Annotated in this window: 42 protein-coding genes and 2 pseudogenes (1 of these 44 running past the window's edge); 26 read left to right on the forward strand and 18 right to left on the reverse strand. The window is 69.8% G+C overall.

Annotation, left to right across the window (positions count from 1 at the left end; translation table 11 throughout):
* A protein-coding gene (gene ccsB, locus HNR57_RS09880) for a c-type cytochrome biogenesis protein CcsB (protein ID WP_184559027.1) crosses the window boundary here: on the forward strand, positions 1-100 show its 3' end. Its footprint begins 983 nt before the window's first position; 100 of the gene's 1,083 nt are visible here — the last part of the coding sequence; the start codon falls outside the window, past its left edge; the stop codon is at positions 98-100.
* 22 nt (positions 101-122) lie between these two features.
* Here the strand turns inward: ccsB and HNR57_RS09885 are convergent, their stop codons facing one another.
* Complete coding sequence (locus tag HNR57_RS09885; RefSeq protein ID WP_184559029.1) at positions 123-1,520, reverse strand: condensation domain-containing protein; 1,398 nt, start codon at positions 1,518-1,520, stop codon at positions 123-125.
* A 227-nt stretch (positions 1,521-1,747) separates the two neighbouring features.
* A complete protein-coding gene (locus HNR57_RS09890) occupies positions 1,748-2,530 on the reverse strand; it encodes a MerR family transcriptional regulator (RefSeq protein WP_184559031.1) in 783 nt (260 codons plus the stop codon).
* Between the two features lie 82 nt (positions 2,531-2,612).
* Here HNR57_RS09890 and uvrA point away from each other — a divergent pair, with 82 nt between their 5' ends.
* From uvrA to HNR57_RS09905, 3 genes are all read left to right on the forward strand, one after another.
* Positions 2,613-5,072 carry an excinuclease ABC subunit UvrA gene (gene uvrA, locus HNR57_RS09895; RefSeq protein WP_184559033.1) on the forward strand — a complete coding sequence of 820 codons (2,460 nt, stop codon included), beginning with the start codon at positions 2,613-2,615 and terminating at the stop codon, positions 5,070-5,072.
* A 376-nt stretch (positions 5,073-5,448) separates the two neighbouring features.
* The gene (locus HNR57_RS39170) at positions 5,449-6,096 is read left to right on the forward strand and encodes a DUF6531 domain-containing protein (RefSeq protein WP_376772213.1); all 648 of its coding nucleotides are present in this window, start codon (positions 5,449-5,451) and stop codon (positions 6,094-6,096) included.
* A gap of 45 nt (positions 6,097-6,141) precedes the next feature.
* Positions 6,142-6,363, forward strand: a complete 222-nt coding sequence (locus tag HNR57_RS09905; RefSeq protein WP_184559035.1) for a hypothetical protein — start codon at positions 6,142-6,144, stop codon at positions 6,361-6,363.
* Here HNR57_RS09905 and HNR57_RS40555 read toward each other — a convergent pair.
* Positions 6,357-6,572, reverse strand: a complete 216-nt coding sequence (locus HNR57_RS40555) for a DUF7848 domain-containing protein (RefSeq protein ID WP_313673666.1) — start codon at positions 6,570-6,572, stop codon at positions 6,357-6,359. The two genes, HNR57_RS09905 and HNR57_RS40555, sit on opposite strands and share 7 nt — an antisense overlap.
* A 30-nt stretch (positions 6,573-6,602) precedes the next feature.
* Positions 6,603-6,964 (reverse strand): annotated as a pseudogene (locus HNR57_RS39450) (hypothetical protein); the annotation flags it as partial.
* Positions 6,965-7,068: 104 nt separating this feature from the next.
* On the opposite strand from HNR57_RS39450, the gene HNR57_RS09915 reads away from it, so the two are divergent.
* Together HNR57_RS09915 and HNR57_RS40560 are read left to right on the forward strand one after the other, a co-directional pair.
* On the forward strand, positions 7,069-8,019 hold the full coding sequence (locus tag HNR57_RS09915; RefSeq protein ID WP_184559038.1) for a helix-turn-helix domain-containing protein: 951 nt from the start codon (positions 7,069-7,071) through the stop codon (positions 8,017-8,019).
* A complete protein-coding gene (locus HNR57_RS40560) occupies positions 7,967-8,080 on the forward strand; it encodes a DUF397 domain-containing protein (protein ID WP_308122415.1) in 114 nt (37 codons plus the stop codon). Before HNR57_RS09915 ends, HNR57_RS40560 begins: the two co-directional genes overlap by 53 nt.
* Before the next feature lies 1 nt (position 8,081).
* Here the strand turns inward: HNR57_RS40560 and HNR57_RS09920 are convergent, their stop codons facing one another.
* From HNR57_RS09920 to HNR57_RS09930, 3 genes are all read right to left on the reverse strand, one after another.
* Positions 8,082-8,426 (reverse strand): hypothetical protein, encoded by a 345-nt coding sequence (locus HNR57_RS09920; RefSeq protein WP_184559040.1) that lies wholly within the window; start codon positions 8,424-8,426, stop codon positions 8,082-8,084.
* Positions 8,423-9,028, reverse strand: coding sequence for a DUF6232 family protein (locus HNR57_RS09925; protein WP_221342347.1), 606 nt, complete (start codon positions 9,026-9,028; stop codon positions 8,423-8,425). Before HNR57_RS09925 ends, HNR57_RS09920 begins: the two co-directional genes overlap by 4 nt.
* A 68-nt stretch (positions 9,029-9,096) precedes the next feature.
* Positions 9,097-9,390, reverse strand: a complete 294-nt coding sequence (locus HNR57_RS09930; protein ID WP_184559042.1) for a PLD nuclease N-terminal domain-containing protein — start codon at positions 9,388-9,390, stop codon at positions 9,097-9,099.
* A 67-nt stretch (positions 9,391-9,457) separates the two neighbouring features.
* On the opposite strand from HNR57_RS09930, the gene HNR57_RS09935 reads away from it, so the two are divergent.
* Both HNR57_RS09935 and mqnP read left to right on the forward strand, forming a co-directional pair.
* Positions 9,458-10,909, forward strand: coding sequence for a menaquinone biosynthesis decarboxylase (locus HNR57_RS09935; protein ID WP_184559044.1), 1,452 nt, complete (start codon positions 9,458-9,460; stop codon positions 10,907-10,909).
* Entirely contained in the window at positions 10,906-11,808 is a 903-nt protein-coding gene (gene mqnP, locus HNR57_RS09940; protein ID WP_184559046.1) for a menaquinone biosynthesis prenyltransferase MqnP, read from the forward strand. The genes HNR57_RS09935 and mqnP overlap by 4 nt, the downstream gene beginning before the upstream one ends.
* Here the strand turns inward: mqnP and HNR57_RS09945 are convergent.
* Positions 11,798-12,403, reverse strand: a complete 606-nt coding sequence (locus HNR57_RS09945; RefSeq protein WP_184559048.1) for a rhomboid family intramembrane serine protease — start codon at positions 12,401-12,403, stop codon at positions 11,798-11,800. The genes mqnP and HNR57_RS09945 overlap by 11 nt on opposite strands.
* A 91-nt stretch (positions 12,404-12,494) precedes the next feature.
* Here HNR57_RS09945 and HNR57_RS09950 point away from each other — a divergent pair, with 91 nt between their 5' ends.
* From HNR57_RS09950 to HNR57_RS09985, 9 genes and pseudogenes are all read left to right on the forward strand, one after another.
* The gene (locus HNR57_RS09950; RefSeq protein ID WP_184559050.1) at positions 12,495-13,181 is read left to right on the forward strand and encodes a UbiX family flavin prenyltransferase; all 687 of its coding nucleotides are present in this window, start codon (positions 12,495-12,497) and stop codon (positions 13,179-13,181) included.
* A 57-nt stretch (positions 13,182-13,238) separates the two neighbouring features.
* Entirely contained in the window at positions 13,239-13,694 is a 456-nt protein-coding gene (locus HNR57_RS09955; RefSeq protein WP_033314055.1) for an Lrp/AsnC family transcriptional regulator, read from the forward strand.
* Between the two features lie 45 nt (positions 13,695-13,739).
* A complete protein-coding gene (gene mqnE / locus HNR57_RS09960; protein ID WP_184559052.1) occupies positions 13,740-14,903 on the forward strand; it encodes an aminofutalosine synthase MqnE in 1,164 nt (387 codons plus the stop codon).
* A 69-nt stretch (positions 14,904-14,972) separates the two neighbouring features.
* Complete coding sequence (locus HNR57_RS09965) at positions 14,973-15,623, forward strand: UdgX family uracil-DNA binding protein (protein WP_184559054.1); 651 nt, start codon at positions 14,973-14,975, stop codon at positions 15,621-15,623.
* A 16-nt stretch (positions 15,624-15,639) separates the two neighbouring features.
* Positions 15,640-16,164, forward strand: coding sequence for a GNAT family N-acetyltransferase (locus HNR57_RS09970; RefSeq protein WP_184559056.1), 525 nt, complete (start codon positions 15,640-15,642; stop codon positions 16,162-16,164).
* Positions 16,165-16,256: 92 nt separating this feature from the next.
* Positions 16,257-16,556, forward strand: a complete 300-nt coding sequence (locus HNR57_RS09975) for a DUF4229 domain-containing protein (protein WP_184559058.1) — start codon at positions 16,257-16,259, stop codon at positions 16,554-16,556.
* A 182-nt stretch (positions 16,557-16,738) separates the two neighbouring features.
* Positions 16,739-16,798, forward strand: a pseudogene (locus HNR57_RS40855) (putative leader peptide); the annotation flags it as partial.
* Positions 16,799-16,864: 66 nt separating this feature from the next.
* Positions 16,865-18,175, forward strand: a complete 1,311-nt coding sequence (locus HNR57_RS09980; RefSeq protein ID WP_184559060.1) for a dicarboxylate/amino acid:cation symporter — start codon at positions 16,865-16,867, stop codon at positions 18,173-18,175.
* Between the two features lie 95 nt (positions 18,176-18,270).
* Positions 18,271-18,936: a TetR/AcrR family transcriptional regulator gene (locus tag HNR57_RS09985; RefSeq protein ID WP_033309102.1), complete on the forward strand. Its 666-nt coding sequence runs from the start codon at positions 18,271-18,273 to the stop codon at positions 18,934-18,936.
* Here the strand turns inward: HNR57_RS09985 and HNR57_RS09990 are convergent.
* On the reverse strand, positions 18,924-19,775 hold the full coding sequence (locus HNR57_RS09990) for a MaoC family dehydratase (protein ID WP_184559061.1): 852 nt from the start codon (positions 19,773-19,775) through the stop codon (positions 18,924-18,926). The two genes, HNR57_RS09985 and HNR57_RS09990, sit on opposite strands and share 13 nt — an antisense overlap.
* A complete protein-coding gene (locus tag HNR57_RS09995; protein WP_184559063.1) occupies positions 19,775-21,079 on the reverse strand; it encodes a 3-oxoacyl-ACP reductase in 1,305 nt (434 codons plus the stop codon). The genes HNR57_RS09990 and HNR57_RS09995 overlap by 1 nt, the downstream gene beginning before the upstream one ends.
* A 133-nt stretch (positions 21,080-21,212) precedes the next feature.
* On the opposite strand from HNR57_RS09995, the gene HNR57_RS10000 reads away from it, so the two are divergent.
* From HNR57_RS10000 to kstD, 4 genes are all read left to right on the forward strand, one after another.
* The gene (locus HNR57_RS10000; protein WP_184559065.1) at positions 21,213-22,502 is read left to right on the forward strand and encodes an acetyl-CoA C-acetyltransferase; all 1,290 of its coding nucleotides are present in this window, start codon (positions 21,213-21,215) and stop codon (positions 22,500-22,502) included.
* A gap of 230 nt (positions 22,503-22,732) precedes the next feature.
* A complete protein-coding gene (locus HNR57_RS10005) occupies positions 22,733-24,652 on the forward strand; it encodes an AMP-dependent synthetase/ligase (protein WP_184559067.1) in 1,920 nt (639 codons plus the stop codon).
* Positions 24,653-24,804: 152 nt separating this feature from the next.
* Positions 24,805-25,881 (forward strand): sugar ABC transporter substrate-binding protein, encoded by a 1,077-nt coding sequence (locus HNR57_RS10010; protein ID WP_184560319.1) that lies wholly within the window; start codon positions 24,805-24,807, stop codon positions 25,879-25,881.
* Positions 25,882-26,198: 317 nt separating this feature from the next.
* Positions 26,199-27,980 (forward strand): 3-oxosteroid 1-dehydrogenase, encoded by a 1,782-nt coding sequence (kstD, locus tag HNR57_RS10015; RefSeq protein ID WP_184559069.1) that lies wholly within the window; start codon positions 26,199-26,201, stop codon positions 27,978-27,980.
* A 225-nt stretch (positions 27,981-28,205) separates the two neighbouring features.
* Here kstD and HNR57_RS10020 read toward each other — a convergent pair whose 3' ends face one another.
* The 3 genes from HNR57_RS10020 to HNR57_RS10030 all read right to left on the reverse strand — a co-directional run bounded on the left by HNR57_RS10020 (position 28,206) and on the right by HNR57_RS10030 (position 29,433).
* Positions 28,206-28,868 carry a class I SAM-dependent methyltransferase gene (locus HNR57_RS10020; protein WP_184559071.1) on the reverse strand — a complete coding sequence of 221 codons (663 nt, stop codon included), beginning with the start codon at positions 28,866-28,868 and terminating at the stop codon, positions 28,206-28,208.
* Between the two features lie 29 nt (positions 28,869-28,897).
* Positions 28,898-29,119, reverse strand: coding sequence for a glycine zipper domain-containing protein (locus tag HNR57_RS10025; protein WP_184560435.1), 222 nt, complete (start codon positions 29,117-29,119; stop codon positions 28,898-28,900).
* 110 nt (positions 29,120-29,229) lie between these two features.
* The gene (locus tag HNR57_RS10030; protein WP_003992177.1) at positions 29,230-29,433 is read right to left on the reverse strand and encodes a cold-shock protein; all 204 of its coding nucleotides are present in this window, start codon (positions 29,431-29,433) and stop codon (positions 29,230-29,232) included.
* A 322-nt stretch (positions 29,434-29,755) separates the two neighbouring features.
* On the opposite strand from HNR57_RS10030, the gene HNR57_RS10035 reads away from it, so the two are divergent.
* Positions 29,756-30,604, forward strand: a complete 849-nt coding sequence (locus HNR57_RS10035; RefSeq protein WP_184559073.1) for a menaquinone biosynthetic enzyme MqnA/MqnD family protein — start codon at positions 29,756-29,758, stop codon at positions 30,602-30,604.
* A 92-nt stretch (positions 30,605-30,696) separates the two neighbouring features.
* Positions 30,697-32,466, forward strand: coding sequence for a serine/threonine-protein kinase (locus tag HNR57_RS10040; RefSeq protein ID WP_184559075.1), 1,770 nt, complete (start codon positions 30,697-30,699; stop codon positions 32,464-32,466).
* Here HNR57_RS10040 and HNR57_RS10045 read toward each other — a convergent pair.
* Positions 32,381-32,953 carry a hypothetical protein gene (locus HNR57_RS10045; RefSeq protein ID WP_184559077.1) on the reverse strand — a complete coding sequence of 191 codons (573 nt, stop codon included), beginning with the start codon at positions 32,951-32,953 and terminating at the stop codon, positions 32,381-32,383. The genes HNR57_RS10040 and HNR57_RS10045 overlap by 86 nt on opposite strands.
* A gap of 206 nt (positions 32,954-33,159) precedes the next feature.
* Here HNR57_RS10045 and HNR57_RS10050 point away from each other — a divergent pair, with 206 nt between their 5' ends.
* Positions 33,160-35,556: a serine/threonine-protein kinase gene (locus HNR57_RS10050; RefSeq protein WP_184559079.1), complete on the forward strand. Its 2,397-nt coding sequence runs from the start codon at positions 33,160-33,162 to the stop codon at positions 35,554-35,556.
* Between the two features lie 98 nt (positions 35,557-35,654).
* Complete coding sequence (locus HNR57_RS10055; RefSeq protein ID WP_184559081.1) at positions 35,655-40,130, forward strand: FtsK/SpoIIIE domain-containing protein; 4,476 nt, start codon at positions 35,655-35,657, stop codon at positions 40,128-40,130.
* Positions 40,131-40,191: 61 nt separating this feature from the next.
* On the opposite strand, the gene HNR57_RS10060 is transcribed toward HNR57_RS10055, so the two are convergent.
* Genes HNR57_RS10060 through HNR57_RS10070 form a run of 3 tightly spaced genes read right to left on the reverse strand, consistent with a single transcriptional unit; the run spans position 40,192 to position 42,556 of the window.
* Complete coding sequence (locus HNR57_RS10060) at positions 40,192-40,809, reverse strand: hypothetical protein (RefSeq protein ID WP_184559083.1); 618 nt, start codon at positions 40,807-40,809, stop codon at positions 40,192-40,194.
* Between the two features lie 12 nt (positions 40,810-40,821).
* Entirely contained in the window at positions 40,822-42,285 is a 1,464-nt protein-coding gene (locus HNR57_RS10065; protein ID WP_184559085.1) for a hypothetical protein, read from the reverse strand.
* Entirely contained in the window at positions 42,278-42,556 is a 279-nt protein-coding gene (locus tag HNR57_RS10070; RefSeq protein ID WP_246554431.1) for an SAV_915 family protein, read from the reverse strand. Before HNR57_RS10070 ends, HNR57_RS10065 begins: the two co-directional genes overlap by 8 nt.
* Positions 42,557-42,783: 227 nt before the next feature.
* On the opposite strand from HNR57_RS10070, the gene HNR57_RS10075 reads away from it, so the two are divergent.
* A complete protein-coding gene (locus tag HNR57_RS10075; RefSeq protein WP_184559088.1) occupies positions 42,784-43,086 on the forward strand; it encodes a hypothetical protein in 303 nt (100 codons plus the stop codon).
* A 197-nt stretch (positions 43,087-43,283) separates the two neighbouring features.
* Here the strand turns inward: HNR57_RS10075 and HNR57_RS10080 are convergent, their stop codons facing one another.
* Positions 43,284-43,544 carry a WXG100 family type VII secretion target gene (locus HNR57_RS10080; RefSeq protein ID WP_184559090.1) on the reverse strand — a complete coding sequence of 87 codons (261 nt, stop codon included), beginning with the start codon at positions 43,542-43,544 and terminating at the stop codon, positions 43,284-43,286.
* Positions 43,545-44,407: the final 863 nt, after the last annotated feature.

The raw sequence follows: 44,407 nt of genomic DNA on the forward strand, positions 1-44,407 counted from the left end.
GGCCGCCTACCTGGCCCTCATCGCCTTCGGCTGCTGGCTGTTCAACTACTACGGCGTGAACATCTTCGTCTCCGGCAAGCACTCGTACGCGGGCGTGTGACGCGCCTCCTGAGCAGCGGTGGTCAGCCCTGCCGGGCGACGCTCGTGATCACCTCCCGCAGTCGGGTCGCGTACCGGGACACGTTCTTGTGCGCGATCTCGGTGTCCGGATAGCGGCAGGCGAACCACAGACCCTCGTGGAGTCTGTTGACCCAGACGCAGACCCGGTCGCCGTACGAGACCCTGACCAGTCCGTAGACCTTCTGCTCGGCCCACCGCTCGGAGCCGGGGATGTCGCGGGCGTCGAGGTAGGACACCAGGGAGTACAGGTCGGGAGACGTGGGGCGGAAGTCCGTTCCGATCAGCCGGAGCACCCGTTCGAGGGGTGTGCGGGCCAGCCGCCGGTTGGCGCGCAGCTCGGCGCGTGCGTTCTCCAGGGCTCCGTGGAAGTCATGGACCTCCGCCAGCGGGATCTCGACCGGTGCCCCGCCGACGTACCAGCCCACGGAGTCCGACAACCGTGACGTCACCCGGGTGTGGAACGGCACGATGGTGCGGAAGACGGGCTCCCCGTCGATCTCGTGGAGGATGAGCGCAGTGGCCGCCAGTACGCCGACCACGCTGCCGCCGTAGGGCCGGCAGTGCGCCTCGAACGCGTCGGCGTCGTCGGCGTCCACCAGTGGCTCGCACAGCGCCTTCTGCCGGGGCAGCCCGCCGTCGGGATCCAGCCCGAGATCGACGGGGAAGTTCGGCAGCTGCCCCTCGCAGTTCTTGATGAACTCCCGCCAGCGGACCACGATGTCATGGTCCTCGCTGAGCTTGTCCGCGTCCGCCCGTTCGGCCTGGCAGAAGTCGACGTAGCTGGCGACGGGTTCCTGCCCCGGGGAGCGGCCCGCCCCGACCGCCGCATAGAGCTCATGCAGGGCGGCGGGGATGTTCTGGAGTGAGTAGGCGTCGACGTTGCTGTGGTCGAAGGCCATGTACACGCTGGTGCTGTCGTCCCGGACGACCGCCGCGTAGATGAAGTTGGGCCACCGGAGTGCGTCCGCCGCGGTGTCGAACCGCTTCTGGAGATGCTCGGCCAGCGCTGTCTCGTCCGTGAAGTCGCCGATCTCCTCCCGGTGCAGCCGCACGTCCTCGCTGCCGAGGGTGAACCGGGCGATCTCGTCGCCGGGCGGCCCGGACCAGGCGAAGCCGCTGCGCAGCGTCTCGTGCCGCAGCGTCCAGGCGTGCAGCGCGCCCTGGAGGACGTCCAGTTCCGCCCGGCCGGGGAGATCGAAACACACGCCGATCCAGGTCGGTACGAACAACCCGTCCTCACGTACGGACCGGGAGGTTCTGATGTGCGACTCCTGGATGTAGGCCGGGGGTCTGCGGTCCTCGGGCAAGCCCTTCACCGTCGCGGCGGCCGCTGGATCGAGTGTCCACTCCACGAGCCGTCCCGGTCGTACCTCACAGTGTCGGATGTCCGTCAAGCGCACGAGGTGTCTCCGTTCGCGGATGGGATGCCCCGATCTGGATGTGCCGTGGCGGTGAACAGCCCACACCGGATTCCCCGAAGGGTCAGTCGAACGGATGGCACCCCACGGCGACAGGGTGGTCACCACCGTCGGGCCTTGGTACGCACGCCCGTCGCCCCGGACCAGCTGACCTGGACCATGGTGGTGTGCGATGTGGCGTCAAGTGCCGCGCCGATGGCCGGAGCCGGCTACCGCGCAGCCGAGCCGGGTCCCGGCGCATCTGCTGTCGATCCTGTCGTCGTCCCGGCTGCGGTGAGCCCGTCGGAGCAGGCGTCCAGGTACGTGTGCAGGGCGGCCGCGCCCTCGATCATGAGCCTGGTGCGGGCCGTCAGCGCCTCCCCGCGGGACGCCACGGCTGCCCGCAGCGCCGCACTGCCGCCCTCCCGCCGCAGCCCTTCCAGCACCGGCCTGATCTGGTCGAACAGGTAGTGGCTGCGGCGCAGGGTGTGCACGAGCCGGGCGTCGCGCACATCGGCCGGCGTGTAGCTCCGGTAGTCCGTCCCGCGCTCGCGCCCCGGCGTGAGCAGCCCGGCCCCCTCCCACACCCGCAGCGCGGAGGTCCGTACGCCCAGCAGCACCGCCACCTCGCCGATGCGCAGCGCGCCCGGGCGCGGCAGCGGGGCGGGTGGTTCGGCCGCGAGCAGTTCCAGGGCCTCGCTCGCCGCCCGCAGGGACACCCGCTCCTCGTGCAGGGCGGCATGCGCGGCGTCGACCAGCGCGAGCGCGCCCGGGACGTCCCCCGTGTGCAGGGTCCGCATGATGTCCGCCGCCGTCACCGGGCCGTACCCCCGCATCAGCGTCCGGTAGGCCAGCAGCGCACCGCGGTGGACCTCCCCGAAGACGCGGTAGCCGGACGCGGTCCGCGCGGCCGGCGGGAGCACACCGGCGTCCTCGTAGTTGCGGATCTGCTGCGGCGAGACACCGGCCAGCCGGGCCAGGTCGACGGGGCGGAGGCGGCGGTCGTTCGTCATCGATTTGAAGGTTACGGCAGGAAAAGGGGCCGTGGAAGCCTCTCAAGTCTCAACAGAGCACTTAAATGGAAGACTTGAAGGAATGGACGACTGCATCCGCGTCACCGGCGCACGCCTCCACAACCTCAAGAACGTCTCCCTCTCCCTGCCGAAGAACAAGCTGGTCGTGCTGACCGGCCTGTCCGGCTCCGGCAAGTCCACCCTCGCCTTCGACACCCTCCACCGGGAGGGCCAGCGGCAGTACCTGGAGTCGCTGGGCATGGTCACCGGCTTCGTCAGCAAGCCCGCCGTCGACTCCATCACCGGCCTGTCCCCGTCCATCAGCGTCGACCAGCACCACACCAACCGCAGCCCCCGCTCCACGGTCGGCACGGTCACCGAGGTCTACACCTACCTGCGCCTGCTGTGGTCGCGCATCGGCATCCGCCCCTGCCCCGGCTGCGGCAAGGACATCCCGCCGTCCTACGCCGACGGCACCGAGGCCGACGAGGACGCCGAGGCGGAGCAGCGGCCCTGCCCGCACTGCTCCACCCCCGTGCCCGAACTGGTCATGGGCTCCTTCTCCTTCAACAAGCCCGCCGGGGCCTGCCCGGCCTGCACCGGCCTGGGCGAGGTGATCCGCCCTGACGTACGGCGCTTGGTCGACGACGGGAAGCCGGTCGCGCGGGGGGCGGTGAAGGGCTGGAGCGCGAAGTACACCGACTGGAGCCTGCCCGTGCTGCGGGCCGCCGCCGCCCACTACGGCTTCACCCTCGACACCGGCACACCCTTCGGTGAACTCGGCGAACCGCAGAAGGACTTGCTCCTGCACGGCGTCGCGAGCCCCGAGTTCCGGCGGCACTTCCCCGACACCGAGCCTCCGGCGACCGTGACGGCGGGCCGTTTCGAAGGCGTCGCCACGGCGCTGCTGCGGCGCTACAGCGACCGCGCCGAGGACCCCGACTACCGCGAACGGGCCGAGCGGCAGGGCCTGGTGAAGCAGCCCTGCGGGGAGTGCGGCGGGACCCGGCTGCGCGCCGAGGCCCGGACGGTGACCGTGCACGGCCTGACCGTCGTCGACGCCGCCCGGCTTCCGCTGACCGGCCTCGGCGCCTGGCTGACCGGCCTGCGCGAGCGGTCGGACGGTGACGAGTGGCTGCTCGTGGAGCCGGTCGTCGCCGACCTGGAGGAGCGGGTCCGGCGCCTGCTGGACGTCGGAGTCGGCTACCTCACCCTGGGCCAGGCCACGCCCAGCCTCTCCGCCGGCGAGACCCAGCGGCTGCGCCTGGCCGCCCTGCTGGGGTCCGGCCTGACCGGCGTCCTCTACGTCCTGGACGAGCCGACCATCGGCCTGCACCCCTCGGACACCGCCCGCCTGGTCGACGTCCTGCGCCGCCTGCGCGACCTGGGCAACACGGTGCTGGTCATCGAGCACGACCTGGAGGTGCTGAAGGCCGCCGACCATGTGGTGGACGTGGGGCCGGGGGCGGGCCGGGACGGCGGGCGGATCGTCGCCGAGGGCACGCCGCAGGAGGTGGCCCGGACCGAGGGCTCGGTCACCGGCGCGTACCTGTCCGGCCTGCTGTCCGCGTCGCCGTCACGGGGGCGCGGAGACGGCGAGGCGGCCGTCGTGATCCGCGGGGCCCGGGCCCACAACCTCCGGGACCTGACCGTACGGATCCCGCTGCGTCGCCTGGTCACTGTCACGGGCCCGTCCGGCTCCGGCAAGTCGACGCTGCTGCTGGACATCCTCGGCCGGGCCGCCCGCCGCCACTTCCACGGGGCGGGGGAACTGCCCGCCGAGCACGACGGCATCGACGGCTGGGAGCACCTGTCCAAGGCCGTCCTCATCGACCAGCAGCCGGTCGGCCGCGTGCCCCGTTCCAACGCGGCGACGTACTCGGACGTCTTCACCCCGATCCGCGAGGTCTTCGCCGCCCGCAGCCGAGGCCGCCTGACGGCCGGTCACTTCTCTTTCAACATGCCCGGCGGACGCTGCGAACGCTGCGAGGGCGCGGGCGTCCTCACCGTCCACATGCACTTCCTGCCGGCGGTGGAGGTGCGCTGCCCGACGTGCAAGGGCCGCCGCTTCCGGCCGGAGGTGCTGACGGTCCGGCACGAGGGCCATGACATCGCCGAGGTACTCGGGGCGACGGTGGAGGAGGCCCTGACGGTGTTCGGGGACGTCCCGCCGGTCGCCACCCGGCTCCGGCGCATGGCCGACGTCGGCCTCGGCTACCTCCCCCTCGGCCAGCCCGCCACAACCCTCTCCGGCGGCGAGGCCCAGCGTCTGAAGCTCGCCAAGGAACTGGGACGGCGGACGACCGGACGCGCCCTGTACCTGCTGGACGAACCGACGACGGGCCTGCACTCCGCCGACACCGCCCGCCTCCTCGACGTCCTGCAACGCCTCGTCGACGCCGGGCACTCGGTCGTCACCATCGAGCACAACCTCGACGTCGTCCGCGCCTCGGACTGGCTGATCGACCTGGGGCCGGAAGGCGGCGCGGGCGGGGGTCGGCTGGTGGCGCAGGGGGCACCCGGGGTCCGCATGGCGGAGTGACGCCGTGCTGCATGGTTTTCGGTCAGCATGACCGCCAGAAATGGTGACGGAATGGATAATTCCCCCCATCGGCGATGGCGGTTTACGTCGTAGTGTCCGCATTCGCCCCGTCGAAGGGGTGCGTCTGATTCCGGCCCGTATGAGCCGGGTGTTGCGGGGCACGACCCGTGGGTTTGTGTGCTTCTTATGACAGCTTGTGTGGCCGAGGTGACCGTATGGGCCACCGGTTCTGACTGTCTGTCTGACTTCCTGTGGGGGGAAGCTGATGCACTTACGTGCTGGAAGCACGCCGTTTCGGCGTGCCCGGAGATTCTCGCGTCACGGACTCGTAGCGGCCCTTGCGACCCTGTCCCTGATCGCCCCGGCCGTACCGGCGTTGGCCGCGCCGACGCCGGCGCCGGCCGATCCGGGGCCGACGTCGGTGTGGGGCAAGAAGACCGACTTCGAGGTGCCGCCGGTCAAGGTCGGCACGACCAAGCCCGTGCCCGGCGAGGCGGAGGCCGCACCGACGAACGAGCAGGCCGCTTGGCGGGCCGAGCAGAGGGAACGTGCCCGCACCGGTGAAATCCCCAAGTCGGCGGCGACATCGGCGCGTTCGGCGGAGGCCGACGCCGCCGCGGCGGTGTACGTGCCCGAAGATCAGGGCGCGGTGCCCTGGCACCAGATCTCCGACTTCCGGATCACCGACGCACTGGTGGCCCGGATCAACCTCTCGACCGGCAACCTGATGCTCGCCGCGACCGACTTCGAGATCGCCGGCGTCGGGCAGAAGCTGCGCCTGGCACGGACGTACAACTCCTTCGACGCGCCTTGGGGGAAGGTGTCCCAGCGGTGGTGGCAGGAGTACGAGCGTGGGCGGCCAGTGGCCGCCCACGGCCTCCGGCGAAAGGACAAAGGAATGGACATCACCACCCTCGCCGCGGACGGCAAGGAGCCGGTCACCGGGCCTCTGCTCTATTTCCTCATCGGTGTCGCGGTCCTCTTCGCTGTGATCATCGCTGTACGGCTCCTGCGGAAGAGGTGAGTCGCTGATTTGGCGACCGGGAAGCAAGCGCGATGGGAGGAACTGATGGATGAGCGCACCCTGGTGGGCATTGGCGCGATAGTCATCGGAATCATGTTGGTGTTCGGAAGTCAGGCTCTCGCCAGGCGATCGATGCGAAATCAGAACGTGTTCGGCAGGGCCAACCGTGAACAGCCCGCCATGGCCAGAGCCATGCCCGTGGTGATCGGATCCGGCTTGGCGTTGTGCGGAGTGCTCGTCCTCACGGGTGTTCTGGGAGTTCAGTAGGCGCGCCTGTCCAGCACCGCGTAGTCGGCGAAGCTGCGGCGGTAGCGCAGGTGCCTCGTCTCCTGGGTGTGCCTGCGCTGCCACTCCTCCACCTCGCCGGGTGCCTGGCACGGGCCCGAGCCCGCCCCACAGTCCTCCTCCTCGCCCGAGACGCAGTACGCCTCGTACTCGGGCTGCGCCGACGCGTCCTGCACGATCGTGTAGGGCACGTACCGGAAGATCCTGCGGCCGGTGGATTCCCCGCCGTGCTCGTCGCGTTGGTGCTGGCGCAGCAGCACGTTCGCGTCCGTCACGGCACTGCCGTCGAAGCCGCGCGTGCCCGGTCCCGCCGGAGCGCCAGCTCCTCACAGGTCGCGCACCCGGGCACGGGGGACGGGGGCCGGGTCGGATCGGCCGACAGTCCTTCCCTGGAACGCTCGTTGAGCGCCCGTACGCCCGCGCTGAGCCGCTCGTCCAGGGTGGCCTCCCGGATCCTCGCCGGGTCCGCCTGCCATTCCCGGCCGCCGCCGACCGGGCGCAGCACCACGTACGGGCCGGTTCTGTCCTGGTACTCGCCGACCTTGCGCGTGTGCGGGTCGTAGACGAGCGTTCCCGGTTCCATTTCGCGTACCTCCGTCACTCTGGGTGTATCGAGCGTTGCGCACGGGAACAGTCCGGTTCAATGCTTGGCGTGTGACCCCGGTGCACTGTCACGGAGGGGGAGCCGTGAGCCGACGGAATGGCGGAGCGGAGTCGGGGGCGAGTACGGCGGCCGTGTTCGGGGAGGTGCTCCGGCATTTCCGCGAGGCCGCGCTGCTCACGCAGGAGGGCCTGGCGAGGCAGATCCCCTGCGACCGTTCGCACGTGGCGCGAGTGGAGGCCGGTACGAGGGTTCCGCAGGACACGTTCGCCAAGACCTGTGACGAACTTCTGGGTACGGGTGGGGTGCTGCTTCGTCTTTGGGCCCGGATCGACTGGTATCCGCAGGTGGAGCATCCGGATTGGTTCCGGCGGCGGGCGGAGATGGACGAGGTGGCAGTCTCCCTCCGGGAGTACCAGGAGCGTGTGATTCCGGGCTTGTTGCAGACGGCGGATTACGCCCGGGCGCTGTCCTGTCGTTACGTGAGCGGGGTGGAGCTTGAGGAGCGAGTACGAGCTCGACTGAGTCGACAGCAGCGCTTCCTCGCCGATGGCGGTCCGCTGTATGTCGTCGTCCTCGACGAGAGCTGCCTGCGCAATGTGGTCGGCGGCCCGGCTGTCATGCGAGACCAGTGCGCTCACTTGCTGAACCTGGCACAGCGCCCCAACATCCGCGTCCAGGTCGCGCCAGCGGGCCCCTTCGAGATCGTTCGTCCCAGCGGCTCCATGTCGATTATCACGCTGCCGGAAGGGCGCCATTGGCTGTACTCGGAATCCCTGAACCGCGGCCACTTCACGAACGATCCGGCCCTCTACGAGCGCTATAACCAGTTCTATGATGTGCTCAGGGCGGACGCCCTGTCAGCTCCCCAGTCCGCCGATCTGATCCACGAGACGATGGAGAGGTACGGGCGCCATGGACAGGAACCCGCTGACCTGGGTCAAGAGCAGCTACAGCGACGGCAACGGCGGCAACTGCATAGAAATAGCCCCCGGTTACCCCGAAACCGTCCCCGTCCGCGACAGCAAGAACCCTGACGGACCGGTCCTGGTCGTCACCCGGTCCGCCTGGTCCGCGTTCGTCGGATCCCTGCGCTGACCTACTGCCCGCTCACCATCTGCAGGATCCGGTTGGCCGCCTCCGCGACCGGCTGCCCCACCGCCCCGACGGCCGCGGCGATCGCGGCGACAGCCATCAGCGCCCGGTGCCGCTCCTGCGCGGGCGCGGCGTCCGCGGCCAGCACCGGCAACGACTCGTCGATGAGCTGCGCGCTCGGCTGCGGCAGCTGATCGCGCAACTCCCGGACCTCGCGGATCAGTTCGGCGAGGGCCAGCCGCAGGGCGGGGTCCGTGTCGCCCGAGGCCCCGTTCTTCACGATGCCCGTGTTGCCGCTGCCGCCGTGCATGGTGACGTTGTCGCCGTAGTAATAGTTGTTGCCGCTCATGCCGCGATCCCCGTGTTCCCGCTGCCGCCGTACATGTTCACGCTGTCACCGAAGTGGTAGTTCGTGGGTGAGTTGATCGTCAAGCGCTCCACCGTCACCTGGAACTCGGTGTCGGGGTTCTCCAGCGCGCCCGCGACGTAGCCCACGAGCTGGTCGAGGTGCTGGGGGTTCGGGCTGGTCACCATCGCCGTGGACGGGCCGGCCGTCTCGACGGCGAGGACGTAGTGCGACTGGGCCGTGACGACGGAGAGCATGTCCACGAAGAAGTAGATCAGCGCCGCGCCCGTACCGAGCCACACAATGGTGAGGACGCCGGTGCCCGTGGACCTGCCGTCGATGAAGGTCAGACTGCCGATGATCGACAGGCCGATCCCCACGGCCAGGGTGATCAGGGCGCGGGTCAGGAAGCGGAAGGCCGCCTCCTTGCGCTTGGGGTGCAGGGTGAACGTGTACACCCGGGCGATGTTGCGCAGGGGGTACGCGGCCGTGCCGACCCATAACAGGCTTTTGTGGACGCGCAGTTGGACGTCCGTCATGGTGCGCGGCGGCTTGGCGGGCGGAGGCGGCACGTCCCACTGCCCCGGTGGCTGCTGTGTCTCCATGGACACCATTGGCGACCATGTGCTTACCGAGGGCAAGTGGTTTCACGCGGCCGGTGAGGCCGGTGCCCTCAGGACTCGTCGCGCCTCGGGTCGTCGTCCTTGTTCTTGTCCTCGTCGAGGGACTTCAGGAAGTCCGGATTGTCGTCCGGCGCCACCCACTTCCGGGGACGCTCCGCCGCGGGCACCCGCTTCTTGCCGGCGATGAGCCAGGAGATCGACCCGACGAGCGGGAACAGCAGCACGAGGATCGCCCACAGCGGCTTGGGCATGTGGCGGATCTCGTCGTCCTTGGTGCTGATGCAGTCGATGAACGCGTACACGCTCAGCGCCAGCGGCACGAGGAACATCAGTACCCGGAGCATGCGGCCTCTCAGCGAAAGCGGGTGGGTGGTTCCAGGCCAGGGTAGCGGCTCGGGGATACTTGACCCCATGGCTTACGACGATCTTCGCTCCCTGCTCAGGGCGCTGGAGCGCGAGGGCGACCTCAGGCGCATCAAGGCCGAGGTGGACCCGTACCTGGAGGTCGGGGAGATCGTCGACCGGGTGCAGAAGTCCGGCGGCCCCGCCCTGCTCTTCGAGAACGTGCGCGGGTCGAGCATGCCGCTCGCGATGAACGTGTTCGGCACGGACCGGCGGCTGCTGAAGGCCCTGGGCCTCAAGTCGTACGCCGAGATCTCCGAGCGGATCGGCGGGCTGCTGAAGCCCGAGCTGCCGCACGGCTTCGTCGGTGTCCGGGAGGCCTTCGGCAAGCTCGGCGCGATGACGCACGTGCCGCCGAAGAAGGTGAAGGACGGCCCGGTCCAGGAGGTCGTCCTGACCGGGGACGACGTCGACCTCGACCAGCTGCCCGCCCTGTTCACCTGGCCGAAGGACGGCGGGTCGTTCTTCAACCTGGGGCTGACCCACACCAAGGACCCGGAGAGCGGCGTCCGCAACCTCGGGCTGTACCGGCTCCAGCGGCACGACAAGCGCACCATCGGCATGCACTGGCAGATCCACAAGGACAGCCGGAACCACTACCAGGTGGCCGCGCGCCGGGGCGAGCGGCTGCCCGTTGCGATCGCCTTCGGGTGCCCGCCCGCCGTGACGTACGCCTCCACCGCCCCGCTGCCCGGCGACATCGACGAGTACCTGTTCGCCGGGTTCCTCGCGGGCAAGCGGATCGAGATGGTCGACTGCAAGACCGTGCCGCTCCAGGTGCCGGCGCAGGCAGAGGTCGTGATCGAGGGCTGGCTGGAGCCGGGCGAGATGCTGCCCGAGGGCCCCTTCGGCGACCACACCGGCTTCTACACGCCGCAGGAGCCCTTCCCGGCGCTGAAGATCGACTGCGTCACGATGCGGAAGCGGCCGCTGCTCCAGTCGATCGTCGTGGGCCGCCCGCCGACGGAGGACGGGCCGCTCGGCCGGGCGACGGAGCGCTTCTTCCTGCCGCTGCTGAAGATCATCGTGCCGGACATCGTGGACTACCACCTGCCCGAGGCGGGCGGCTTCCACAACTGCGCGATCGTCTCGATCGACAAGAAGTACCCCAAGCACGCGCAGAAGGTCATGCACGCGATCTGGGGCGCGCACATGATGTCGCTGACCAAGCTGATCGTGGTCGTCGACTCCGACTGCGACGTGCACGACCTGCACGAGGTCGCCTGGCGGGCGCTGGGCAACACGGACTACGCCCGGGATCTGAGCATCGTCGAGGGCCCCGTCGACCACCTCGACCACGCCTCCTACCAGCAGTTCTGGGGCGGCAAGGCCGGCATCGACGCGACGAAGAAGTGGCCCGAGGAGGGCTACACCCGCGACGGCGGCTGGCCGGACATGGTCGAGTCGGATCCGGAGACGGCGGCGAAGGTGGACCGCCGCTGGAAGGAGTACGGGCTGTGAGTTCCGCTTCCGCCGCCATCCCCCAGCCGGGACGCACCAAGGCGTTCCTGCGGCTGGTGATGATCGAGCACTCGGTCTTCGCGCTGCCCTTCGCCTACATCGCCGCGCTCACGGCGATGTTCCAGTGGGACAAGAACATCCACTGGGGCAAGCTGCTGCTGGTCACCGTCTGCATGGTGGGCCTGCGCACGTTCGCCATGGCGGTCAACCGGATCATCGACCGGGAGATCGACGCCCGCAACCCGCGCACGGCGCAGCGCGAGCTGGTGACGGGCGCCATGTCGGTGAAGCACGCCTGGACGGGTGCGCTCATCGCCCTGGCCGTGTTCCTCGGCGCGGCGGCCCTGCTCAACCCGCTGTGCCTGGCGCTGGCCCCCATCGCGGTGATCCCGATGGTGGTCTACCCGTACGGCAAGCGGTTCACGAACTTCCCGCAGGCCATCCTCGGCCTCGCCCAGGCCATGGGCCCGGTCGGCGGCTGGCTGGCGATCACGGGCTCCTGGTCCTGGGACGCGGTGATCCTCGGTCTCGCCGTCGGGATCTGGATCGGCGGCTTCGACCTGATCTATGCCTGCCAGGACGTGGAGACCGACCGGGAGATCGGCGTCATGTCCGTCCCCGCGCGGTTCGGCATCCCGTCGGCGATCTGGGGAGCCCGCGTCTGCCACGCCCTCACGACGGCCCTGTTCGTCTGGTACGCCCTCGCCACCGGCGCCGGTGCCTTCTTCTGGCTGGGCCTGCTGATCGTGGCCGGCGCGTTCCTCTACGAGCACTCGATCGTGCGCCCCCACGACCTCTCCCGGGTGAACCGGGCCTTCTTCAGCGTCAACGGCTTCATCGGCATCGCCCTGTTCGTGTGCGCGCTGCTGGACCTGCTGGTGCGTGGCCTCACCGTGTGAGCGCGGGCGGTGCCGCCGGGTCGCGGCGGAACACGAACGCCGCCGCCACCCCCGCCAGCAGGCCCAGCAGATGGCCCTGCCAGCTGACGCCCGACTGGGTCGGGGCCAGGCCCGCCAGGATCGAGCCGCCCCAGACCGCGGCGACCAGGACGCCCGCCAGGACGCCCCAGGGGCGGCGCTCGACGAAGCCGCTGACCAGGAGGAAGCCGAAGAGCCCGAAGATCACGCCGGAGGCGCCCGCGGTGTTGGTGTGGTCCGGGGCTATGAGCCAGACGCCCAGGCCGTCGACGACGATGATCAGCGCGCAGACGAGCAGGAACCGGCGCAGGCCGGCGAGCGCGGCGAGGAAGCCGAGGACCAGCAGCGGCACGGTGTTCGCCGCCAGATGGGCGAAGCCGAAGTGGATGAAGGACGAGGGGACGACATCGACCAGCTCGGACGCGTCGCGCGGGGTGACGCCGAAGCCGTCCAGCGCGTGGCCCGTCGCCACGTCGACCACTTCCAGCAGCCACAGCAGCGCGACCCAGGCGAGCATCAGCTTGCCCGCGGCCAGCGCACGGTCGCCCTGTGACCACCCGGCGCGCGGATTCGACATGGCGACCCCCAGTGCTCGCTCGTCCCCTCCGTGCAACGGCCCGCACCCCTTGGCCGGTTCCCACCCTGCGGCGCCGGATAGGCTCGGTGTTGTGAACCCAGTCAAGCCAGGCGAGACGCCGCGTACGCCTTGGATCGTAGGGGTGTCCGGGGCCTCCGGCACTCCGTATGCCGCTGCCGTGCTGCGGGCTCTGCTCGACGCCGGCGAGAGCGTCGATCTCGTGGTGTCCCGGGCCTCCAGGCTCACCCTGCTGGACGAGACCGGGATCTCCTTCCGGGACGCCCACTGGCAGGCCGACCTGCGGGAATGGCTGTCCCGGGGCGCCGACGGCAAGCCGGACACCTTCTCCGTCGACATCGGCGCCGTACGGCACTGGAGCGCCGGCGACCTGGCCGCCGGGCCCTCCTCGGGGTCGTACCCCACCAAGGGCATGCTCATCGTGCCCGCCTCGACGGCGAGCGTGGCCGGGGTCGCGCTCGGCCTGTCGAAGGACCTGCTCCAGCGGTCGGCGAGCGTGACCCTCAAGGAGGGCCGCAAGCTGATCGTGGCCGTGCGCGAGACCCCGCTGAACGGCCAGACCCTGCGGCACCTGGTCACCCTCGACGACGCGGGCGCGACGGTCGTGCCCGCCTCACCCGCCTTCTACGCGGGCGCGACGCACATCCAGGACCTGGTGGACTTCGTCGCCGGACGCGTACTCGACGCGGCGGGCGTGCCGCACCGGCTCTACCGGCGTTGGCAAGGTGAACTCGGCGGCGGTGCGCACCGCGACGGCTGAGCGGTACCCGAACCTCATCGGACACAACGACAACTTCAGCGGAAGGCTTCGATCGCAATGGACGCGGTGGACAGGCAGCTCATCCAGGCCCTGAGGGAGAACGGCCGGGCCTCCTACGCGGAGCTGGGACGCCTCGTCGGACTGTCGGGACCCAGTGTCACCGACCGCATCAACCGGCTGGAGGCGGCCGGGGTCATCACCGGCTACCGGGCCACCGTCGACGCCGCGTCGCTCGGCCTCGGCGTCACCGCCCTGATCGGCATCTCTCTCTCCGACGCCACCGACCACGAGGACGTGGCGCAGCGGCTGAAGGACCTCTCGGAGATCGAGGACTGCTGGTTCATCGCGGGCGACGACTCGTACATGCTCAAGGTGCGGGCGGCGGACGTCGACGGTCTGGAGAAGATGATCCGGCGGCTCAGCGGGATCGAGGGCGTCTCCCGCACGCGTACGACGATCGTGCTCTCCACGAAGTGGGAGAACCGGGTCGGGGAGCTGCCCGAAGAGGAGTAGAGCGGTAGCCGTACGGTTGGGATGTTGTCGTAGAAAGGTGTGGGCATGGATCTCGGGCTCAAGCGCGAGCTGGAGGAGAAGGTCAGGGCGGGTGTCCGCCTGACCCGTGAGGACGGCATCGCGCTGTACGAGTCGGACGACCTGGCCTGGCTCGGCGGCCTCGCGCACGAGGTGCGGACGCGCAAGAACGGCGACGTCGTGCACTTCAACGTCAACCGGCACCTCAACATGACCAACGTGTGCACGGCCTCCTGCGCGTACTGCTCCTTCCAGCGCAAGCCGGGGGAGAAGGACGCCTACACGATGCGCATCGAGGAGGCCGTGAAACTCGCGAAGGCGATGGAGTCGGAGAACCTCACCGAGCTGCACATCGTCAACGGGCTGCACCCGAACCTGCCGTGGCGGTACTACCCGCGGTCGCTGCGTGAGCTGAAGGCGGCGCTGCCGGACGTCTCGCTGAAGGCGTTCACGGCCACGGAGATCCACCACTTCGAGACCATCTCCGGGATGTCGGCGTCGGAGATCCTCGACGAGCTCATCGACGCCGGTCTCGAGTCCCTCACCGGCGGTGGCGCCGAGATCTTCGACTGGGAGGTCCGGCAGCACATCGTGGACCACCGGACCCACTGGGAGGACTGGTCCCGGATCCACCGCCTCGCGCACGAGAAGGGTCTGAAGACCCCGTGCACGATGCTGTACGGGCACATCGAGGAGCCGCGGCACCGGGTGGACCACGTGCTGCGGCTGCGTGAGCTGCAGGACGAGACCGGCGGTTTCCAGGTCTTCATTCCGCTGCGGTACCAGCACGACTTCGTCGACATGCAGGACGGCAAGGTGCGCAATCGCCTGCAGGCGCGGACGCAGATGGCGACGGGGGCCGAGGCGCTGAAGACCTTCGCCGTGTCGCGGCTGCTGTTCGACAACGTGCCGCACGTCAAGGTGTTCTGGGTGATGCACGGGGTGCAGACGGCGCAGCTGGCGTTGCAGCACGGTGCGGATGACATGGACGGGTCGGTCGTCGAGTACAAGATCACTCATGACGCGGACAACTACGGGACGCCGAACAAGCTGACGCGTGAGGATCTGCTGGACCTGATTCGTGATGCCGGGTTCCGGCCGGTGGAGCGGAACACTCGGTACGAGATCATTCGGGAGTATGAGGGGCCCGACGCTTCGCGTCGCGAATCGCCGCAGCCGATGCGGGTGTGATTGCGGCTACAGGTGTGTGGGGGCTGGTCGCGCAGTTCCCCGCGCCCCTGGGGTGGGTACCCGGAGGGCATGGTTGCCACCAAGGCGCCTGAGGACGCCTACAGCGCCGAACCGTTCGTTCCCAGTCGGGGCGGGCTTGTTGCCCTGCGGAAGGCCGCTGCCGAATGCCGGGGGTGTCCGCTGCATCGGGACGCCACCCAGACCGTGTTCGGGGCCGGTGACACGGACGCCCGGGTCATGCTCGTGGGGGAGCAGCCCGGGGATCAGGAGGACCGGCAGGGGAAGCCGTTCGTCGGGCCGGCCGGGAAGCTGCTGGACCGGGCCTTGGAGGAGGCCGGCATCGATCCCTCCGAGGCCTATGTCACCAACGCCGTGAAGCACTTCAAGTTCACGCAGGCCGAGCCCCGCAAGCGGCGGATCCACAAGGCTCCGAACCTGCGGGAGATGACCGCGTGCGGGCCCTGGCTGGCCGCGGAGCTCGCGGTCGTGGAGCCGGAGCTGATCGTCGTGCTGGGGGCCACCGCCGGGAAGGCGCTGCTCGGGTCCTCGTTCCGGGTCACGCAGGTGCGCGGGACGGTGCTGGAGGAGGAGATCCACGGGCGCCCCGAGCGGCTGGTGCCGACCGTGCATCCGTCCTCGGTGCTGCGGTCCGACGACCGGGACGCGGCGTACCGGGGGCTGGTGTCGGACCTGCGCGTGGCGGCGGACGCCTTGTCGTAATAGCTACAATCCATCCATGCCCCTTACCTTCACGCTCGGTCCCGCCGTCACCCCCGAGCTGCGGGACGGCTTGCTCGACCTGTGGACCGATGTCTCCAACGCCGGCGGGGCCGTCGGGTACGTGCCGCCGGTGACGCGGGAGGAGATCCGCCCCGCGCTGGTGCAGCACTTCGCGTCGATGGCGGACGGCCGGGCCAAGCTGCTCGTCGGGCACGACGGGGAGGGGCGGGTCGCGGCGACCGCGTTCCTGACCTTCAACACACACCATCTGATGACGCACTGGCTGTGGCTCTACACGGTGATGGTGCACCCGCGCCACCAGGGCAAGGGTTATGGCCGCGAGCTGCTCGCCGCCGCCGCGGGCGTGGCCAGGGACATGGACGGGATCGAGGCGATCCGGCTGACCTGCCGGGGCGGCCTCGGTCTTGAGCGGTTCTACGAGTCCTGCGGCTACAAGGAGGTCGGGCGGATCCCGGGGGCGATCCGGGTGGCCCCGGGGGACGACCGGGAGGACGTCATCATGCTGCTGCCGCTGGATTGACCCCCGTGCAAGATCGGCCGTACGGCGTGCTTCACTGGACGGTGCCCCTTTGGGTGCGTTCTGGCCGTTCGAAACCGGAAGAGTGGATTGAGATGCTCCGCTACACGCTGATGCGCCTCGGAATCTTCGTGGGCTGCCTCGTGGTCGTCTGGGGCGCTGTCTACTCCGGGATCGCCCCGCGCGGGCTCGGCAACAGCAACGGGCTGTGGATCGTGGCTCTCGCCCTGCTCATCTCCGCGCCGATCAGCCTGGTCGTGCTGCGCAAGGAGCGGGACCGGGCGTCGGTCCAGGTCGCGCGGCGGGTCGACCGGATGAAGGCCAACCTGGACGCCAACCGCAGCCAGGAGGACGTGGCCGACGACACCACCCGGGCCCAGGGGCAGGCCTCGTAGGGTCCCTCACTCGCGTTCCGGTGCCCCGTTTCCGTACATGCTCGGAAACGGGGCGCTTTGCGTTGTATGGGTGTGTGTGCGTCGTCACCTGTCAAAGCCAGGCTTTGGGGTCCTCAAAGCTCAGGTGTTAAGGTCGTTGTATGAAGTCAGCAGTCGCGCCCCACTCGCCTCTGAGCGCTCCGCTCGTGGCGCGGCTGCACGTGGATCTCTGTCGGTGCGCGTCCGCTTTCTGTCGTCCCTGACGTAACGCAACCCCCCGTCGTCTCCCACGTCAGTTCCCCCCTCGCGTCCCCCAACGGAGTCAGTCCGTGTCCTCACACACGAAGTCCTTCAAGGTGCCCTTCTGGGCCCAGATACTCGCCGGCCTCGTTCTGGGTGTGCTGCTCGGCTGGCTCGCCCGCGACCAGGACGTGTCCTGGCTGGTCACGACCCTGGAGAAGGTCGGCGACACCTTCATCGGGCTGCTGAAGCTCGCGGTCGCCCCGCTCGTCTTCTTCGCGATCCTGGTCTCGATCACCAACCTGCGGAAGGTCAACAACGCGGCCCGCCTGGCCTCGCGCACCCTCCTCTGGTTCATGATCACGTCGCTGATCGCGGTGAGCATCGGCCTGATCATCGGCCTGGTCACCAACCCGGGCGCCGGCACCGGCCTCACGCCCAAGGACGGCGCGAAGCCCGAGAGCACCGGTTCCTGGATCGACTTCCTGACCGGCATCGTCCCGACCGACGTCATCACGCCGTTCACCGACCTGAACGTGCTCCAGATCGTCTTCATGGCCGCCGTCGCCGGTATCGCCGCGCTCCAGCTCGGTGAGAAGGCCCAGCCGATCCTCACCCTGAGCGAGTCGGTTCTCAGCCTGCTCCAGAAGGCGCTGTGGTGGGTCATCCGGCTCGCCCCGATCGGCACGATCGGCCTCATCGGCTACGCCATCGCCACCTACGGCTGGGACCTGATCGGCAAGTACGCGACGTTCACCGCCGACATCTACGTCGGCTGCCTCATCGTGCTGTTCGGCGTCTACCCGACGCTGCTCGCGACCGTCGCCAAGGTCAACCCGATCCAGTTCTTCAAGGGCGCCTGGCCCGCGATCCAGCTGGCCTTCGTCTCCCGCTCCTCGGTCGGCACCATGCCGCTGACGCAGAAGGTCACCGAGCGGCTCGGCGTGCCGAAGGAGTACGCCTCCTTCGCCGTGCCGTTCGGCGCGACGACCAAGATGGACGGCTGCGCCGCGATCTACCCGGCCATCGCCGCGATCTTCGTCGCCCAGATCTTCGACATCCAGCTGGGCGTCGGCGACTACCTGCTGATCGCGTTCGTCTCGGTGGTCGGCTCCGCCGCCACGGCCGGCCTCACCGGCGCGACGGTCATGCTGACCCTGACCCTGTCCACCCTCGGCCTGCCGATGGAGGGCGTGGGCCTGCTCCTCGCGATCGACCCGATCCTGGACATGATCCGCACCGCGACCAACGTGGCCGGGCAGGCGCTGATCCCGGTTCTGGTCTCCGCCCGCGAGAACCTGCTCGACCGCGACGCGTACGCCACGGCCGACGGTTCCTCCCTGGACGAGCCGCTCGACGAGCCGCGCGACAAGGCCGAGCCGGTCCCCGCGACCGCCTGACGGCCGGCCGGCATCGAGAACTGACGGGCCCCCTGGGCGGTCCTTCCCCGGTTCACCGGGCGAGGGCCCTCCAGGGGGCCCGTACGCTAAGCGGTATGGGTGCCGTGAAGACCAAGCGGATGCCGCGCGCGGTCCGTGAACAGCAGATGCTGGACGCCGCCGTGCAGATCTTCGGCCAACGGGGCTACATGGCCGCGTCGATGGACGAGATCGCCGAACTGGCCGGTGTGTCCAAGCCGTTGGTGTACCTGTACCTCAACTCGAAGGAAGACCTCTTCACCGCCTGCATCCGCCGGGAGGCGGGGGCCCTCGTCGAGGCGGTACGGGCCGGGGTCCGCCGCGACCTGCCGGCCGACCGGCAACTCTGGGAGGGCCTCGGCGCCTTCTTCGCGCACACCGGCGAGAACCCGGACGCGTGGTCGGTCCTGCACCTCCAGGCCCGTACCCACGGCGAGCCGTTCGCCGCCGAGGTCACCGCGATGCGCGAGGAGATCGTCGCGTTCGTGACCCAGCTGATCCTCGCCGGGGCCCGCGAGGCCCACCGCGATCCCGACCTGCCGGAGCGCGAGGTCGCCGGCCTCGCCGAGGCCCTGGTCGGCGCCGCCGAGTCGCTGGCCGCCTGGGCCAACGCCACCCCGGGCGTCACCGCCCGGCAGGCCGCGGCCACGCTGATGAACTTCGCCTGGGCGGGGCTCGGCGACCTCATGGCCGGGCGGCCCTGGGCACCTCCGGAGGAGCCGCCGGGCCCTCACGTCGGATAGACGTCCCCCGTCACGTGGATCCGGTCCTCCGGGCCGCGCAGTTCGAACCGGCCGTCCCGCGCCGCGTACGTCACCGTCCCGGGCAGCAGGACCGGTGCCCGGAACTCCGCGCGCAGATGGCAGTGCTGGGGGACGCCGTGCTCGGCGAGGCAGCGGGCCACGGTCCACATGCCGTGGGCGATGGCCCGGGGGAAGCCGAACAGTCGGGCCGTGAGCGGGTGCAGGTGGATCGGGTTGCGGTCCCCGGAGGCGGCCCCGTAGCGGCGCCCGACATCCCCGGCGAGCCGCCACTCGTCGACCGGTGGCAGCGGTGTGCGCGCCTCCGGCTCCCGGGGCACCGCGGTCGGCCGGTCCGTGCGGTGCCGGGCCAGGTACGTGCTCCTCGACTCCCAGACGACGGCACCGCCGCGGCGCACCTCGGTGACGACCGTGGCCTCCGTGCCGCGCCGGTGTGGGAGCAACCCCTCGACGTGCACGGAGAGTTCGTACCTGCCGCCGGGTGACATCCGCTCGTGCCGGGTGACCGTGATCGACGTGTGGACGAGGCCGAGCAGCGGCAGCGGGAAGTCCCGGCCGCTCATCAGCCGCATGGCCAGGGGGAAGCCGAGCACATGCGGATACGTCACCGGCAGCGCGTCCTCTCCGACGGGGAACCCGCAGACCCGCTCGTACGCCGCGAGCCGCGCGAGGTCGACGCGCAGGTCCGGCACGACGAGTCGGGTGCGGGGGAACTCCGCGTCGGAACGGGGGCGTTTGAAGGGGGAGAGCAGAGCGCCGCGGGCCAGGAGCGGGGCGAGGGCGGGAGGCCCGGTGAGCACGAGGGCGTCGGGGCCGGTCATCACGCCCCCAGCAGGCTCTGGCCGCAGACGCGGACGACCTGGCCGTTGACCGCGCCCGAAGCCGGGTGGGCCAGCCAGGCGGTGGTCTCGGCGACATCGACCGGGAGACCGCCCTGGGCGAGGGAGTTCATCCGGCGGCCCGCCTCGCGGATGAACAGCGGGACGGCGGCCGTCATCCTCGTCTCGATGAACCCGGGCGCGACCGCGTTGATAGTCACGCCGTGCTCTGCGAGCGCGCGCGGCGCGAGGGAGCGGACCAGGCCGACGACGCCCGCCTTGCTCGCCCCGTAGTTGGTCTGGCCGGCGTTGCCCGCGATCCCCGCGATCGAGGCGGTGGCGACGATCCGGCCGCCGCGCTTCAGCGTCCCCTCCTTGAGCAGGGCGTCCGTGGTGCGCAGCACGCTCGCCAGGTTCACTTCGAGGACGGAGATCCAGCGTTCGGACGGCATGTTCACCAGGCGCCGGTCGCGGGTGATGCCCGCGTTGTGGATCAGCAGGTCGAGGCCGTCGGGCAGGGCCTCGGCGATCCGGGCGCCCGCGTCGGCGGACGTCATGTCGAGCAGCAGCGCGGTGCCGCCGAGCCGCTCGGCGACCCGCCGGGCGTCCTGTTCGGCCTGCGGCACGTCGAGGACGACGACCCGGGCACCGTCCCGGGCGAGGGTCTCGGCGACCGCCTCACCGATGCCCCGGGCGGCGCCGGTGACCAGGGCGGTGCGGCCGGCCAGGGGGCGGTCCCAGTCGGGCGGAGGGGCCTCCTGGGGCGCCCCCACCTCGATCACCTGCCCGCTGACGTAGGCCGACTTGGGCGACAGCAGGAAACGGAGCGTGGACTCCGCGGCGGCCGCGTCCGTGAGCCGGACCAGGTTCACCGTCCTGCCCCGGCCGGTCTCCTTGCCGAGGGAGCGGGTGAAACCCTCCAGGGCCTGCTGGGCCGCGGCCTGGTGGTGGTCGGCGGGGTCGAGGGGCGCGCCGAGCAGGACCACGCGCCCGCTCGCCGCCACCGACCGCAGGGCAGGGTGCAGGGCGGCGTGCACCTCCGCCAGGTCCTCGACGGTCCGCACCCCGGTCGCGTCCAGGACGACGGCCGCCGCACGGCCGGAGCCGGCCGGGCCGATCCCCGTGCGGGCCAGGACCGGTGCCAGGCCCAGGGCGGACCGGCCCGCGGTGAGGTGCAGCAGACCGCCGTCCAGGGCGGGCCGCTCCGGGGACCAGCGGATCAGCGGCGCGGGCTGCGGCAGGCCCAGCCTGCGGGTGAGGAAGCGGCCGGGCGCGGTGCCGGTGAAGCGCAGATAGCGGTCGGCCATGACGACTCCCAGTTCCCGACGACGGGCTCGCTGAAGGGGCTCACTGAAGCCCCACTGTGCTTACTCTGGAGTAAGGTTACCGGAGGTAAGGCTATGTCACGGACGAGGAGCGGGTCGAGATGAGGTGGTCGAGATGAGCCCCCAGCGGTTGTCGACGTCGGTGCGGCGCGTGGCGGTCGTCGGCGGAGCGCGCATCCCCTTCGCCCGCTCCGACGGCCCCTACGCCACCGCCTCCAACCAGCAGATGCTCACCGCCGCCCTCGACGGCCTGGTCGAGCGGTACGGGCTCCGGGAGCCCGGCGCGGTCGGCGAGTTCGTCGCCGGGGCCGTGCTCAAGCACGCCCGCGACTTCAACCTCGCCCGCGAGACCGTCCTCGGCTCGCACCTCCACCCGAGCACCCCCGCCTACGACATCCAGCAAGCCTGCGGCACCGGCCTCCAGGCCGTCATCGCCGCCGCCAACAAGATCGCCCTCGGCCAGACGGAATCGGCCGTCGCGGGCGGCGCCGACACGGCCAGCGACGCACCGCTCGGCGTCAACGACTCCCTGCGCCGCATCCTCCTGGAGGCCCGCCGGGCCAAGTCGCCCGGCGCCCGCCTGAAGGCCCTGGCGAAGGTGCGCCCGGGCCACCTCGTCCCCGACATCCCGCGCAACGGCGAGCCGCGCACCGGCCTGTCCATGGGCGAACACGCCGCCGTCACCGCCCGCTCCCGGGGCATCCCCCGCGCGGCGCAGGACGAACTCGCGGCCACCAGTCACCAGCGGCTGGCGGCGGCGTACGAACGCGGCTTCTTCCAGGACCTGGTGGTCCCCTTCCGGGGCCTGGCCCGCGACCAGAACCTGCGCCCCGGCTCGACCGTGGAGCAACTCGCCTCCCTGAAACCGGTGTTCGGGCTCGGCCATCCCGACCCGACCATGACGGCAGGGAACTCCACCCCGCTGACGGACGGCGCGGCCACCGTCCTGCTGGCGAGCGAGGAGTGGACCCGGGAGCGGGGGCTGGAGCCGCTCGCGTACCTCACCGCGTACGAGACGGCCGCCGTCGACTTCGTGGGCGGCGACGTGGCCGGCGGCGAGGACGGACTGCTCATGGCGCCCGCCCACGCCGTCCCGCGCATGCTGGAGCGGGCCGGCCTCGGCCTGGACGACTTCGGCCTCGTCGAGATCCACGAGGCGTTCGCCTCCCAGGTGCTCGCGACGCTCGCCGCCTGGGAGAAGCGGGGCCTGGGCACGGTGGACCGCGCCCGGCTGAACGTCGCCGGCTCCTCCCTCGCGACCGGCCACCCCTTCGCCGCCACCGGGGCCCGGATCGTCGCCACCCTGGCCAAGCTCCTCGCCGAACGGGACGCCCCCGCCCGCGGCCTGATCTCCGTCTGCGCGGCGGGCGGGCAGGGGGTGACCGCGATCCTGGAACGGGCCTGACCATCACGGGCCGCAGAACCTGAAGGGTCCTCACGTAACCCCCGAGATTGCACAGGCCTGGCTCCGGACCATCCCCGAATTCGCACAAACCCGCCACGTGAGCGCCGTACGATCCCGTTCCTACCGTCAGTAACCCCTTTCTGGGGTTTCAGCCGGTTGAGCGCCTCGGCGTGCGAGGCACGTACGTCATGCAGCAAGCAGTCCTTCGCTGCACGCCCCAGGAGCCGCCCGTGTCCACTGCGTATCCCTCCTCCGCCTACGGCGACGCGTACGGCGGACCGGTCCTGGTCGAGCCCGAGGTGCGGCGGATGGACGGGGCGGTACGGGAGGCCTCCGTACCGCCGCTGGCCCCGCCGTGGACGCACGGCTCGCTCGCCGACCTGCCCTTCGACAACGCGAACGCCCATCCGGACGCCGTGGTGCTCAGCCGCAAGGACGCCGACGGCCGCTGGAACGACGTCACGGCGACACAGTTCGCCGACCAGGTACGGGCCGTGGCGAAGGGCCTGATCGCCGAGGGCCTGATGCCGGGTGACCGGGTCGCCGTGATGGCCCGCACGATCTACGAGTGGACGGTCCTGGACTTCGCCGCCTGGGCGGCCGGACTGGTCACCGTCCCCGTCTACCCCACGTCCTCCGTCTTCCAGGCCCGCTGGATCCTCCAGGACTCCGGCGCGGTCGCCCTGGTCACCGAGACCGCCGCGCAGGCCGCCGCCCTCGGCCCCGAGCGCGAACGCCTGCCCGACCTCAAGCACCTGTGGGTCGTCGAGAAGGGCCACGTGGACCGGCTTGCGGAAACCGGTGCCCACCTGCCCGACCAGGAGGTCGAGGTGCGGCGCGGCATGCTCGGCCCCGACACCATCGCCACCCTCGTCTACACCTCGGGCACCACCGGCCGCCCCAAGGGCTGCGCGCTCACCCACGGCAACTTCTTCGCCGAGGTCGACAACGCCATCGAGCTGCTCTACCCCGTCTTCCGGGCGAGGACCAGCGAAGAGGCCTCGGTCCTGCTGTTCCTGCCGATGTCCCACGTCTTCGGCCGCATGGTGGCGATCGCCTGCATCCGGGCCCGCGTCCGGCTGGGCCACGCCCCCAGCATCAAGGCCGACCGGCTCCTCCCGGACCTGGCCAGCTTCCGGCCGACCTGCCTGCTCGCCATTCCGTACATGCTGGAGAAGGTCTTCAACTCGGCCCGCGCCAAGGCCGAGGCGGGCGGCCGGGTCTCCTCGTTCGACCGCGCGGCGGCGGTGGCGCAGCGCTACGGCGAGGCCCTGGAGGCCCAGCAGACGGGCACCGGCCCCGGCCCCTCCCGCGCCCTCAAGACCGCCCGCGCCTTCTACGACCCCCTGGTCTACCGCCGCATCCGCAACGCCATGGGCGGCAGGGTCCGTTACGCCATCTGCGGCGGCTCCCCTCTCGGCAGCCGCCTGGCCGCGTTCTACGCCGGCGCCGGCATCGAGATCTTCGAGGGCTACGGCCTGACCGAGACCACCGGCGCGAGCACCGTCACCCCGCCCCTCAAGCCCCGGCTGGGCACCGTCGGCTGGCCGTTGCCCGGCACCCGCGTCCGTATCGCCGCCGACGGCGAGATCCTCGTCGGCGGCGACCACGTGCTGCGCGGCTACTGGGACCCGCAGGCCGGCGGCGTCGTCCCCGCCGCCCCCGACGGCTGGCTCGCCACCGGCGACCTCGGCGAACTGGACGACGAGGGCTATCTGACGATCACCGGCCGCAAGAAGGAGATGCTCATCACCGCGGGCGGCAAGTCCGTCGCCCCGGCCCCGCTGGAGAACTGGCTGCGCTCACACCCGCTGATCTCCCAGTGCCTCGTCCTGGGCGACGGCCGCCCCTTCGTCTCGGCGCTGATCACCCTCGACCCGGACGGCATCACCCACTGGCGCCAGATGAACGGCAAACACCCCGTCCCCGCCACGCTCCTCGTCGACGACGAGGAACTGCGCGCCGTCCTCCAGCGAGCCGTCGACGAGGCCAACAAGATGGTCTCCCGCCCGGAGTCCATCCGCCGCTTCGCCATCCTCCCCGAGGACTTCACCGAGGAGGCGGGCCATCTGACCCCGTCGATGAAGCTCCGCCGGGAGGCCGTGCTGCGTGCTTTCGCCACGGAAGTGGAGGGTCTGTACACGCGGTGAGGCACCTTTGCGATCTCTTCACACGTGCTTATTGACGACGCACGGCGTCTGCCCGTTGGCTTTCGACCACCTCGTCACGATGCTCCCCCCATCGGAAGGCACCACCAGTGATAGCGCGCAACACCCGTCAGGCCGCCGTGCGGCGTATCTCCATGGCCCTGGCGGTCTCCGTATCGGCCGTGTCCCTCGCCGCCTGCGGCGACGGCGGGAGTGACGACACCGCCGCGAAGAAGGGCAACGACATCACGGTGGGCCTGCTGCTGCCCGACCGGGACACGGCACGCTTCGAGAAGTTCGACTACCCGCTGATCAAGCAGGAGGTCGCGTCCCTCACGGAGAACAAGGGCAAGGTCCGCTACGCCAACGCCGAGGCCAGCGTCACCAGACAGAGCAGCCAGTTCCAGAAGATGATCGCCGACAAGGTGGACGTCATCCTCGTCGACGCCCTGAACTCCAAGAGCATCGCCCCCGACGTGCAGAAGGCCAAGGACGCCGGCATCCCCGTCATCGCCTACGACCGGCTCGCCGAGGGCCCGATCGACGCCTACGTCTCCCACGACAACGAGCTCGTCGGCCAGGTCCAGGGCCGCGCCATCATCGGGGAACTCGGCGACAAGGCCCAGAAGAGCAAGGTCGTCATGATGAACGGCGACCCCGGCGACCCGAACACGGCACGGTTCAAGGACGGCGCGCTCAGCGAGCTCCGGGGCCAGGTGAACATCGTCAAGGAGTACGACACCAAGGAGTGGAAGCCCGCGATCGCCAAGGAGCACATGAAGGAGGCGATCCAGGCCGTCGGGCTGAACGACATCGCCGCCGTCTACTCCGCCAACGACGGCATGGCGGGCGCCGTCATCGAGGCGCTCCAGGAGGCCGGAGCCACGAAGATGCCGCCGGTGACCGGGCAGGACGCCAACCTCGACGCGGTGCAGCGGGTCGTCTCCGGCGAGCAGTACATGACCGTGTACAAGTCCTTCCTGCTGGAGGCGACCAACGCCGCGAAGATCGCGGTCGCCAAGGTCCAGGGCCGCTCCATCGAGTTCGCCGCGCTGACCCGGGAGACGGTCGACAGCCCGGCGCAGAAGAACATCCCGGCGATGCTGGTGCCGGTGGTCGCCCTCACCAAGGACAACATCAAGGAGACGGTGATCACGGACGGCGTGTACACCGTCAAGGACATCTGCACCGCCAAGTACCGGGCGGACTGCGCGGCCATCGGCCTCGAGTAGCGTCCGTGCCTCCCGCTCCTCCGGACGGGCGCGGCCGCGAGGTCGCGGGGGCCCCGAACGGGCCCGCCGGGCGTGGGCGGCGCGATCGCCTCGCCCGCCTTTCCGGCGCCGCGGCCGCAAGGTCGCGCAGGGCCCCCGAACGGCCCGCCACGCGGTCGCGAGGTCGCGCAGGAGGGGCCAGGTCGCGCAGGAGGGGCCTTCGCGGGGCCGCCCGCGCCGCCGGCAACGCGCGGCGGGTGCCGCACGGGTCTTGACTTCGCAAGACCCCCGCGCGACATTCCCCACCCCTTTCGCGTTCTCGTCGGGCTGGAGCGTCCATGACCACTCGCACGGACACCGCAGGAACCGCCGAAGGCCCGTCCCGGAGACGACTGCTGGCCGGGGCCGCCGGTGCCGGCGTCGCGGTCGCCGCGGGGGTCCAACAGGGCGCCCGGGCGGCCGACTTACCCCCGCTCGGCACGTACGACGTCGTCGTCATCGGCTCCGGCGCCGCCGGCATGACCGCCGCGCTGACCGCCGCGCGCCAGGGCCTGAGCTGTGTGGTCGTGGAGAAGGCGCCGACCTTCGGCGGCTCGGCCGCCCGCTCCGGTGCCGGGATCTGGATCCCCAACAACTCCGTGATCCTCGCCGCCGGGGTCCCCGACACCCCCGCGAAGGCCGCCTCCTACCTCGCCGCGGTCGTCGGCCCGGAGGTCCCCGCCGGCCGGCAGCGGGCCTTCCTCACCCACGGCCCGCCGATGATCTCCTTCGTCATGGCGAACAGCCCACTCCGGTTCCGCTGGATGGAGGGCTACAGCGACTACTACCCCGAGCTGCCCGGCGGCCTCCCGAACGGCCGCTCCATCGAGCCGGACCAGCTCGACGGCAACCTCCTGGGTGCCGAGCTGGCGCACCTGAACCCGCCGTACATGGACGTCCCCGCCGGCATGGTCGTCTTCAGCGCCGACTACAAGTGGGTCGCCCTGGCCGCCGTGAACGCCCGGGGCGCGGCCGTCGCCGCCCAGTGCCTCGCCCGCGGCGCGAAGGCGGCGACACTCGGCCAGAAGCCCCTGACGATGGGCCAGGCGCTGGCGGCGGGCCTGCGGGCCGGCCTGCGATCGGCCGGGGTCCCCGTCTGGCTCGGCACCCCCCTGACGGACCTGCACGTCGAGAACGGCAGGGTCACGGGAGCCGTCGTCACCCGCGACGGCACTCCCGGCCTGGTCCGCGCCCGTCGGGGCGTGATCGTCGGCTCTGGCGGCTTCGAGCACAACGCGGCGATGCGGCAACGCTTCCAGCGGCAGCCCATCGGCACGGAGTGGACCGTCGGGGCGAAGGAGAACACCGGCGACGGCATCCGGGCGGGGGAGCGGCTGGGCGCGGCACTCGACCTGATGGAGGACGCGTGGTGGGGCCCGGCGATCCCGATCCCCGGCCGGCCCTACTTCTGCCTCGCCGAACGCACCCTGCCCGGGGGGCTGCTGGTGAACGGCTCGGGCCGGCGCTTCGTCAACGAGGCCGCGCCCTACAGCGACGTGGTGCACACCATGTACGAGGTCCACGACACCGACCCGGCCATCCCGTGCTGGCTGATCACCGACCAGAACTACCGCAACCGGTACCTCTTCAAGGACGTCCTGCCGACGCTGCCCTTCCCCGACTCTTGGTACGCGTCCGGGGCGGCGCACAAGGAGTGGACCCTCGACGCGCTGGCGGCCTCCATCGGCGTCCCCGCGGCGGCCCTGCGCACCAGCGTGAACCGCTTCAACGCCCAGGCGCGGGAGGGCGAGGACCCCGACTTCCACCGCGGCGACAGCGCCTACGACCACTACTACACGGACCCGTCGGTCCTCCCCAACTCCTGCCTGGCCCCCCTCTGGCTGCCGCCGTACCACGCCTTCCGCATCGTCCCCGGCGACCTCGGCACGAAGGGCGGCCTCCGCACGGACGCCCGGGCCAGGGTCCTGCGCGAGGACGACTCGGTCATCCCCGGCCTCTACGCGGCGGGAAACGCCAGCGCGGCGGTGATGGGCCACAGCTACGCGGGCGCGGGCTCGACGATCGGCCCGGCGATGACGTTCGGGTACATCGCGGCGAGGGATGTGGCGGGGGTGTTGTAAGGCGGGGCTGGGAGCTGGGAGCTGGGAGCTGGGAGCCGGGGGCCGGAGGCCGGGGGTACGGGGGCCTGCGGCTCGGGTGTGCGTGGCCGGCAGCGGGGCCGCTCCGGGGAGCGGGCCACCCGCTGCGGAGGCCGCTCAAGGGCGGGGTGCCGGGGTGGTGCCCAGGGGTGTCCGCAGAGCGTCGGCTGCTCCGTCCTCCCCGGCGCGACGCGTCCTCGGGGACGCTCAGACCGCTGTCTCCGGGGGCTTGCGGGCCACGATGGACGCCTGGGCGACCGGCTCGCCGCCTGCCGCGTCCGGCTCGCGCAGCGTCTGCGCGCGAAGGGTGAAACCGGCCTCTCGCAGCAGGGCGGCGACATGCTCGGGCCGGCGCCGGAGGAAGGTCAGGGAGACGGTGTGGCCGAAGGCCTCCTCGTAGCGGCGGGGCTCGTCTCCGAACTGGAAGCCGAGGAGCAGATGCCCGCCGGGGCGCAGGACGCGGTGGAAGCCGGCGAAGAGGGCCGGCAGGTGCTCCTCGGGGGTGTGGATGATCGAGTACCAGGACACGACACCGTCGAGTGAGGAGTCCGGCACATCCAGCTCCAGCATGGAGCCCCGCACGAACCGCAGGCCCGGGTTCTCACGGCGGGCGATCGCGAGCATCGACTCCGACAGGTCCAGCCCGAACACCGACAGCCCCTGCGACGCCAGGTACGCCGTCACCCGCCCGGGGCCGCACCCCAGGTCGGCGACCTCGCCCCCCTCGCCCACGAGCCCAGCGAAACCGTGGAGCACGCCCCGGTCCAGGGGCGTCCCCGGTCGCAGATCACCGAAGTGATCGGCGTACTCCTCGGCCACGGTGTCGTAGAAAACGCGGGTCTCGGTCACGAAGTCAGCGGCGTCGGTCATGGCCGCGGACCCTAGCGCGACGCCGTCTTTCAGGAGCGGCCCCGCCCGGCGCCGATACCCACCCCCGCCCCGATCGCCGTGCCGAAACCAAGGCCCAGGGCAAGACCCAGGGCAAGGTTGTCGAAGACGGTCATGCCGAGCGCGATCCCTATCGCCGTGCCGAGGGACAGGCCGGCCGACAGGCCCGTGGCCATGGCCTTCTCGGCGGGCGTGCCGCCGGCCTCTCCGCTGTTCTCCTGATCTTTCCGCATCCGCCCATCGTCCCACGGCCGGAATTCGCCGGGAATTCACCGGCGGGCCGGGCCCGGAAAGGGCAGGAGCCCCGTCGCCTTGCGGCGCGGGGCTCCTTGGGTACTACAGATCAGACCGGCGTGACGTTCTCAGCCTGCGGGCCCTTCGGGCCCTGCGTGACGTCGAAAGACACCTGCTGGTTCTCCTCGAGAGAGCGGAAGCCGCTCGCGTTGATCGCGGAGTAGTGGACGAAGACGTCGGGGCCGCCGCCCTCCTGGGCGATGAAACCAAAGCCCTTTTCGGCGTTGAACCACTTCACGGTTCCGGTAGCCATAAGCCCTCCTTGGGCTTCAAAAGGGTTGCCCTGCTCCAGAACCAGCAAGTGTGAAGATGAATTCCGCACAAGTGCATATGTCTGTGAATGACGAGAGCCCGCGGTCACATGCTCCGCAGGCTCTGTACTGCAAGGGAAACCAAACTGCAACTTGCGACGAGCCTAGCACGCAGCCCCCGGAATGCAATAGGGGTCAAGATCACGTCACCCGAATGTTTGAACAACCCGCGGCCGACTGGCGGAGGGGGGCGTCCACAGGACGCCGCACCCCGGCGGCGGGGTCGCGCGCCGGTCCGTACGCCGTGAGGGCTAGCCTCACGATGTGGACAATCCTCGCACCCGGCCGCGCGTCGGCCACATCCAGTTCCTGAACTGCCTGCCCCTGTACTGGGGGCTCGCGAGAACAGGCACGCTCCTCGACTTCGAGCTCTCCAAGGACACCCCGGAGAAGCTCAGCGAGAAGCTGGTGCAGGGCGATCTCGACATCGGTCCGATCACCCTCGTCGAGTTCCTCCGGCACGCCGACGACCTGGTCGCCTTCCCCGACATCGCCGTCGGCTGCGACGGCCCGGTCATGTCCTGCGTGATCGTCTCGCAGGTCCCCCTGGACCGGCTCGACGGCGCCCGCGTCGCCCTCGGGTCGACCTCCCGCACCTCCGTCCGCCTCGCCCAGCTGCTCCTCGCCGAGCGCTTCGGCGTCCAGCCGGACTACTACACCTGCCCGCCCGACCTCAGCCTGATGATGCAGGAGGCCGACGCCGCCGTCCTCATCGGCGACGCGGCGCTGCGCGCGAACATGCTCGACGGGCCGCGCTTCGGCCTTCAGGTGCACGACCTGGGCGCGCTGTGGAAGGAGTGGACGGGCCTGCCGTTCGTCTTCGCGGTCTGGGCGGCCCGCCGCGACTACCTGGAGCGCGAGCCGGTCATCACCCGCCGGGTGCACGAGGCCTTCCTCGACTCCCGCAACCTCTCCCTGGAGGAGGTCGGCAAGGTCGCCGAGCAGGCCGCCCGCTGGGAGGCCTTCGACGAGGAGACCCTCGCCCGCTACTTCACGACCCTCGACTTCCGCTTCGGCGGCCCGCAGCTGGCGGCGGTCGCCGAGTTCGCCCGCCGGGTCGGCCCGACGACCGGCTTCCCGGCCGATGTGAAGGTGGACCTGCTCCAGCCGTGAGCCGGGCGGTGCTCCCGCACTACTCTGCTGGGGGTGCAGGCGTACCGGGACCGGAGCCGTCCCCGCCTGCCCGCGGGGGAGGGGTGACGCCCATGCGGCCGCTCGACGTCGACGAACCCACCGTCGTGGGGCCCTACCGGCTGCTCGGCCGGCTGGGCTCCGGCGGCATGGGCCGGGTCTACCTCGGCCGCAGCGCCGGCGGCCGTACGGTCGCCGTGAAGATCGTGCATCCGCACTTCGCCCTGGACGAGGAGTTCCGGTCGCGTTTCCGGCGCGAGGTCGAGGCCGCCCGCCGGGTGGGCGGAGCCTGGACGGCGCCCGTCCTGGACGCGGACCCGGGGGCGCGGGTGCCGTGGGTGGCGACGGCGTACGCCGCCGGTCCGTCGCTGTCGGCCGCGGTCGCCGACGGCGGGCCCCTGCCGGCCCACACCGTACGGGCGCTGGGCGCGGGGCTGGCCGAGGCGCTGGCGGCGGTGCACGAACTGGGGCTGGTGCACCGGGACGTCAAGCCGTCGAACGTCCTGCTGACCCTCGACGGCCCGCTGCTGATCGACTTCGGCATCGCCCGGGCCACGGACGGCACGGCGTCCCTCACCTCCACCGGCGTGTCCATCGGCTCGCCCGGCTACATGTCACCCGAGCAGATCCTGGGCAGCGGCGTCACGGGCGCGGCCGACGTCTTCTCCCTGGGCGCGGTCCTCGCCTACGCGGCGACCGGCCTGCCGCCCTTCCCCGGGGACTCCTCCGCCGCCCTGCTCTACAAGGTCGTCCACGAGGAACCGGAACTCGGCCTGCTGGAAGGGGAGCTGCGGGGCCTGACGGCGGAGTGCCTCGCGAAGGACCCGGACAAGCGGCCCGCCCCCGAGCAGCTGGCCCGCCGCCTGGCCCCCGAGGGCGCGGCCCGGCTGGTGGCGGGCGGGTGGCTGCCGGGGGCACTGGTGGAGCAGGTGAGCCGGAGTGCTGTGCGGCTGCTGAACCTGGAGGTGACAGGGGCCGGGGCGGGGGCTGTGGCGCCTTCGGGTCCGGTCGGTTTCAGCAGCCCCTCGGTGGGCGTGCCGGACGCGGCCGGGGGCGACGCGGCCGGGAGCGACGGGACCGGGGTGTTCGGTCCGCCGCCGGTGATGCCACCGCCCGGGGTGACGCCGTCAGCGGTGACCACCTCCGGGGTGACCCCGCCCCCGGTGACGCCACCCGCTCCCCACGTCGCCGCCGTACCCGAACCCCGGGACCCCGACCACCCGCAGGACACCGCCCCGGCCTCCGGCCGGCGGCCCGGCAGGGTCACCGTCTCCGTCGCGGCTACGTCCACGCCGGAGGGCGAGAGCGGCGGGCGCGTGCGGAGACTGAGCTGCTCCGTCGCGCTGGCGGTCGCGGGGGCGATGGCGGCCGTCACGATCGGGTCGGTGTTCGTGTTCGACCTGCTGCCGGGGCGCGGCGGCCAGGACGACGCGGACGCGGGCAGCGGGTCCGACTCGCCTCCGGCGGCGAACGCGAGCTCCGCCCCTTCCGGTACGGTGCCCGCCGCGTACCTCGGAACCTGGGAGGGCCAGGGCGTCGCGCTCGACGGCAGACTGCCCCTCGGCACCTTCCGCATCACCGTCGGACAGGTCACTGCCGGAGGGGAGTTGGGCAAGCTCCGCCAGACCGACCCGCTCGGCGGCGTCTGTGTCGACGTACTCACCCTGAAGCAGGTGACGAAGACGGAGCTCGTCGCCACGTCGGTCGGCGCGAAGACCAATCACAGCGGCTGCAACCCGGCGAAGACGACCGTCCACCTCAAGCCGGTGGGCGACGACCTCCAGTACCGCTCGCAGAGCGCGGAGTCGGGCCGGCCTCAGGCCCGGATGTCGAAGGTCCGGTAGGGGGCGTCTTGCGGCTGAGCTTGACGAGCAAGGTGATCAGCAGCGCGGCCGCCGCGAAGGTGGAGGCCAGACCGACGACCCACAGCCATGGGTAGTGCACGTGCACCCAGCAGGGGCCGCCCTCGCTATAACAGTCGGAGTCCCAGTTGCGGCGCCGTTTGGGCCGCACGGTTGTGCTGATCACCCCGGCGACCAGGTACCCGGCGGCCAGCCCGGGCAGGGACGCGGCCGCCCAGGCGAGCGAACGCGCCTTGCTCTTCTTCCAGTTCATCCGCGTCAGCGGCGCCACCCAGGCGAGGAGGACCATCGGCACCAGGGCGCCGACGGTCCCGGCGAAGAAGTAACCACCGCCGGGCCACGCGGGAGCGAAGCCGCCCCAGAGCTCATGGCCCCAGTACATGTCGAAGAAGACCAACGGCATGAGCAGGGCGACGAAGCCGGGCAGCACCATGCAGCCGAACAGGCGCTCCCCGACACTGGTCTTCACCCTGCGAAGGGACGGCGGACGCCCTTGCCTGTGCTCGTACCGCAAGGCAGGACCAGCCGCTTTCCTCCGCTTCGGCTTTGCCGAACTTCCGCTCATGGCCCCTAACCCTCACCCTGATCCGGGCGCTCACTACTGTGTCTGCGATAGCGAACACCATTAGATACGACTGACGCGTGCCGCATCGCGCAATGCCTGGAAGGCCCCCCATGGAGACACTGCAGCCGGACGATCCAGCGGAGTTGGGTCCTTACCGGCTCTTGCGAAGACTCGGCGCCGGCGGCATGGGCCGCGTCTACCTGGCCCGTTCGCCCGGTGGCCGTACCGTCGCGGTGAAGGTCGTACGTCCGGATCTTGCCGCGGACGGTGACTTCCGCGACCGCTTCCGCCACGAAGTCGAGATTGCCAAGGCAGTCTCCGGCCGCTTCACCGCCCCGGTCGTGGACGCCGACCCGGACGCGCCGCTGCCATGGTTGGCGACGTCGTACGTGCTCGGCCCGGACCTCACGGACGTCGTCGCCGCGCACGGTGCACTGCCGGAACGTACCGTCCGCGCACTGGCCGCAGGCCTCGCTGCCGCCCTCCAGGAGGTACACGCAGCGGGGTTGATCCACCGCGATCTGAAGCCGTCGAACGTGCTGCTGGCGGCCGACGGTCCGCGCGTCATCGACTTCGGGATCGCGCGGGCGGTGGACGGAAACCGTATGACGCAGACGGGAGTCGTGGTCGGCTCACCCGGCTACATGTCACCGGAGCAGGCGCTCGGCAAGGGCATCGGCACGGCGAGTGATGTCTTCTCGCTGGGCGCAGTGCTCGCGTTCGCGGCGACCGGCCGGGGCGCCTTCGGCCATGGCACCGTCTCGCACGCCTCGTTGCTGTATCAGGTCGTGCACGGGGAGCCCGACGTCGAGGGCGTACCGCAGCAACTGCTGGGCCTCGTCCGCGCATGCCTTGCGAAGGACCCGGCGCATCGGCCAGTGCCGTCGGAGATTGTGGCGGCGCTCGCCCCGCAGGGCGTCGAGGGTGTCCTCAGCGACTGGCTGCCGTCGGCGGTGGCCTCGACGATCGCCACACATGCAGCCGGCATCCTGGACCTGGAGGCACCGCAGCAGCCTCAGCCGGCGGCCGCCGCGTCCTTCGGGCCCGCACCGGCGATGACAGACGGGACACCAAAGCCATCGGGGACACCGACCCCCGGCTACGGGTTTCCACGGGCTCCGGGGCACGGCGGCTCCCCCGCGGCTACCGCCCAGGGAACCCCGGTCCCCGGCTACGCCCCACCTCCGGGCGGCGTTCCCGCCCCTGGATATGGGACGACCCCGCCGGGCCACGGCGCTCTCGGACAGCCCGGCGCCTTGGGACCGGCCTCCACCGTCGCCACCAATTCCACCGCTCCCTCCCGCCGCCGCGTCCTCGGTCTCGCGCTCGGAGGTGCTGCCGCCGTCGCGGCGGCGGGCGGGGGCGCCGCTTCGTGGCTCGGCTCGGACGGCGACACCACCGACGGGGCGACCGGCACGAACGGCGCCGGTTCCGCTCAGCCCGGCGATGAGAACTTCACCACCCCGCCGGCCGGAGTCGCCCCCCAACCCCTGTGGCACGAGACAGCGGCCGAAGACAGCACCACCACGGACGTACCGCTCCTCATCCACGACGGCCTGCTCTTGATCAGCGGCGACCCTCTGGTGGCGTACGACGTGAAGACCGGCGAGGCCCGCTGGTCGAAGCCTGACGTTTGTGCCCCCGGTTCCCAGCTTCTGTTCCACGACGGCAAGGTGTTCCTCACCGACAGCGGCGTCGAGGGGGTCCTCGTCGCGCGGGACGTAAAGACCGGCGAGGAGGTGTGGCGCAGCCGCCTCGGCAAGAAACTCGGCATCGAGAGTACGATCGCCATCGACGACAAGAACGTGTACGTCACGGCGACCGACTACACACAGGCCACGAGCGCCACCGAATATCGCACCGCTATGGCCGCGATCAGCCACAGCACCGGGAGGAAGGTGTGGCTGCAGCACCGCGACTGGGGCACGAGGGACTACGACGTCCAGGGCACCGTCGCCGGCAAGTACCTCGTCTACGCGGACTCCAACCACAACCTCACCGTGCGCGACACCGCGACCGGCGACCAGTTGTGGACGCAGAAGATCGGCGACGACTGGGCCTTGCAGCCCACGGTCGCGAACGGCCTCGTCTTCCTGCCCGGCGAGAAGCTGACAGCGGTCGACGCGGAGACCGGCCGCACCCGCTGGACGCTCGCCCCCATGGGCCGTCGCGGCTTCAACAACCCGGCCGTCATTGACGGCGTGCTCTACGTCAGCGACTACGACCGCGGCATCTGGGCCGTCGACGTCAAGACGCAACAGCGGCTCTGGCTCTGCGAGGACCAGGACCGTGGCGGGGCAGAGTCGTTCGTGAGGGTCGGCACGACGCTCTACTGCGCTGCCGGACCGCTGTCCGGGGGCGTCATCGCCCTTGAGGCCAAGACCGGGGACGTGCGCTGGACATGGACCGATGACAAAGACTCCGGGGCTCCGTGGCAGACAGCTCACGTGGGAAACCGACTGTTGGTGACGAACGGGCCGGAGATATACGCGATGCCAGCGGTGTGACGCCGGGGCGCTAGGGCGCGATGCAGGGGACTGCCATAGTCTCCGTTAGCTGAAGTTAACGAACGTGGCCACAGGGGCCGACGGGGAGGACGACCATCATGCGGATGCTGGTCACGGTCGTACGCGAAGGCGGTGAGCCGGAGGACGTCGTCGTCGTCGCCGACGACACCGCCACGGCTGGCGATGTCGCGGAGGTGTTGGCGCAGACTGTCGGAGGAACCGGCGCTGCGCGTGACGGTGGGCCGGGGAACGTCGTGGCCATGCCCGGCACCTCACTGGCTTCGCTGCCCGGCTACGGGACGGCGGTGGCAGGAGCGCCGGCGCTGTGGGCGGACGGGGTGCTGTGTGATCCGGCGGCACCCGCAGCCAGCGTCCTGCGGGACGGCATGCGCGTCTCCGTCGACCGCTTCATTGGCCCGCTGCTGCGCAAGGGTGAGCCCGTCGGACAATACGAGTTGCGGGTGGCCGGCGGCCCCGGCTCCGGGCGGGTGGTCAGACTGGGTGTCGGCGCGGCCACCGCAGGATCGGCGCCGACCTGTTCGCTCCCCCTGCCGGACGCCTCATTGCCACCGATCGCCCTCCGGCTGACGATCGACCTTCAGGGCAACGTCACCCTCACTCCGGAGGCAGGGGCCAGCGTCCAACTGAACGATGACGCGGTGACGGCCGGGACGCCCTGGCCGCTCGGTGGTGTCGTACGGGTCGGCGATTCGCTGCTGGTGCTCGACAAGGTGGCCGAGCCGGACGCCCACCTGTCTCCGATGAGCGAGGGCGGCCTCGCCTACAACCGCCCCCCTCGGCTGTCGCCGCTGCGGCCTCGGCGTCGGCTGGCCGTGCCCGTGCCACCTTCCAAGGGGGAACGGGCACGCTTCCAGTTCATCATGGCCTTCATGCCCATGCTGTTCGGGCTGTCGATGTACTTCATCACCAAGCAGATCTACATGCTGCTGTTCTGCCTAATGAGCCCGCTCATGATGCTGGGCCAGTGGATCAGTGAGAACCACGAGGGCAAGAAGAAGCACAAGACGTCCCTCAAGCAGTACAAGAAGGATCTCGCGGCGCACGAGGCCGAACTCGTCACTCTCGGCAAGGAGGAGCAGCGCGCCCGCCGCGAGGACAACCCCGACCCGGCCGAGACCCTCCTTTTCGCGACCGGCCCCCGCCGTCGCCTGTGGGAGCGCCGGCTCACCGACCCGGACGCCATGCAACTGCGCATTGGGCTCGGCGCCCTGCCCTCCGACGTGGAACTCGTTTTCGCGCGCGGCAGCTCGCACGACGAGGAACCCCCGGAGCCCCCGACCCTTCCGGACGTCCCCGTCACCCTGCCCTTCGCCCGGCTCGGCGTGGTCGGCATCGCGGGTGACCGGGCCCGCGCCCTCGCCACCGCGCGCTGGCTGAGCGTGCAGGCCGCTGTGCTGCACAGTCCCCGGGACCTGTCACTGGTATCCCTGGCGGCGACGCCCTCAGCGGGCGCCGAGTGGCACTGGGCCCGCTGGCTGCCGCACACCAACCCCGACGAGGGACAGGACTGCGTCGCCCTGGTCGGTCTCGACTCGGAGGGCATCAGCCGCAGGGTCAACGAACTCCTCAACGAGCTGGCTCGCCGCAAGGCGGCCCGCGAACAGCACAACATGACGGGCCAGTTGTATCCGGACGCCAACGTGCTCCTGATCCTCGATGGAGCGCGCCTGCTGCGCCGCGTACCAGGCGTCCCGCAACTCCTAACCGAGGGCCCGCAGTACGGCATCTTCGCCCTCTGCATCGACGAGGACGAGCGGCTGCTGCCCGAGGAGTGCAAGGCCGTCGTGGCCTGGTCACTGGACGCCTCCCATCACGTCCGGGTGCGCGGCTACGGCCTGGAGGCCGTCGGCGACGTCCTCGCCGACCAGGTCCCCTACGAGTGGTGCGAACTCCTGGCCCGCTCCCTGGCCCCCATCCGCGACGTCAGTCGCGACGACGCCGATTCCGCTCTGCCCACCTCGGCCCGGCTGCTTAACCTGCTGAACATGCCCAACCCAGTGGGTGCCGACGTGGAGCGCATCTGGAAGGCAGGCGGTGCGACGACTTCCGCACCCGTCGGTCTGGCCGCCGACGGCGCGTTCGTCCTGGACATCCGTCGTGACGGCCCGCACGCACTGGTTGCCGGTACAACGGGTGCCGGTAAGTCAGAACTCCTCCAGACGATCATCGCCTCGCTGGCGGTCGCGAACCGCCCCGATGCCCTGAACTACGTCCTCATCGACTACAAGGGCGGCAGCGCCTTCATGGACTGCGCCCGCCTGCCGCACACGGTCGGTATGGTCAGCGACCTCGACGCCCACCTGACCGAGCGGGCCCTCGCCTCGCTCGCGGCCGAGCTGCATCGCCGGGAGCGGATCCTCCTGGAAGCCGCAGCCAAGGACATCGAGGACTACAACGACACTCGCAAGCTTCGACCCGAACTGGAGCCGATGCCCCGGCTCGTCCTGGTGATCGACGAGTTCGCGTCCCTGGTCGCCGAACTGCCCGACTTCATCGCTGGCCTGGTCGACATCGCACGCCGAGGCCGCTCCCTGGGCGTGCACCTGATCCTCGCGACACAGCGTCCTGCGGGTGTGGTGAGCGCCGACATCCGGGCCAACACCAACCTCCGCATCGCCCTGCGAGTCACGGACGCCTCCGAGTCCATGGATGTCATCGACGCCCCGGACTCAGGTGCCATTGCGAAGTCCACCCCGGGCCGTATGTACGTCCGTTCCGGCGCTCAGTCCCTGGTCGGTGTGCAGTCGGCCCGTATCGGTGGCCGCCGCCCCGCCACTGGCCAGACGGGCCCGAAGGCCACGCTCATCCCCCTGGCCTGGAACGCCTACGCCCGCCCGCTGCCCAAGCGCGAGGAGGCCGAGGACGACGGCACGATGGTCACCGACCTGGCAGTCCTCGTGGACGCGGTACGCGAGGGCGCGCAGCGCATGGGCTTCGGCGAGCAGCGCAGCCCGTGGCTGCCGCCGCTGGCGGAGTCCGTCACGCTGGACGAACTGATCACGTACGGCGGCGCGCCTGCCGCAACGGGCGACGACGTGGCTCCCATCCCATACGGCCTGGTCGACCTTCCGGCCCGTCAGACCCGTGTGCCGGTGTCCCTGGACCTCGTCCATGGCGAGCACACCCTGCTGCTCGGTGGCGCGCGCTCCGGCCGCTCGACCGCGCTGCGCACTCTGGCTGGTTCCCTGGCCCGCAGCACCTCCCCCCTCGACGTGCACGTCTACGGCATCGACTGCGGCTCCAACGCCCTGCTGCCGCTGGTGCGTCTGCCGCATGCGGGCGCTGTGGTGACCCGCGACGAGCCGGACCGGGTCCGCCGGCTGATTCAGCGCCTTCAGGTGGAGGTCGCCCGTCGTCAGCAACTCCTGGCGATGGAGGGCGCGTCGAGCGCGGCGGAACAGCGTGCGGGGGCGTCTCCGGAGGACCGTCTGCCCTGGATGGTGCTGCTCCTGGACAGTTGGGAAGGCTTCGCGTCCACCTTCGAGAACTACAACTACGGTCAGTTGCTCGAAGCGGCCCAGAGGCTCTTCCGCGAGGGTTCGGCAGCGGGACTGAAGGTCGTCATGACGGCCGACCGCAGTGGCCTCAGCGGTCACGTCTCCTCGGCCTTCGCCGACCGTCTCGTCATGCGCTTCGCCGACCCGAACGACTACTCCACGGCCGGTCTTCATGCTCGTGAAGTACCGAAGAACATGCCGTCCGGGCGGGCCCTGCGTATCACGGACACGGGCGTGGACGAGACGCAGATCGGGCTGCTGGCGCAGGACCCTGCCGGTCAGGTCCAGGTCCGTGCGCTACGCGAGATCGCGGAAGAAGCACGAACCCGCTATGGTCGCGTTCCGGCGGGCCGACGTCCGCTGCGAGTCGACGCCCTTCCGACGCGCATCACAGCGTCGGAAGCGCTGGCCTTGGACCCCGACTTCGCTCCGCCGTCGCCCCTGTGGGCTCTCCTCGCCGTGGGTGGCGATGAACTTCACCCCATCGGTATCGACCTGGAGGAGAACGGACCGGGCTTCGTCATCGCGGGCCCGCCGAAGTCCGGCCGTTCGACGGCACTGTTGTGCGCCGCCGAGTCGCTTCTGCACGCAGGTACGCCTCTGGTGGTCGTCACACCTCGCCGGTCTCCGCTGCGGGACCTCGAGGGACGAGAGGGTGTGCTCGGCATGCTCAACGCGGACAGCTCGGGCGACGAACTGGAGGAGATCCAGGACCAGTTCGACGGACGACCGTACGTTGTCGTGGTCGACGACGCCGAACTCCTCTACGACGCACCGCTCGACGAACCGCTGGAAGGTGTCATCCGCAAGGGAGCAGACGGCGGTGTGGGCCTGCTCGCCGCCGGCACGACGGACTCACTGTCCGGCCAGTACCGGGGCTTCGCGGTCGAGGCACGGAAATCCCGCAACGGCCTGCTGCTGACGCCGCAGAGCTCCTCGGACGGTGAACTGTTCGGCATCCGGCTGCCCGCGAACAGCGGGGGTGGTGCGGCAGGTAGCGGGTTGTTCGTGGCCGGTGGGGCGTTCGTGCCGGTGCAGGCCGTGATGAACGCGTGAAACGCGATGGGCTCCCACTCACCGAGTGGGAGCCCATCGCGCTGAATGCCAGGCAGTGAAACTAGGGATTCATCTTGGGAACGCCCTCGTCACTCGGCTTATTGTCTGCCGTCGACAAGGCGACCGGTTCATCCGGGCCAAAGGTGCGAAGAATCCAGAGACGACGCCAGATCACTGCCGTGGCGAGCCCGAAGCAGATAATGGCCAGGGCCGAAGTGCCGTATGCCGGCAGGTTCGCTGGCGGGTCCTCCACCCAAGCGCGGGCGAGAATTCGCGATGGGTTGTCGCGGTCGTATGTGACGACCAGTGAGGCATCGGCGTGCGTGTCGGGGTACATCCCCGCGTAGTCCGACATCCTTACCTCGTCACCTGCCCTGGGGCCGCTCACGAGGCGAACTTTGACGAACTTCGGCTTCGAGTCGACATCAACGACCGTGGCAGCGGAATCGACGCCACGGGAGCGCAGGTCCCGTACCAAGTAATACGAAGGCAACCAGAGAGCCAGGGCTATGCCGATGCACAGTAGGGATATCCCCGACATCGCCAGGATTACGCGACGTTGCGGGAGCTTCGGCCGAGGCTTCCAGGCAGCCGCTTCGGCAACCGCTTTGCGTGCCTCTTTCACGTGAGGTGGAAGTTGATGCTGGCCCGTACGGGGCTTTCTCTTCTTCTTAGCCATTACCGGGAAACCTCATGAGAACCATCCGCTCACTGTATTCTTCACGCCTGATGCAGCGTCACCGATCGCCTTGCCTGCGCTCTTGGCCGCTCCCGTGACAGCGTTAACTGCCTTCCTGCCCGCTTCCGTCTTGATGGCGTACGACACGGCGTAACCGACGCCGAAGCCCACCACGACACCTGCGGCGATTCCCCAGCCGACCGGCCCGCCCACAGCAGCAACCGTCGCCGTAGCGGCCCAGGTTCCTGCCATACCAGCTGCCATGCCGCCGACATTTGCGGCAACAGCTACGTCCTTCTCCTCACCGTTACTTATATCCCAACCGATGGCACCAACGGTGAGAAGACTCCCGACGAGTGGTAGCTTTCCCCCGGTCCGGAGGGCACGACCCCACAGTGAGGTGGTGCTTGGCGGCTTGATTCCGGGAACCTTGTTGATCAGCCAACTTCCACCGTCAGCGATGGATGCTTCCATCAGACGGGAGAACGATCCCATTCCGAATTTGGAAAGAATTCGTTCGGCCTCGCGTGCAGACTTTCCAGAGGCCTTGGCGGCGCGACTGGTTGCGTTCTTGAAGGCTCGCTTCTCCGCCTTAGTCATGGCGTTGAGGCGTTGCTGCTTCAACTGAGCCGCTTCATCGCTGAATTTTTGTGCGCTAGTCCAGAAGTTGTTTGCGTACTTTGCTTGCACGCCGAGGACGCTGGCCAGTAGTCCAGCACTGTCAGACCATGTGTCAGCTGGGTCGAGCAGCTTCTTCGCGGCAATCTGAGTGTGTTTCCAAGCGATGTCCCAGAGTTCCGGGTCGTCTCCCTGCATGAGTGCCCGGTTGAACACCGCGGTCGGCTCATCCTTAGTGAACTGCCCATGAAAAAGAGCAGCCTTCTTGTCGAAGCCGGGAGCAGGGCTTTCAGCGTTGACCGCCGTGGTGAATGCGGCCCCGAAGGCCTTCACATCGTCCTTGGCCGTTGGAGCGTTGGCAGCGGCGACTACCATTGGCAGATTCTTGACGAGGTCTGGATCCATCTTGGCGTAGAACGCCGAGGTGAAGTCGGCGTCACCCTTGTGCTTCGCGAGCTCCTCGGCGATCCGGTGGAATTCAGCACCCGCTTTGCTCGGATCAAGCTTAGCCGCCTTGTTTGCATCCTCAGCAAGCTTCTTTCCAGCGCCTCGAGCCTCGCCTATCGTCGCGACGGGCTCGCGAAGCTGTACCATGGCACCGGGTTTCTGAATTCCCTTCTGGTCAAGCTCCATTGCTGCTGCGAGTGCCTGGCGGCGGCGAAGCATGGGCAACTCGTCATCGACCCAGCTGGCGATTTTTCCGACTTCTGTCAGGTTGCTCGTTTCTAGCCCAAACTTCTGAAACCTGCCCATATATGAGGACTTTGCCCCGTGCAGCTTCTTGCCGCTGGACTCAAGGTCCTTGATCGTCCTCAAGAGGTTGTCTGGATTGATTCCGGAGAAGTTGGGATCAACCACCGGTGTGTTTCCCTTCCGCGCTGTCGGCCAGTTGAGGGTCAATCAATACCGCGGTAGCGCCCGACCCGCTGAGCGCCTCCCCTACTTCTTCGGTGGGAATGATGACCCAGGGCTGCCCTTCTCCCATGGCTTCGACCAACAGGGGGATGGATGTGAAAGCTAGTGCGACGAGCCGCTCCTCGCCACCTGCGTCGGCCATGGGTACGAGGATGACGTCGACGGTGCCGTCGACGAGGGGGGAGCCGTCAGGTCCCTGAGGCACCTCGGTCATGGTGGGTAGTACGAGGGCTTTGGGGGCGTCCTGGGCCGTTTCGCTTGAGCTCATTGCTTCAGATTATGAGGTGATGGAGTGGCAAGCAATGTGATCTCCGGACGACTTATGGGAGGGGGAGTTGACGCTCGCCGGCTCACTGCATCCACGGGGGCCTCATCGGCGCACGGAGGTCGCTGGTACGGTGGGTATAACAGCCGGAACTGTGATGATTGAGGGGTGGGATTGTGGCAGATTCGGAGGCCAAGGTGCCTAATCCGCGGAAGGCGGACCTTGAGCGGCTGCGGAGCGACCTGGCTAAGGAGGTGGAGAGCATCAGAAAGGCACTCAAGGGTCCGGCCGAACAAATCGGCGGTGACAAGGTTTGGGTCGGGAAGAACGCTCGAGCCTGGCACCAGGAACTGGAAGGGCGGAACAAAAAGTTGGGTGAACAGGTCAACAAGCTGCTTCCCATCCTCGACGCTGCCATTCGGAGTGAACCCGAGAAGGTGTCACAGAGTGAAGCGCGTATGTACAATAAGGACGCCTGAGTCAGCGCGCGTGAGTTTTTGGCGCGGGGGCAAGGCGCACACTCGCTTATGTCACCACTGTCATTCCTGAAAGTGTTGGTGACACGCACGGGCACCGTACATCCCGGTTGAAACGCCGCCGGGGGCATCCCGTCCGAGGCTTGATGACCCCGAAGGAATGCCCCGGCAGCTGCGACATCCGCGCGTTACGCGTCAGCTCAGGTCGCGCGCTCGATGTTGTCGGCGCTGGTATTGGCCGACTTGCTGGCGTCGTTCAGCGTGTCGACCCACTTGTCGAACGTCGGCTTCACGTCGTGCCAGTCGTTGCGGAAGCGGTCGGCCTTGGGGCCCTTCCAGTAGCCCGAGCTCTTGGTGGTGGCCGTCTCCAGAGCCTTGATGAGGCCCTGGAGGTCGGTCGCCTTCTTGCTGAAGAGCTTGGACAGCTCCCGAAGCTGAGTGAGATCTGCACCGCGATCCATGGCGATCCTCCCCGTGTCACATGAGTAAACGGACTATCCGTTTGCACCAGGGGACGCTACCGCACCAGACGTAGTTGCAGTCCAGCGCCTTCGAGGATCGGAGTTTTATGTGAACAAGTGGTGTTCACACCGGTGAGGAGCCCCAGGAAGGTCTGCACGGAGCGCCAGTATGCTGGGGGCTCTGGGGCAGCGAGGGAGGCTGCTATGGCAAATCGAGACATTCAGGAACTCAACCAGCGGACCAGTCGACTGTGGTCGCTTGACGGACATCGACTCTCTTGTCGATGCCGCCGAGAAGCACAGCAGCACCGGGACGAAGACGTGGTCGGGGCCGAACGCGGACAACGTCCGTCGGCGGCTCAAGAGCTGGCAGACGACGTGCGGCGCGGTCGCCAAGGCACTGCGCGACCAAGCGCACTCAGGACGCCAAGGAACTGAAAGACGAGAAGAAGTAGCAGGCACCGCGCCCGCTACGGCGAGACTAACCCGTACCAGTGACCTCGTACGACAGCTCCCTCGCCCGCTTGCGACTGGCGGCCCGTCACATGACGGTTCTCGCACACCCTCTTGGACGGGGGAGGCGCCGCCGCAGGAGCTGTGAGCTTCGTTGGTCGAGCTCCAGCGCGTCGGACTGGTCGGTGAGGAGGGAGAGCTGGCCCCGCTTCTCCGCGCGTCGATCGGTGCCCTGGCCGACCCGTTGATCGTGATCCAGGTGGAGATCATATGACGGCTGGCCGGGTGAAGAGGAGTCGCGGTGCCAATGTCGTTCAACGTGCGCTGTCTTCGCTGGAGTCTGGCGGTGCACTCGTCGGCGAAAGGGCTCTCCCAGATCGCGCCCTCGTCGCCTCCGGTGTGGAAGGCGA

The sequence above is a fragment of the Streptomyces paradoxus genome, assembly GCF_014202475.1.
GTDB lineage: Bacteria > Actinomycetota > Actinomycetes > Streptomycetales > Streptomycetaceae > Streptomyces > Streptomyces paradoxus.

Excerpts from the sequence above, each read along its gene's own strand:
- HNR57_RS10040 (WP_184559075.1), top strand. The coding sequence starts at position 30,697 with ATGCGGCCGCTCGACGTCGACGAACCCACCGTCGTGGGGCCCTACCGG.
- HNR57_RS10020 (WP_184559071.1), bottom strand. The coding sequence starts at position 28,868 with ATGACCGACGCCGCTGACTTCGTGACCGAGACCCGCGTTTTCTACGAC.
- HNR57_RS09930 (WP_184559042.1), bottom strand. The coding sequence starts at position 9,390 with ATGCTCCGGGTACTGATGTTCCTCGTGCCGCTGGCGCTGAGCGTGTAC.
- HNR57_RS09990 (WP_184559061.1), bottom strand. The coding sequence starts at position 19,775 with ATGACCGGCCCCGACGCCCTCGTGCTCACCGGGCCTCCCGCCCTCGCC.
- HNR57_RS09995 (WP_184559063.1), bottom strand. The coding sequence starts at position 21,079 with ATGGCCGACCGCTATCTGCGCTTCACCGGCACCGCGCCCGGCCGCTTC.
- HNR57_RS10000 (WP_184559065.1), top strand. The coding sequence starts at position 21,213 with ATGAGCCCCCAGCGGTTGTCGACGTCGGTGCGGCGCGTGGCGGTCGTC.
- HNR57_RS10070 (WP_246554431.1), bottom strand. The coding sequence starts at position 42,556 with ATGACCGAGGTGCCTCAGGGACCTGACGGCTCCCCCCTCGTCGACGGC.
- HNR57_RS10055 (WP_184559081.1), top strand. The coding sequence starts at position 35,655 with ATGCGGATGCTGGTCACGGTCGTACGCGAAGGCGGTGAGCCGGAGGAC.
- HNR57_RS10030 (WP_003992177.1), bottom strand. The coding sequence starts at position 29,433 with ATGGCTACCGGAACCGTGAAGTGGTTCAACGCCGAAAAGGGCTTTGGT.
- HNR57_RS09965 (WP_184559054.1), top strand. The coding sequence starts at position 14,973 with ATGGTTGCCACCAAGGCGCCTGAGGACGCCTACAGCGCCGAACCGTTC.
- HNR57_RS09890 (WP_184559031.1), bottom strand. The coding sequence starts at position 2,530 with ATGACGAACGACCGCCGCCTCCGCCCCGTCGACCTGGCCCGGCTGGCC.
- HNR57_RS09920 (WP_184559040.1), bottom strand. The coding sequence starts at position 8,426 with ATGAGCGGCAACAACTATTACTACGGCGACAACGTCACCATGCACGGC.
- HNR57_RS10060 (WP_184559083.1), bottom strand. The coding sequence starts at position 40,809 with ATGGCTAAGAAGAAGAGAAAGCCCCGTACGGGCCAGCATCAACTTCCA.
- HNR57_RS09925 (WP_221342347.1), bottom strand. The coding sequence starts at position 9,028 with ATGGAGACACAGCAGCCACCGGGGCAGTGGGACGTGCCGCCTCCGCCC.
- HNR57_RS10010 (WP_184560319.1), top strand. The coding sequence starts at position 24,805 with ATGGCCCTGGCGGTCTCCGTATCGGCCGTGTCCCTCGCCGCCTGCGGC.
- HNR57_RS09975 (WP_184559058.1), top strand. The coding sequence starts at position 16,257 with ATGCTCCGCTACACGCTGATGCGCCTCGGAATCTTCGTGGGCTGCCTC.
- HNR57_RS10080 (WP_184559090.1), bottom strand. The coding sequence starts at position 43,544 with ATGGATCGCGGTGCAGATCTCACTCAGCTTCGGGAGCTGTCCAAGCTC.
- HNR57_RS09955 (WP_033314055.1), top strand. The coding sequence starts at position 13,239 with ATGGACGCGGTGGACAGGCAGCTCATCCAGGCCCTGAGGGAGAACGGC.
- mqnE (WP_184559052.1), top strand. The coding sequence starts at position 13,740 with ATGGATCTCGGGCTCAAGCGCGAGCTGGAGGAGAAGGTCAGGGCGGGT.
- kstD (WP_184559069.1), top strand. The coding sequence starts at position 26,199 with ATGACCACTCGCACGGACACCGCAGGAACCGCCGAAGGCCCGTCCCGG.
- uvrA (WP_184559033.1), top strand. The coding sequence starts at position 2,613 with ATGGACGACTGCATCCGCGTCACCGGCGCACGCCTCCACAACCTCAAG.
- HNR57_RS09945 (WP_184559048.1), bottom strand. The coding sequence starts at position 12,403 with ATGTCGAATCCGCGCGCCGGGTGGTCACAGGGCGACCGTGCGCTGGCC.
- HNR57_RS09985 (WP_033309102.1), top strand. The coding sequence starts at position 18,271 with ATGGGTGCCGTGAAGACCAAGCGGATGCCGCGCGCGGTCCGTGAACAG.
- HNR57_RS09905 (WP_184559035.1), top strand. The coding sequence starts at position 6,142 with ATGGATGAGCGCACCCTGGTGGGCATTGGCGCGATAGTCATCGGAATC.
- HNR57_RS09935 (WP_184559044.1), top strand. The coding sequence starts at position 9,458 with ATGGCTTACGACGATCTTCGCTCCCTGCTCAGGGCGCTGGAGCGCGAG.
- HNR57_RS10025 (WP_184560435.1), bottom strand. The coding sequence starts at position 29,119 with ATGCGGAAAGATCAGGAGAACAGCGGAGAGGCCGGCGGCACGCCCGCC.
- HNR57_RS09970 (WP_184559056.1), top strand. The coding sequence starts at position 15,640 with ATGCCCCTTACCTTCACGCTCGGTCCCGCCGTCACCCCCGAGCTGCGG.
- HNR57_RS10050 (WP_184559079.1), top strand. The coding sequence starts at position 33,160 with ATGGAGACACTGCAGCCGGACGATCCAGCGGAGTTGGGTCCTTACCGG.